This window comes from Pelomonas sp. V22, assembly GCF_030014915.1.
Classification (GTDB): domain Bacteria; phylum Pseudomonadota; class Gammaproteobacteria; order Burkholderiales; family Burkholderiaceae_C; genus JAUASW01.
Genome location: NZ_JAGIXS010000001.1, coordinates 787,180 through 841,982, shown reverse-complemented (window position 1 = coordinate 841,982; position 54,803 = coordinate 787,180). Strand labels below are relative to the sequence as shown.

Annotated in this window: 55 protein-coding genes (2 of these 55 only partly in view); 28 read left to right on the top strand and 27 right to left on the bottom strand. The window is 67.0% G+C overall.

All coding sequences use genetic code 11. The features are described from left to right. On the top strand, positions 1-226 hold the 3' end of the coding sequence (locus J7U46_RS03800; protein ID WP_282823501.1) for a carbohydrate kinase. Its footprint begins 692 nt before the window's first position; 226 of the gene's 918 nt are visible here — the last part of the coding sequence; its start codon lies off the left edge, out of view; the stop codon is at positions 224-226. On the opposite strand, the gene J7U46_RS03795 is transcribed toward J7U46_RS03800, so the two are convergent. The 3 genes from J7U46_RS03795 to J7U46_RS03785 form a co-directional block, all read right to left on the bottom strand. Beyond that, positions 216-1,574 (bottom strand): M20/M25/M40 family metallo-hydrolase, encoded by a 1,359-nt coding sequence (locus J7U46_RS03795; RefSeq protein ID WP_282823500.1) that lies wholly within the window; start codon positions 1,572-1,574, stop codon positions 216-218. The genes J7U46_RS03800 and J7U46_RS03795 overlap by 11 nt on opposite strands. A gap of 88 nt (positions 1,575-1,662) precedes the next feature. After that, positions 1,663-2,043 carry a DUF1801 domain-containing protein gene (locus tag J7U46_RS03790; RefSeq protein ID WP_282823499.1) on the bottom strand — a complete coding sequence of 127 codons (381 nt, stop codon included), beginning with the start codon at positions 2,041-2,043 and terminating at the stop codon, positions 1,663-1,665. A 27-nt stretch (positions 2,044-2,070) separates the two neighbouring features. After that, a complete protein-coding gene (locus tag J7U46_RS03785; protein WP_282823497.1) occupies positions 2,071-2,673 on the bottom strand; it encodes a phenylacetic acid degradation protein PaaY in 603 nt (200 codons plus the stop codon). Between the two features lie 139 nt (positions 2,674-2,812). Between J7U46_RS03785 and J7U46_RS03780 the strand changes: the two genes are divergently transcribed. From J7U46_RS03780 to paaZ, 11 genes are all read left to right on the top strand, one after another. Next, positions 2,813-3,625 carry an enoyl-CoA hydratase-related protein gene (locus J7U46_RS03780; protein ID WP_282823496.1) on the top strand — a complete coding sequence of 271 codons (813 nt, stop codon included), beginning with the start codon at positions 2,813-2,815 and terminating at the stop codon, positions 3,623-3,625. Further along, a complete protein-coding gene (gene paaI, locus J7U46_RS03775; protein WP_282823495.1) occupies positions 3,625-4,059 on the top strand; it encodes a hydroxyphenylacetyl-CoA thioesterase PaaI in 435 nt (144 codons plus the stop codon). The genes J7U46_RS03780 and paaI overlap by 1 nt, the downstream gene beginning before the upstream one ends. Before the next feature lie 6 nt (positions 4,060-4,065). Beyond that, the gene (gene paaK, locus J7U46_RS03770) at positions 4,066-5,373 is read left to right on the top strand and encodes a phenylacetate--CoA ligase PaaK (RefSeq protein ID WP_282823494.1); all 1,308 of its coding nucleotides are present in this window, start codon (positions 4,066-4,068) and stop codon (positions 5,371-5,373) included. Between the two features lie 11 nt (positions 5,374-5,384). Beyond that, positions 5,385-6,386, top strand: coding sequence for a 1,2-phenylacetyl-CoA epoxidase subunit PaaA (gene paaA, locus J7U46_RS03765; RefSeq protein WP_282823493.1), 1,002 nt, complete (start codon positions 5,385-5,387; stop codon positions 6,384-6,386). After that, positions 6,383-6,688 carry a 1,2-phenylacetyl-CoA epoxidase subunit PaaB gene (gene paaB / locus J7U46_RS03760; RefSeq protein WP_282823492.1) on the top strand — a complete coding sequence of 102 codons (306 nt, stop codon included), beginning with the start codon at positions 6,383-6,385 and terminating at the stop codon, positions 6,686-6,688. Before paaA ends, paaB begins: the two co-directional genes overlap by 4 nt. Positions 6,689-6,693: 5 nt before the next feature. Next, positions 6,694-7,470, top strand: coding sequence for a 1,2-phenylacetyl-CoA epoxidase subunit PaaC (gene paaC, locus J7U46_RS03755; RefSeq protein WP_282823491.1), 777 nt, complete (start codon positions 6,694-6,696; stop codon positions 7,468-7,470). Then, complete coding sequence (paaD, locus tag J7U46_RS03750; RefSeq protein WP_282823490.1) at positions 7,470-7,985, top strand: 1,2-phenylacetyl-CoA epoxidase subunit PaaD; 516 nt, start codon at positions 7,470-7,472, stop codon at positions 7,983-7,985. Before paaC ends, paaD begins: the two co-directional genes overlap by 1 nt. A 13-nt stretch (positions 7,986-7,998) precedes the next feature. Next, positions 7,999-9,114: a 1,2-phenylacetyl-CoA epoxidase subunit PaaE gene (gene paaE / locus J7U46_RS03745; RefSeq protein ID WP_282823489.1), complete on the top strand. Its 1,116-nt coding sequence runs from the start codon at positions 7,999-8,001 to the stop codon at positions 9,112-9,114. A 16-nt stretch (positions 9,115-9,130) separates the two neighbouring features. Next, positions 9,131-9,745, top strand: coding sequence for a TetR/AcrR family transcriptional regulator (locus J7U46_RS03740; protein WP_282823488.1), 615 nt, complete (start codon positions 9,131-9,133; stop codon positions 9,743-9,745). Between the two features lie 29 nt (positions 9,746-9,774). Continuing rightward, positions 9,775-10,926, top strand: coding sequence for an ABC transporter substrate-binding protein (locus tag J7U46_RS03735; RefSeq protein WP_282823487.1), 1,152 nt, complete (start codon positions 9,775-9,777; stop codon positions 10,924-10,926). Between the two features lie 164 nt (positions 10,927-11,090). Then, positions 11,091-13,145 carry a phenylacetic acid degradation bifunctional protein PaaZ gene (gene paaZ, locus J7U46_RS03730; protein ID WP_282823486.1) on the top strand — a complete coding sequence of 685 codons (2,055 nt, stop codon included), beginning with the start codon at positions 11,091-11,093 and terminating at the stop codon, positions 13,143-13,145. A gap of 72 nt (positions 13,146-13,217) precedes the next feature. Here the strand turns inward: paaZ and J7U46_RS03725 are convergent, their stop codons facing one another. The 6 genes from J7U46_RS03725 to J7U46_RS03700 form a co-directional block, all read right to left on the bottom strand. Then, the gene (locus tag J7U46_RS03725; protein ID WP_282823485.1) at positions 13,218-14,615 is read right to left on the bottom strand and encodes a M20/M25/M40 family metallo-hydrolase; all 1,398 of its coding nucleotides are present in this window, start codon (positions 14,613-14,615) and stop codon (positions 13,218-13,220) included. A 65-nt stretch (positions 14,616-14,680) separates the two neighbouring features. After that, the gene (locus J7U46_RS03720; protein ID WP_282824958.1) at positions 14,681-15,916 is read right to left on the bottom strand and encodes a DUF6596 domain-containing protein; all 1,236 of its coding nucleotides are present in this window, start codon (positions 15,914-15,916) and stop codon (positions 14,681-14,683) included. After that, a complete protein-coding gene (locus J7U46_RS03715) occupies positions 15,904-16,251 on the bottom strand; it encodes a YciI family protein (RefSeq protein WP_282823484.1) in 348 nt (115 codons plus the stop codon). Before J7U46_RS03715 ends, J7U46_RS03720 begins: the two co-directional genes overlap by 13 nt. Positions 16,252-16,388: 137 nt before the next feature. Next, entirely contained in the window at positions 16,389-17,192 is an 804-nt protein-coding gene (locus J7U46_RS03710; protein WP_282823483.1) for a transporter substrate-binding domain-containing protein, read from the bottom strand. Between the two features lie 86 nt (positions 17,193-17,278). Continuing rightward, on the bottom strand, positions 17,279-17,680 hold the full coding sequence (locus J7U46_RS03705) for a hypothetical protein (RefSeq protein WP_282823482.1): 402 nt from the start codon (positions 17,678-17,680) through the stop codon (positions 17,279-17,281). A gap of 54 nt (positions 17,681-17,734) precedes the next feature. Then, entirely contained in the window at positions 17,735-18,310 is a 576-nt protein-coding gene (locus tag J7U46_RS03700) for a C40 family peptidase (RefSeq protein ID WP_282824956.1), read from the bottom strand. Positions 18,311-18,745: 435 nt separating this feature from the next. On the opposite strand from J7U46_RS03700, the gene J7U46_RS03695 reads away from it, so the two are divergent. After that, positions 18,746-20,668: a propionate--CoA ligase gene (locus J7U46_RS03695; protein ID WP_282823481.1), complete on the top strand. Its 1,923-nt coding sequence runs from the start codon at positions 18,746-18,748 to the stop codon at positions 20,666-20,668. Between the two features lie 18 nt (positions 20,669-20,686). Here J7U46_RS03695 and J7U46_RS03690 read toward each other — a convergent pair whose 3' ends face one another. From J7U46_RS03690 to J7U46_RS03670, 5 genes are all read right to left on the bottom strand, one after another. Next, the gene (locus J7U46_RS03690; RefSeq protein WP_282823480.1) at positions 20,687-22,585 is read right to left on the bottom strand and encodes a M1 family metallopeptidase; all 1,899 of its coding nucleotides are present in this window, start codon (positions 22,583-22,585) and stop codon (positions 20,687-20,689) included. 12 nt (positions 22,586-22,597) lie between these two features. Continuing rightward, positions 22,598-23,440, bottom strand: coding sequence for an HAD family hydrolase (locus tag J7U46_RS03685; RefSeq protein ID WP_282823479.1), 843 nt, complete (start codon positions 23,438-23,440; stop codon positions 22,598-22,600). Then, a complete protein-coding gene (locus J7U46_RS03680; RefSeq protein WP_282823478.1) occupies positions 23,437-25,113 on the bottom strand; it encodes a PhoH family protein in 1,677 nt (558 codons plus the stop codon). Before J7U46_RS03680 ends, J7U46_RS03685 begins: the two co-directional genes overlap by 4 nt. A 306-nt stretch (positions 25,114-25,419) precedes the next feature. Continuing rightward, positions 25,420-25,899 carry a peroxiredoxin gene (locus J7U46_RS03675; protein ID WP_282823477.1) on the bottom strand — a complete coding sequence of 160 codons (480 nt, stop codon included), beginning with the start codon at positions 25,897-25,899 and terminating at the stop codon, positions 25,420-25,422. A 120-nt stretch (positions 25,900-26,019) separates the two neighbouring features. After that, a complete protein-coding gene (locus tag J7U46_RS03670; RefSeq protein WP_282823476.1) occupies positions 26,020-26,397 on the bottom strand; it encodes an Mth938-like domain-containing protein in 378 nt (125 codons plus the stop codon). 133 nt (positions 26,398-26,530) lie between these two features. On the opposite strand from J7U46_RS03670, the gene J7U46_RS03665 reads away from it, so the two are divergent. The 6 genes from J7U46_RS03665 to speD all read left to right on the top strand — a co-directional run bounded on the left by J7U46_RS03665 (position 26,531) and on the right by speD (position 32,419). After that, complete coding sequence (locus tag J7U46_RS03665) at positions 26,531-27,757, top strand: pyridoxal phosphate-dependent aminotransferase (protein ID WP_282824954.1); 1,227 nt, start codon at positions 26,531-26,533, stop codon at positions 27,755-27,757. A gap of 45 nt (positions 27,758-27,802) precedes the next feature. Then, positions 27,803-29,113: a homoserine dehydrogenase gene (locus tag J7U46_RS03660; protein ID WP_282823475.1), complete on the top strand. Its 1,311-nt coding sequence runs from the start codon at positions 27,803-27,805 to the stop codon at positions 29,111-29,113. Then, complete coding sequence (gene thrC / locus J7U46_RS03655; RefSeq protein ID WP_282823474.1) at positions 29,110-30,501, top strand: threonine synthase; 1,392 nt, start codon at positions 29,110-29,112, stop codon at positions 30,499-30,501. Before J7U46_RS03660 ends, thrC begins: the two co-directional genes overlap by 4 nt. Further along, positions 30,494-31,723 (top strand): gephyrin-like molybdotransferase Glp, encoded by a 1,230-nt coding sequence (gene glp, locus J7U46_RS03650; protein WP_282823473.1) that lies wholly within the window; start codon positions 30,494-30,496, stop codon positions 31,721-31,723. Before thrC ends, glp begins: the two co-directional genes overlap by 8 nt. A 73-nt stretch (positions 31,724-31,796) precedes the next feature. Next, positions 31,797-32,045 carry a MoaD/ThiS family protein gene (locus tag J7U46_RS03645; RefSeq protein WP_282823472.1) on the top strand — a complete coding sequence of 83 codons (249 nt, stop codon included), beginning with the start codon at positions 31,797-31,799 and terminating at the stop codon, positions 32,043-32,045. A gap of 2 nt (positions 32,046-32,047) precedes the next feature. Next, positions 32,048-32,419, top strand: a complete 372-nt coding sequence (gene speD / locus J7U46_RS03640; RefSeq protein ID WP_282823471.1) for an adenosylmethionine decarboxylase — start codon at positions 32,048-32,050, stop codon at positions 32,417-32,419. 61 nt (positions 32,420-32,480) lie between these two features. Here speD and J7U46_RS03635 read toward each other — a convergent pair whose 3' ends face one another. The 6 genes from J7U46_RS03635 to J7U46_RS03610 all read right to left on the bottom strand — a co-directional run bounded on the left by J7U46_RS03635 (position 32,481) and on the right by J7U46_RS03610 (position 39,211). After that, a complete protein-coding gene (locus tag J7U46_RS03635) occupies positions 32,481-33,056 on the bottom strand; it encodes an outer membrane beta-barrel protein (protein ID WP_282823470.1) in 576 nt (191 codons plus the stop codon). Positions 33,057-33,168: 112 nt separating this feature from the next. After that, positions 33,169-34,752 carry an FAD-dependent oxidoreductase gene (locus J7U46_RS03630; RefSeq protein WP_282823469.1) on the bottom strand — a complete coding sequence of 528 codons (1,584 nt, stop codon included), beginning with the start codon at positions 34,750-34,752 and terminating at the stop codon, positions 33,169-33,171. Next, positions 34,734-36,320: a polyamine aminopropyltransferase gene (locus J7U46_RS03625; RefSeq protein WP_282823468.1), complete on the bottom strand. Its 1,587-nt coding sequence runs from the start codon at positions 36,318-36,320 to the stop codon at positions 34,734-34,736. The genes J7U46_RS03630 and J7U46_RS03625 overlap by 19 nt, the downstream gene beginning before the upstream one ends. Next, positions 36,301-36,522: a DUF350 domain-containing protein gene (locus tag J7U46_RS03620; RefSeq protein WP_282823467.1), complete on the bottom strand. Its 222-nt coding sequence runs from the start codon at positions 36,520-36,522 to the stop codon at positions 36,301-36,303. The genes J7U46_RS03625 and J7U46_RS03620 overlap by 20 nt, the downstream gene beginning before the upstream one ends. A 67-nt stretch (positions 36,523-36,589) precedes the next feature. After that, on the bottom strand, positions 36,590-38,167 hold the full coding sequence (locus tag J7U46_RS03615) for a DUF4178 domain-containing protein (RefSeq protein ID WP_282823466.1): 1,578 nt from the start codon (positions 38,165-38,167) through the stop codon (positions 36,590-36,592). Positions 38,168-38,173: 6 nt separating this feature from the next. Beyond that, positions 38,174-39,211 carry an SPFH domain-containing protein gene (locus J7U46_RS03610; protein ID WP_282823465.1) on the bottom strand — a complete coding sequence of 346 codons (1,038 nt, stop codon included), beginning with the start codon at positions 39,209-39,211 and terminating at the stop codon, positions 38,174-38,176. A gap of 149 nt (positions 39,212-39,360) precedes the next feature. On the opposite strand from J7U46_RS03610, the gene J7U46_RS03605 reads away from it, so the two are divergent. The 4 genes from J7U46_RS03605 (at position 39,361) to nadB (ending at position 44,597) form a co-directional block, all read left to right on the top strand. Further along, on the top strand, positions 39,361-39,843 hold the full coding sequence (locus J7U46_RS03605) for a molybdenum cofactor biosynthesis protein MoaE (protein WP_282823464.1): 483 nt from the start codon (positions 39,361-39,363) through the stop codon (positions 39,841-39,843). Further along, the gene (gene crcB / locus J7U46_RS03600) at positions 39,840-40,223 is read left to right on the top strand and encodes a fluoride efflux transporter CrcB (RefSeq protein ID WP_282823463.1); all 384 of its coding nucleotides are present in this window, start codon (positions 39,840-39,842) and stop codon (positions 40,221-40,223) included. Before J7U46_RS03605 ends, crcB begins: the two co-directional genes overlap by 4 nt. 66 nt (positions 40,224-40,289) lie before the next feature. Then, complete coding sequence (clpB, locus tag J7U46_RS03595) at positions 40,290-42,884, top strand: ATP-dependent chaperone ClpB (protein WP_282823462.1); 2,595 nt, start codon at positions 40,290-40,292, stop codon at positions 42,882-42,884. 102 nt (positions 42,885-42,986) lie between these two features. Next, a complete protein-coding gene (gene nadB, locus J7U46_RS03590) occupies positions 42,987-44,597 on the top strand; it encodes an L-aspartate oxidase (protein WP_282823461.1) in 1,611 nt (536 codons plus the stop codon). 4 nt (positions 44,598-44,601) lie between these two features. Here nadB and J7U46_RS03585 read toward each other — a convergent pair whose 3' ends face one another. Further along, complete coding sequence (locus J7U46_RS03585) at positions 44,602-44,892, bottom strand: late competence development ComFB family protein (RefSeq protein WP_282823460.1); 291 nt, start codon at positions 44,890-44,892, stop codon at positions 44,602-44,604. Between the two features lie 114 nt (positions 44,893-45,006). After that, complete coding sequence (nadA, locus tag J7U46_RS03580; protein ID WP_282823459.1) at positions 45,007-46,107, bottom strand: quinolinate synthase NadA; 1,101 nt, start codon at positions 46,105-46,107, stop codon at positions 45,007-45,009. A gap of 142 nt (positions 46,108-46,249) precedes the next feature. On the opposite strand from nadA, the gene J7U46_RS03575 reads away from it, so the two are divergent. Next, on the top strand, positions 46,250-46,888 hold the full coding sequence (locus J7U46_RS03575; RefSeq protein ID WP_282823458.1) for a transporter substrate-binding domain-containing protein: 639 nt from the start codon (positions 46,250-46,252) through the stop codon (positions 46,886-46,888). Between the two features lie 6 nt (positions 46,889-46,894). Here J7U46_RS03575 and J7U46_RS03570 read toward each other — a convergent pair whose 3' ends face one another. The 5 genes from J7U46_RS03570 to J7U46_RS03550 all read right to left on the bottom strand — a co-directional run bounded on the left by J7U46_RS03570 (position 46,895) and on the right by J7U46_RS03550 (position 51,014). Beyond that, positions 46,895-47,689, bottom strand: a complete 795-nt coding sequence (locus J7U46_RS03570; RefSeq protein ID WP_282823457.1) for an ABC transporter ATP-binding protein — start codon at positions 47,687-47,689, stop codon at positions 46,895-46,897. A gap of 7 nt (positions 47,690-47,696) precedes the next feature. Then, positions 47,697-48,524, bottom strand: a complete 828-nt coding sequence (locus J7U46_RS03565) for an ABC transporter permease (RefSeq protein ID WP_282823456.1) — start codon at positions 48,522-48,524, stop codon at positions 47,697-47,699. 11 nt (positions 48,525-48,535) lie between these two features. After that, entirely contained in the window at positions 48,536-49,501 is a 966-nt protein-coding gene (locus J7U46_RS03560) for an ABC transporter substrate-binding protein (protein ID WP_282823455.1), read from the bottom strand. Then, positions 49,498-50,064: a carboxymuconolactone decarboxylase family protein gene (locus J7U46_RS03555; protein ID WP_282823454.1), complete on the bottom strand. Its 567-nt coding sequence runs from the start codon at positions 50,062-50,064 to the stop codon at positions 49,498-49,500. The genes J7U46_RS03560 and J7U46_RS03555 overlap by 4 nt, the downstream gene beginning before the upstream one ends. Before the next feature lie 107 nt (positions 50,065-50,171). Next, a complete protein-coding gene (locus J7U46_RS03550; protein WP_282823453.1) occupies positions 50,172-51,014 on the bottom strand; it encodes a helix-turn-helix transcriptional regulator in 843 nt (280 codons plus the stop codon). Between the two features lie 69 nt (positions 51,015-51,083). Between J7U46_RS03550 and J7U46_RS03545 the strand changes: the two genes are divergently transcribed. The 4 genes from J7U46_RS03545 to J7U46_RS03530 form a co-directional block, all read left to right on the top strand. After that, positions 51,084-52,334: an MFS transporter gene (locus tag J7U46_RS03545; RefSeq protein ID WP_282823452.1), complete on the top strand. Its 1,251-nt coding sequence runs from the start codon at positions 51,084-51,086 to the stop codon at positions 52,332-52,334. A gap of 32 nt (positions 52,335-52,366) precedes the next feature. Next, positions 52,367-52,846: a VOC family protein gene (locus J7U46_RS03540; RefSeq protein ID WP_282823451.1), complete on the top strand. Its 480-nt coding sequence runs from the start codon at positions 52,367-52,369 to the stop codon at positions 52,844-52,846. 74 nt (positions 52,847-52,920) lie between these two features. After that, a complete protein-coding gene (locus J7U46_RS03535) occupies positions 52,921-54,645 on the top strand; it encodes a thiamine pyrophosphate-binding protein (protein WP_282823450.1) in 1,725 nt (574 codons plus the stop codon). A gap of 8 nt (positions 54,646-54,653) precedes the next feature. After that, positions 54,654-54,803, top strand: the start of a protein-coding gene (locus tag J7U46_RS03530) for a hypothetical protein (protein WP_282823449.1). Its footprint extends 681 nt past the window's final position; only the first 150 of its 831 coding nucleotides appear in the window; its start codon is at positions 54,654-54,656; its stop codon lies off the right edge, out of view.

Genomic DNA, 54,803 nt, shown 5'->3' with positions numbered 1-54,803 from the left:
GCAATGGAGCTTGATGCCGCCCGAGGTCGCGGTGATCGATACCGTGGGCGCCGGCGATGCCGCGATGGCCGGCCTGCTGGCCAGCCTGATGCAGCAGCCGCCGCATCAGCAGAGCCCCGGCGAGCAGCACCTGCGCTGGGCGGTCACGGCGGGCGCACTGGCCTGCACGGCGGCGGGCGCCTTTGCGCCGGATCGTCAGGCGCTGCTGCGGAGTCTCAGCGCGTAGGCTTGCCGCCCGGCTTCCACATCGGCTTGTAGTCGCTGTTGGCCAGCCAGCGGGCCGGTTCGATCAGCGACTGGATCACCGCCGTCATGAAGGGTAGGTCCAGGTGGGCGATGTCGTCGTCGGCCTTGTGGTACGTGGGCGTGGTGGCCCAGCCCGAGACGGTGTGGGCGACGATGCCGGCGAGGGCCAGCTGGTAGTTGTCGGAGCGTTCGAAGAACTTGTGCTCGGGATAGGGGTCGGCCGTGATCTGGAAGCCGCGGGCCTTCATGGTCTCGCCGAAGTCCGAGCGTTCGAAGCCGGTCATCATCAGGGTCTTCGCCGGCAGCTTGGGGTCCTGCGCGCCAATCATTTCGAACTCGAGGTTGGCGATGATCTCGGTCAGCGGGATCGGCGGGTTCTTGGCGAAGTAGGTCGCGCCCAGCAGGCCCATTTCCTCCGCGCCGAAGCAGACGAAGAGCACCGAGCGCTTGGGGCGCTCGCCGGCCGCCAGCGCGCGCGCCACTTCCAGCACGGCGGTCACGCCCGAGGCGTTGTCGTTGGCGCCATGCATGATGGTCACGCCATCGGACTGCAGGCCCAGGTGGTCCAGGTGGGCCGAGAAAAGGAGGGTGCCGGCCTTGGGGTCGCTGCCCTGCAGATGGCCGATCACATTGGTGGTGATCAGCTTGTCCTCGACGATGGCCGGCGGCTCCAGGGTGATGGCCTGGCCTGCGGCGGCCGCCAACTGGTCGTACAGCGCTGCCGGGACGGTCAGCAGGGTGGGGCGCGGCTTGCCTTGGGCGCTGCCTTCACGCATCAGGCGGGGCTGGCCGCCCATCTGGGCGTACAGCTTGCGGGTTTCCTCACTTTCGCGGGCGATCACCAGCTTGGCGCCTTGTCGTGCCGCCGTCTGGTACCAGTCCATCAACCGGGCCTGGCCCTTGACCAGCACGATCTCTTCGGTGCCGAGCGCCTTCGGGTCTTCGGAGGCTGCCAAGCTCAGCTTGCCGCTGATGGCCTGGCCGCTCGAAGTGAACAGTGTGAGGCCGCTGGCCTCGACCTTGCCGGCCATGTTCAGCCGGCCGGTGCCATCCAGGCGCGGCTTGGGCAGCACGGCGGTCTGCAGGTAGCTATTGCCCATGCCCGGTGCGGGCTTGATGCCGAAGCTCTCGAACTGCGAGGCCACGTAGACGGCGGCGATGGTCTCGTCGCGGCTGGCGCTCTTGCGGCCCTGCAGGGCGTCGGAGGCCAGGAAGGATTCATGGGCGCTGACCCATTGCTGCTTGACGACCCAAGGCGTCTGGGCCTGTGCGGCCAGGCTCAGGGTGGCGCAGCCGGCCAGCAGGAGGGAGTGGAGAACAAGACGCACGGTCCGACCTTCAGCTTGTTTTGAAGCGGCGGATTATGGTGGTGGCCGGGGCGGCCCTCCCCAAGTCACGGTGCGATCAGCGCGCGGCTCAGCGGCGCGGCTTCTTGGCCGGCGTGGCGGCCTCGGCGGCGAAGGCCAGCTCCAGATACTCACGCACATTCTTCTTGAACAGATCGCCAAGCTTCACGAGCTTGATGTGGCGCCGCTTGCCTTGCTCGCCTTCCAGCACCTGGTGCGGGTCCGGTAGCTCGCTGCCTCGGCTGAACTCCAGCGCCAGGTGCTTGTCGTAGGAGAACAGTGCGCAGACCGGCGACCTGGCCGAGAACAGCAGGCCGCCATAGCGCACCTCTTCGCGCAGCCTCGGGCCGGCGGTGTGGATCAGCTCGCGGGTGCGGTCGATCAGGGCAAAACGCTCGGCGTCCTTGCGGCGCAGCTCGGTCAGGAAGTCATCGACGGGTTCGGGGTTCATTGCCTGCATTGCACCACTGAAAGCGGATCAGCCCTTGCGGGCCACCAGCGTCTGGTGCTCCGAGCCCACCTGCAGCGCCGGTCGCTCGGCCTCGAGTTCTGCTAGCGGCTGCACTTCCACCATCGTGGCCTGGCAGCGCCGCGTCAGCTGCTGGTAGGTCTCGGTGCCTTCGAGCTTCCAGCGGATCTCGTCGTCGGACAGCTCGCGCAGCACCTTGGCCGGCACGCCGGCGATCAAGGAGCGCTCGGGCAACTTGAGCCCGGCACGCACGAAGGCGCTGGCCGCGACGATGGAACAGGCGCCGATCTCGGCCTCGTCCATCACCACCGCATTCATGCCGACCAGGGCGTCGTGGCGCACGATGCAGCCGTGCAGCACGGCGCCATGGCCAATATGGCCGTTGGTCTCGACCACGGTCTCGGATTTGGGGAAGCCGTGGATCACGCAGGTGTCCTGCACGTTCGCGCCTTCCATCAGCACGATGCGGCCGAAGTCGCCCCGCAGCGAGGCGCAGGGGCCGATGTAGCAGCCCGGGCCGACGATCACGTCGCCGATGAGCACGGCGGTGGGATGCACGTAGCTGCTGGGGTGGACGACGGGGATCACGCCGTCGATGGCATAGCAGGGCATGGAGGGTCTCCGGGTTAACCCCGGTCAATCGGGGCGGTGGCGGCCTTGCGCCAAATCAAGTGCGACCTTACGATCTACCGACCGGTCGGTCAAGAGTGTTTGATCGAGCACAAAGACACGGCGAGGAGTCCGCGAAACCATGTCCGATTCACCCGAAACCGCGATCCTGATCAGCAACGAGGGCGCGGTGCGCGTGCTGACGCTGAACCGCCCGGCCGCGCTCAACGCCTTCACTGCCGCCATGTTGGCGCAGACCCGCGCGGCCTTGGCCGAGGCGGCCGAAGACGCCACCGTGAAGGCTGTGCTGATCACCGGCGCCGGCCGCGCCTTCAGTGCCGGCCAGGACCTGGGCGACCCGCTGGTCAAGCCCGATACCAGCCCTGACGCCGCCCCCAAGGACATCGGTCATCTGCTCGACGGCTACTACATCCCGCTGGCCCTGCAGCTGCGCGCCATGCCGGTGCCGACCATCGCCGCCGTCAACGGTGTGGCCGCCGGCGCTGGCGCCAATTTCGCGCTCGGCTGCGACCTGGTGATTGCCGGCGAGGGCGCCAGCTTCATCCAGGCCTTCTCCAAGATCGGCCTGATCCCGGACTGCGGCGGCACCTGGCTCTTGCCGCGCCTGGTCGGCCGCGCCAAGGCTCTGCAATTGGCCCTGCTCGGAGACAAGCTGAAGGCGGCCGAGGCCGCCTCCATCGGGCTGATCGCCCGCGCCGTGCCCGATGCTGAGCTGATGAGCGAGGCCATGGCCATGGCTCAGAAGCTTGCTGCCATGCCGAGCCGGGCCTTGGCTGAGACCCGCCGCCTGATTGACCAGGCCATGGACCAGGACTACGAGGACGCGCTGCGCATGGAGGCCATGATGCAGAGCCAGCTGGGCTTCGCGCATGACTACAGCGAAGGCGTGCGAGCCTTCATGGAAAAGCGCTCGCCGCAGTTCAAGGATCGCTGATGAATCCCCAGCAAATCGCCGAAGCCGTCCGCGACGCCATGTTCGCCAACGACCGCGCCAGCAAGGGCCTGGGCATGGAGATCCTCGCGATCTCTCCAGGCGGCGCCACGCTCGCGATGACGGTGCGCGAAGACATGCTCAACGGCCTTGACATCTGCCACGGCGGCCTGATCACCACGCTGGCCGATTCGGCCTTCGCCTTCGCCTGCAATGCCTACAACGAGATGACCGTGGCCTCGGGCTTCGACGTCAGCATCGTGGCGCCGGGTCGGCTCGGCGACCGGCTCATTGCGGTGGCCGAGGAGGTGCAGCTGTCCGGCCGCACCGGTGTTTACGACATCACCGTGCGCAACCAACGCGATGAATTGATTGCCTTGTTCCGCGGCCGCTCGTACCGGCTCAAGGGCAAGCCCGTCGTGCAAATCCAGGAGTGAAGTCAGATGCCTGTGAAGAACCCATCCCCCGGCGAGCTGGAGTCCATCGAGACTGCCAGCCGCGACGAGTTGCAGGCGCTGCAGCTGGAGCGCCTGCGCTGGTCGCTCACGCATGCCTACGAGAACGTGCCGCACTACAAGGCTGCGTTCGACGCCAAGGGCGTGCACCCGAGCGACCTGAAGCAGCTGTCTGACCTCGCGAAGTTTCCCTTCACCACCAAGAAGGACCTGCGCGACAACTACCCCTTCGGCCTCTTCGCCGTGCCGCGCGAAAAGGTGTCGCGCATCCATGCCTCGTCCGGCACCACGGGCAAGCCGACCGTCGTTGGCTACACCGCCCGCGACATCGACACCTGGGCCGGCCTGGTGGCCCGCTCGATCCGCGCTGCGGGCGGCCGTGCCGGCGACATCGTCCACATCGCCTATGGCTACGGCCTCTTCACCGGCGGCCTGGGCGCGCATTACGGCGCCGAGAAACTGGGTTGCACCGTCGTCCCGATGTCGGGCGGCCAGACCGAGAAGCAGGTGCAGCTGATCCAGGACTTCAAGCCCGACATCATCATGGTCACGCCCAGCTACATGCAGGTGATCATCGAGGAGTTCGAGCGCCAGCAACTGGACCCGCGTGCCATGTCGGTCAGCATCGGCATCTTCGGCGCCGAGCCCTGGACCGAGGCCATGCGCCGCGAGATCGAAGGCAAGGCCGGCATCGACGCGGTGGACATCTACGGCCTCTCGGAAGTGATGGGCCCTGGCGTCGCCAGCGAATGCGTGGAGAGCAAGGACGGCCCGGTGATCTGGGAAGACCATTTCTATCCCGAGATCATCAATCCCGAGACCGGCGAGCCGGTGGCCGATGGGGAAGAGGGCGAGCTCGTCTTCACCTCGCTCAGCAAGGAAGCGCTGCCCATCATTCGCTACCGCACGCGCGACCTGACGCGCCTCCTGCCGCCGACCTCGCGCAGCATGCGCCGCATGGGCAAGATCGTTGGCCGCAGCGACGACATGCTGATCATCCGCGGCGTCAACATGTTCCCCACACAAGTGGAGGAGCTGGTGCTGGCCGAGCCGCAGCTCTCGGGCCAGTACCAGATCGTCGTCAGCCGCGATGGCAACCTCGACGAGGTGCTGGTGCGCTGCGAACTGCAACCGGCCGCCGTGGGCAGCGACGTGGGCGCGATTGCCAAGCACCTGCAGCACCGCATCAAGACCTTGATCGGCGTCAGCACCAAGGTCGTCGTTGGTGCGCCAGACTCGATCGAGCGCACGCTGGTGGGCAAGGCCCGGCGCGTCATCGACAAGAGACCCAAGTAAGGAGCCACAGCATGTACACCCAAGCCATGAGCGTCGGTCCACAAGACCAGGCAGCCAAGGTTCGCAGCGCCGAAGACGCGCAACGCGAAGAGGCTTTCGAGGCCCGCGTTGCCGCCGGCGATTTCATCGAGGCCAAGGACTGGATGCCCGAGCACTACCGCAAGACGCTCGTCCGCCAGATCAGCCAGCATGCGCATTCGGAATGCGTGGGCATGCTGCCCGAGGGCAACTGGATCACGCGCGCGCCGACGCTCAAGCGCAAGGCCATCCTGCTCGCCAAGGTGCAGGACGAAGCGGGTCACGGCCTCTACCTCTACTCGGCAGCCGAAACGCTGGGCACCTCGCGCGACCAGATGCTGGATGCGCTGCACACCGGCAAGGCCAAGTACAGCTCGATCTTCAATTACCCGACGCTCAGCTGGGCGGACATCGGCGTGATCGGCTGGCTGGTGGATGGCGCGGCCATCATGAACCAGGTGCCCCTGTGCCGTTGCTCCTACGCGCCGTATGCGCGGGCCATGATCCGCGTCTGCCGCGAGGAGAGCTTCCATCAGCGCCAGGGCTATGAATCGCTGCTGGTGATGATGCGTGAAGGCACGCCCGAGCAAAAGGCGATGGTGCAGGACGCGGTGAACCGCTGGTGGTGGCCGTCGCTGATGATGTTCGGCCCGGCCGACAAGGATTCGCCGAACTCCGAGCAGTCGATGCGCTGGGGCATCAAGCGCATCAGCAACGACGACCTGCGCCAGAAGTTCGTCGATGCCACCATCCCGCAGGCCGAGATCCTCGGCGTGACCGTGCCGGATGCCGACCTCAAGTGGAACGCCGAGCGGGACAGCTACGACTTCGGTGCCATCGACTGGTCGGAGTTCTGGCGCGTCGTCAATGGCGACGGACCGATGAACCGCGAGCGCCTCGGCGCCCGCGTCAAGGCCTGGGAAGACGGCGCCTGGGTGCGCGAAGCCGCGCTGGCCCATTCCCGCAAGCAAGCTACCAAGGAACAAGCAGCATGAGCACGACGCCGACCACCACTCAGAACGAATGGCCGCTGTGGGAAGTCTTTGTCCGCAACAAGGCGGGCCTGGACCACAAGCATTGCGGCAGCCTGCATGCGGCTGATTCCAAGATGGCGCTGCAGATGGCCCGTGACGTCTACACCCGCCGCCAGGAAGGCACGAGCATCTGGGTCGTGCTGTCCAGCCAGATCGTGGCCAGTGACCCGGGCGAGAAGGGCATGTACTTCGACCCGATGGAAGACAAGGTCTACCGCCACCCGACCTTCTACGAGCTGCCCGACGCGCTCAACCACATGTGATCGCCATGTCTCAGCAATCGATCAAGGTGGGCTCGGCCCCCGAAGTCCAGTACCTGCTGCGCATTGGCGACAGCTGCCTGATCCTGGCCCAACGCATCAGCGAGTGGTGCGGCCATGCGCCCATCCTCGAGGAAGACATCGCGCTGTCCAATATCGCGCTGGACCTGCTTGGCCAGGCGCGCGCGCTGCTCACGCATGCCGCCAAGCTCGACGGCCAGGGCCATGACGAGGACCAGCTCGCTTTCCTGCGCGACGAGCGCCAGTACCTGAATCCGGTGCTGATGGAGCTGCCTCGCGGCGACTTCGCCTGGACGCAGCTGCGCAACTTTGGCGTCGCCACCTGGCTGCTGTTGTTGTGGCGCCGGCTTGAGCAGTCGAGCGATGCGGAAGTGGCGGCCATAGCCGGCAAGGCCGTGAAGGAAGCGGCCTACCACCAGCAACATGCGGCCGACTGGGTCGTGCGCCTGGGCGATGGCACCGAGGAATCGGCGCAGCGCATCAACGCCGCGCTGTCCACGCTCTGGCCCTACTTCAACGAGCTGTTCGATGCGGACGCCGTGGATGCTGCAGCCGCTGCGCAAGGCCTGGGCCCGGCCTGGTCGGACCTGAAGGACGACTGGCGCGCCGCCTTTGCCGAGGTGCTGGGCGAGGCCCAGGTTGCCGTCCCCAAGGACAGTGCCTTCCGCAGCGAAGGCCGGCGCGGCATGCACAGCGAGCACATGGGCCACCTGCTCGCGACCCTGCAATACCTGCAGCGCGCCTATCCCGGAGGCAAGTGGTAATGACGCCGCTGCCACTGGCCAATTCCTGCGGGCGGCTGGAAGCCGCCTGGGAGGTGCTGCGCCAGATTCCAGACCCCGAGGTGCCGGTGATCACGCTGGCCGAGTTGGGCATCGTGCGGGACCTGCGCGAGACGGCCGGTGGTTTGGAGGTCGTGCTCACGCCCACCTATTCAGGCTGCCCGGCCACCGAGCTGATCCAGGACGATGTGCGCGCCGCCCTGGCCGCCTTCGGCGAAATCGAGATCGTGATGCAGCGCGCCCCGGCCTGGACCACCGACTGGATCAGCGAAGAAGGCAAGCAGAAGCTCAAGGACTACGGCATCGCGCCGCCCGGGCCCGCGAGCGGCCCGCAGCCGATCCGCCTCGTGCACCGCGCTTCGCTCACCAAGCTGGCCTGCCCGCGCTGTGGCTCCGAGCACACCGAGAAGCTGTCGGCCTTTGGCTCCACGGCCTGCAAGGCGCTGTACCGCTGCTTGAGCTGCCGCGAGCCGTTTGAACATTTCAAACCTATTTGAACAAGAGACCGCCATGAGTCTTCACTTCCATCCGCTCAAGGTCCGCGAGGTGCGCCTCGACACCGACGAGGCCGTGATCGTCTCGTTCGACGTGCCGCCCGAACTGGCCGAGACCTTCCGCTTCACGCAGGGGCAATACCTGACCCTGCGCCAGGAGATCGACGGCCAGGACCTGCGCCGCTCCTACTCCATCTGCGCCGGCGTGGACGATGGCGAGCTGCGCGTGGGCGTGCGCAAGGTGGAGGGCGGCCGCTTCTCCACCTGGGTCAATGAGCAGCTGAAGGCCGGCGATGTGATCCAGGTCTTCCCGCCGCAGGGGCGTTTTGGCCAGGCGCGTGAAGGTGCAGCTCAGGGCACGCAGGATGTTGTGCGGGAGGGCGGCGCCGGGCGCCACCATCTGGGCATTGCCGCCGGCTCGGGCATCACGCCCATCCTCTCCATCATGAAGACCGTGCTGGCGCGAGAGCCCGGCAGCCGCTTCACCCTGATCTATGGCAACCGCCGCCCGGCCAGCACCATGTTCAAGGAAGAGATCGAGGACCTGAAGAACCGCTACCTCACCCGCGTGGCCCTGCACCATGTGTTCTCGCGCGAAGCCACCGATGCACCGCTGCAGTCCGGGCGCCTGGATGCCGGCAAGCTGGCGGCCTTCTTTGCCAGCCTGGTGCCTGCTGCGGGCATCGACGAGGCCTATGTCTGCGGCCCCTTCGAGATGAACGAGGCGGCCGATGCCGTGCTCAAAGCCTCTGGCGTGGCCGAGGATCGAATCCATGTGGAGCGCTTCGGCACCGTGGAGATGCAGACCGGCCGGCCCGTGCCGCACGAGGTGCGCGAGGGCGATGCCGACGCTGCGCTCGTGACCGTCATCCGCGACGGCGTCAGCCGCGAGATTGAGTTCACCAAGGCCGACCCCAGCCTGCTCGACGCCGCTGCGCGTGCCGGCATGGACGTGCCGTTCTCCTGCAAGAGCGGTGTCTGCTCCACCTGCCGTTGCAAACTGCTGGAAGGTGAAGTGCGGATGGACAAGAACTTTGCGCTCGACAAGCATGAGATCGCTGCCGGCTTCATCCTGAGCTGCCAGGCCCACGCGCTGACCCCGCGCGTGGTCATCTCCTTCGACGAACGCTGAACTCACAAGACAAACAATGCCAAGAGGACGCGCCGCCGGCTTCGATGCCACCCGCGAACAGATCCTGGAACAGGCCGCGCGCCTGTTCGCCGCCAAGGGCTACCCCGGCACCTCGATGAACGAGGTGGCCGAGGCTTGCGCCGTTTCCAAGCCCACGCTCTATCACTACGTGCGCGACAAGCACGAGTTGCTGGTGCAGATCTGCGAGGACCATGTGCAGACGCTGGCCGCGCTGGTCGAGGACGTGCAGGCGCAAGACCTGGCCCCCGAGCCGCATCTGCGTGAGCTGATACGCCGCTTCGTGCAGGAGTACGGCGAGGCCCAGTACCAGCATCGCGTGCTGACCGAGGACGTGAAGTTCCTGCAGGACGAAGACCGCGCGCGCCTGCTCGTGATCGAGCGCCAGGTGGTGGCGGCCTTCGCCGATGCCGTGGCCGCTGTGCGCCCCGAGCTGGAGGCCGCACGCCTGCACAAGCCCCTGACCATGCTGCTCTTTGGCATGATCAACTGGACCTTCACCTGGCTGCGGCCGGATGGCGAGTTGAGCTACGAGGCGATGGCCCCGATGGTGGCCGACCTCTTCTTTGGTGGACTTGGCGCGGTGAATGCCGCCGCCGCTCCCTCTGTTTGACGAACGACGATATTCAACAGGAGACGATGATGAAGTTGATCAGCAAGCACCTGCTGGCCGTGGCCGCAGCGACCCTGGCCGTGGCGGCACAAGCCGATATCAATGTGGGCGTGACCGTTTCGGCCACCGGCCCGGCGGCCTCGCTGGGCATCCCCGAGAAGAACACCTTCACCCTGATGCCGACGACCATCGCCGGCCAGAAGGTCAACTACATCGTGCTGGACGACGCCTCGGACACGACCCAGGCCGTGGCCAACACCCGCAAATTCCTGACCGAGCACAAGGTGGACGTGGTGATCGGCTCCACCGTCACGCCCAACTCGCTGGCCATGATCGACGTGGTCGCCGAAGGCCAGACGCCGATGATTTCGATGGCCGCTTCGGCCCGCATCGTCGAGCCGGTTGACGCCAAGAAGCGCTGGGTCTTCAAGACCCCGCAAAACGACATCATGATGGCCCTGGCCATCGCCACCCACATGGCCTCGCAAGGCGTCAAGACCGTGGGCTTCATCGGCTTTGCCGATGCCTACGGTGAAGGCTGGTACGGCGAGTTCAACAAGATCGCAGGCGTCAAGGGCCTGACCATCGTGGCCAGCGAGCGCTACAACCGCACCGACACCTCGGTGACCGGCCAGGTGCTGAAACTGATGGCCGCCAAGCCTGATGCCGTGCTGGTGGCCGGCTCGGGCACGCCGGCCGCGCTGCCTCAGAAGTCGCTGAAGGAGCGCGGCTACGCCGGCAAGATGTACCAGACCCATGGCGTGGCCAACAACGACTTCCTGCGCGTGGGCGGCAAGGACGTGGAAGGCACCTTCCTGCCGTCCGGCCCCGTGCTGGTGACGGCGCAGCTGCCGGCCGACCATCCGGTCAAGAAGAGCGCCGCCGACTACCAGGCCAAGTACGAAACCGCTTTCGGCAAGGGCACCGTGTCCACCTTCGGCGGCCACGCCTGGGACGCCGGCCAGCTCTTGGCTGCCGCCATCCCCGCTGCGCTCAAGACCAAGGCCCTGCCCGGCACGCAAGCCTTCCGTACCGCCCTGCGCGATGCGCTGGAAGGCCTGAAGGAAGTGCCCGGTGCGCACGGCGTTTTCAACATGTCGCCGAACGACCACCTGGGTCTGGACCAGCGCGCCCGCGTGATGGTCAAGATCGAGAACGGCACCTGGAAGTACCAGCCGTAATCTGACGGGCACTGGGCTACTGCGCGGGCCGATCTCGGGCCTGCGGTGCTCGCCGTACGTCAGTACGGCTGTGCGCCGCTGACCCGACCTCGACCCGCTCGCTACGCCCCTTGCCCGCCAGATCCGCGCCGAGGCGCCACCGCATACCCCGCATCGAGATTGCCATGAGCACCCATCCCCCCATCCTCCAAAGCCTGATCGCCAACCGCTGGATAGGCGCCAACGCCGGCCGCCGGCTGGCCAGTGCGGTCAATGGCAAGCCCGTGGCGCTGACGCATGCGGACGAGATCGACTTCGCCGAGAGCCTGCATTTCGCACGGGGTCAGGCCTTGCCTGCTTTGTTGAAGCTCGACTTCCAACAGCGCGCCGCCACCCTGAAGGCGCTGGCCGCCTACCTGATGGAGCGCAAGGAGGCGCTCTATGCGATCTCGGCCCACACCGGCGCCACGCGGCCCGATTCCTGGATCGACATCGAAGGCGGCATCGGCACCTTGTTCGCCTACGCCAGCATCGGCCGGCGCGAGCTGCCCTCCAGCAACGTGGTGCATGAAGGGCCGGCGCAGCAGCTCGGCAAGGCCGGCCAGTTCTGGGGCAGCCATGTGCTGGTGCCCAAGCGCGGCGTGGCGGTGCACATCAACGCCTTCAATTTCCCGATGTGGGGCATGCTCGAGAAGTTCGCCCCGAGCTTCCTCGCGGGCATGCCTTGCATCGTCAAGCCGGCCACGGCCACCAGCTTCGTGGCCGAAGCCTGCGTGCGCATGATTCATGAGTCCGGCCTGCTGCCGGCCGGCGCGCTGCAGTTGATCATCGGCGGCTCGGGCGACCTGCTGGACCGCCTGGAAGAGACCGACGTGGTCACCTTCACCGGCTCGGCCGACACGGCCGCCATGCTGCGCGTCAACAAGAACCTGATCGCTCGCAGCATCCCCTTCAACGCGGAAGCCGACAGCCTGAACTGCGCCATCCTCGCACCGGACGTGACGCCGGACGATGCTGAGTTCGAGCTCTTCGTCAAGGAAGTGGCGCGCGAGATGAGCGCCAAGGCCGGCCAGAAGTGCACGGCCATCCGCCGCGCCATCGTGCCCGCCAAGCACATCGACGCCGTGGCCGCGATGCTGCGCGAGCGCCTGGCCAAGATCAAGGTGGGCGACCCGTCCATCGAAGGCGTGCGCATGGGCGCACTGGCATCGAAAGACCAGCAGTCCGACGTGGCCGAACGCGTGGCGCTGCTCAGCGCCGGCAATGAGATCGTGCTGAGCGCCAAGGACGGCTTCGCGCCGCTGGGCGAGGGGGTGGGCGAGGGCGCCTTCTTCGCGCCGACGCTCTTGCTGTGCCGCAAGCCCATGCAGAACGAGGCCGTGCACAACGTCGAGGCCTTTGGCCCGGTGTCCACCTTGATGGCTTACGACGATCTGGACGAGGCGCTGGCCCTGGCCGCCAAGGGCCGCGGCAGCCTGGTGGGCTCGGTCGTCACCAAGACGCCGGCCATCGCCGCGCAAGCCGTGTTCCATGCCGCTGCCTTCCATGGCCGCGTGCTGGTGCTGGACCGCGATGCCGCGCCCGAATCCACCGGCCACGGCTCGCCGCTGCCGCAGCTGAAGCACGGCGGCCCCGGCCGCGCCGGCGGTGGCGAAGAACTCGGCGGCTTGCGCGCCGTGAAGCACTACCTGCAACGTTGCGCGGTGCAGGGCTCACCGACGATGCTCACCGCCATCACCGGTGAATACCAGCGCGGCGCCAAGGTACAGGAGGACGTGGTCCATCCGTTCCGCAAGCACTTCGAGGAGATCCAGGTCGGGGACTCGCTGCTCACGCACCGCCGCACCGTCAGCGAGGCCGACATCGTCAACTTCGGCGGCATCTCGGGCGACTACTTCTACATGCACTTCGACGAGATCGCCGCCAAGGACACGCAGTTCGGCCAGCGCATCGCGCACGGCTACTTCGTGCTCTCCGCCGCTGCCGGCCTCTTCGTCTCGCCGGCCCCGGGCCCGGTGCTGGCCAACTACGGCCTCGACACGCTGCGCTTTGTGAACCCGGTCGCCATCGGCGACACCATCCAGGCGCGCCTCACCTGCAAGCGCCGCATCGACCGTGGCAACCGCCCGGATCAACCGCCGCAAGGCGTCGTGGCCTGGGACGTGCAGGTGATGAACCAGCGCGGCGAGTTGGTGGCGAGCTATGACATCCTGACGCTGGTGGCGAAGAAGGCCGCTTGAGTCTGCTTGCGGCCCTTTCCCGGGGTGCCGCTCTGCCGCCATTGCAGCCTGTCGGCGCTGGCCGACGGGCTGCTACTGCACCTTGCGGATCAGCTTGCCGAGGAAGGCCTGGCCTTCGTACAAGGCAGCCGCTCGCATCCGCTCGTTCAAGCCATGCGTGCCCGAGGAATTGCGGAACGACCCGCTCATGCCGTAGGTCCAGATGCCCGCCTTGTTCAGGAAGCGCGCATCCTGCGTTGCCACCGACATCGTGATCAGCACGGGCACGCCAGGGAACAATTCGGCGTTCACTTCCGAGAACGCGGCCAGCAGATCGGGCCGCATCGGTGAAGCCGGTGCTTCCACCGCCTCGTGCGCCGGCATGACCTTGACCCTGTCGCCCATCAGCTTTTGCAGCGTGGCCTGCACATCGGCCACCTTGTTGCCCGGCAGGATGCGGCAGTTCGCCGTCACCACGGCGCGCTGCGGCAGCGCATTCTGCGCATGCCCTGCGTTGACCATGGTCACGCCGCAGGTGTTGCTCAGCAGGGCGCGCTGGTAGTCGTTCTTCAGCAGGCGCGCGAGTGCGGCGCCGTCCATCGGTTCCTTCAAGATGCCCTTGTAGTTCTCGGCTTCCTCGCCCTTGGCCAGCTTGGACATGCCTTCGTAGTAGGCCCGCGTGGCCGGCGTCAGCGTCACGGGCCACTGGTAGGCGGCCAGCCGGGTCAGGCCTTCGGCGATGTCGAAGATCGGGTTGTCGCGGCGCGGCACCGAGCTGTGGCCGCCGCGATCGGTGGCGACCATCTCGAAGGTCTGATAGATCTTCTCGGCGACCTTCAGCCCCTGGAATTCCGGCCGGCCCTTGTCGTCCATGCTGCCGCCGCCGCCTTCGTCGAAGGCCAGTTCCGCGTCTATCAGTTCGCGGTGGTTGCGCAGCAGGAACTCGACGCCGTTGGTGGGCGAGGGAATGATTTCCTCGTCGCAGGTCAGCGCGAGGATGATGTCGCGGTTGGGCACCCAGCGCTCGCGCTTGAAGGCCATCATGTTGGCCACGTAGATCGCGGCATTGGACTTGTTGTCCGAAGCCCCCCGGGCATAGAAGTAGCCGCCTTCCTCCACCAACTTGAACGGGTCGCGCGTCCAGTCTTCGCGGCGCGCTTCCACCACGTCCACATGGGCCACCAGCAGCAGCGGCCGTTTCGTGCCATTGCCCTTCAGGCGCAGCACGAGGTTACCCTTTTGGGGCTTGCCGGGCGGGGCCAGGATCTGCATGTCGGCATCGGCATAGCCGGCCGACTTCAGGTGCACCGCCATGGCCGTGACGGCCTTCGTGCAGCTGCCGACCGAGTCGGTGGTGTTGATCTCGACCAGTTCCTGGTAGATGGCGCGCAGTTCGGCCTGCGCCGGTGTCAGTGCCTGCTGGGCCTGCGCAGCGCCGAACAACAGGAGCGTGGACATGACACAGCTGAGCACGCGAAGAGGGCGATTCATCAGGACTCCCGGCAACGTGGAATGAAAGGGAAGTAGGACTCTAACCGCGACCCGGCCCAAGCCCTTCAGCCAGAGCCGAGAGCCGCCAACTGGCGCTGCAGGTAGGCCCGTACCGCCGCTTCGCGTTCCAGGCCTATCGCCCGCCGATACGCTTCCTCCGCCTCCGTGCCGCGCCCCGCGCGCGCCAGCAGCTCCGCCCTGGCGGCCCAGAACGGCTGGTAGTCCTGCAGCCTGAGGTCAGCGGCCAGCCCATCCAGCGCGGCCAGCCCAGCAGCAGCCCCGTCGCGCCCCGCCAGCGCCACGGCGCGGTTCAGCGCGACGACCGGTGATCCGGTCAGCACCATCAAGGCCTCATACAGCGCGACCACCGCCGCCCAGTCGATGCGGCCGCGCCGCCGGCTGCTCGCATGGGCGGACTGCAGGGCCGCTTCGAGCTGGTAGCGCCCGGTCGGCCCGCCAGCGCTGGCCTTGCGCAGCAGGGCCTCGGCTTCGTCGAGCAGGGCATGGTCCCAGCGGGTCAGGTCTTGCTCGGCAAGCGGCACATAGTCGCCGGCCGGGCTGAGGCGGGCTTCGCGGCGCGATTCGCAATAGAGCAGCAGGGCCAGCAAGCCCAGGGCCTCGGGCTGATCGGGCAGCAGCGAGGCCAGCAGGCGGGCCAGCCAGAGGGCCTCTTCGCGCAGGTTGCGCCAGCGGGCCTCGCTGCCGCTGGCATCGGCCCAGGCTTCGGCATAGCAGGCATAGATCGCATCCAGCACCGCCTCCAGCCGGGCCGGCAGTTCGGCAGGTTCGGGGACGGAGAACGCAATGCCCGCCGCGCGTATCTTGGCCTTGGCCCGTACCAGACGCTGCGCCAGCGCTGCGGGCGCGACGAGGAAGCTTGCGGCTATCGTGGCTGCGTCGAGCCCGAGCACGACCTGCAGCATCAGCGGCGCTCGGGCCTCGGGCGCGATGGCCGGATGTGCGCAGGCAAACAGCAGGCCGAGGCGCGGGTCGGGCAGGGCGGTGGGGTCGGCAGGCAGGGTGACCGTCTCGCCGATGACCTCCAACTCGGCCGCGCCCTCATCGCCGCGTTGCTGCTTGCGGACGGCATCGATCAGCCGACGCCGGGCCACCGTCAGCAGCCAGGCCTCCGGGTTGTCGGGCAGCGCGCGGGGCCAGTCTCTCAGCGCGGCGGCGTAGGCTTCGGCGAGCGCATCTTCGGCGCCCGCAAGGTCGCGGCTGCGGCCTGCCAGCAAGGCGATGAGCCGGCCGTGACTGCGCCGTATCACCGCCTCCAGCGTCGTGGCGACTACATCGCCCAGACCGGCCTCACTTCCATCGTGCCGTAGCTGGCGCCTGGGCAGCGCGCCGCCCAGGCAATGGCGGCATCCAGGTCCGGCGCCTCGATGACGTAGTAACCACCGAGCTGCTCCTTGGTGTCGGCATAGGGGCCGTTCAGCACCTGGGTCTTGCCGCCGCTGACGCGCACGGTGGTGGTCATCTCGGCGGGCTGCAGCCTTTCGCCGCCGAGCAGCACGCCGGCCTTCTGCAGGGCCTCGGTGTAGGCGTCGAACTCGGCCACGACGCGCGGCATCACTTCCGGGCCGGCTGCTTCCAGCGCCTGGTCATCGCTGTAGATCATCAACAGGTATTGCATCTCATCGCTCCTTGCCAATGGGCTCTGGGGTTGTGGCAGCTCGACATGAGCCGCCGCACGAATGACGCTGGGATTTCGCGCTGATCGACAGGGGGCTGAAAATTCATTCGATCAGGAAAGGCACTCGCTGTACTCGTTCAAGGCAGCAGCCCCTGGCGCATCGCCGGCGCCAGATACCGTGCCTGCAGTTCGCGATACCAGCCACTCTCGCGCAACTGCTCGCTAGCCCGCTCGAGCCGGTCCACGCAGGCGGCGGGTGTCAGGCGCGAGACGTAGGTGCCTTCGTCGACGGCATCGGCCAGGTCCAGGTCGATGACGCGGATCTCGTCGAGCCAGGCTTCGGCCACGAAGGCCGACTCGAACACGGCTGGCAGGCCGAGAGCGACGTCGCTGCGGCCGGCCTTGAGCATGCGCACGATGGTCAGTTGGTCTCCAAGCAGACTGAGCCGGCCGGCTCGCTCCAGCTTCTCAACAAGGTTGTCGAAACGCATGCCGAAGGCCTGGCCGCGCACCAGGCTCACGGTCAGCGGCTGCGCGAACAGGTCCTCGGTCTTGCGAAGCGCAGCCGTGCGATCCTTGCGCACCATCAGCATGGCCTTGGCGCGACCGAGCGGCAGCAGGCGGCCCCAGCCTTCTCGCTCATCGGTGCGCGTGGCCATGGGCACCAGATCGACCGAGCCGCTCTTGAACTCGTTGAAGGCGCGGACGCGTGGCATCTCTCGCCGCTCGATCTGCACGCCGCTGCGCCGGGCCAGTTCCAGCATCAGCTCTTCGGCCATGCGCTCCAGCGGCGATGCCTGCGCGCCCGGCCTCACGCTCATCGAAGACATGGCGGCGATCAGGGGGCGCGGGCAGGTCTGGGCGAGGGCGGTGCCCGCGCTCATCGGCAAGGTCAGCAGCAGGGCCAGCAGCGGGACCAGGGGCAGCATGGGGCGGGGCATGGGGCCATGGTATGACAGCGGGCGCCGTTGCCAACCGCATCAATCCTCATCCATCCGCTGCGGCACCAGCCCCAGCGCGGCAAAGCTCAGTCGCCACCTGCAGCCGGACTGTTCGGCATCAGATGGGAGGGCCAGCCGATGCGGACCAGCAGGCCATCGGGCCCGCACACGCCCACTTCGTAGAGGCCCCATTCGCGGTGACGCAGCACACCGCCCGGGCGGATGATGAGGTCGTCGACAAGCGCGGCGATGGCATCGACCTCGGGCGTGCGGATGAATACGCCGAACGGGTTGTGCTCTTCGGGCACGCGCCAGGGGCCGCCTCCCGCCTGTGTCAGGTGCACCTCGCAACCCCAGCCGGTCATGATGAGGTAGTGAGCATCGCCACCGGTGCGCTGGAAGCCGAGGCGCTCCCAGAACTTCAGGGCAGCCGCTAGGTCATTGCTCGGCACGATGGCGAATGCGCCTGTCGTTGCAGGGATGGGCATGCGGTACTCCCCGGAGGCTTGGGCGCTAGATTGCTTGCGCTCTGTGCGTGATGGTCAGTGCGCGACGGTCAGCGCCGTCCCGGCCGCCTCGGCGGCCGGCGCACCGCCCGCCAGATTCGCCCGTCGCGCGCCGGTGAAGCGCTTGGACCAGTAGGCCTCGCGCATGTCTTCCACCCGCACGGCACTGCCGGTGCGCGGCGCGTGGATGAACTTGCCCTCGCCGACGTAGATGCCCACATGGGAGAAGGTGCGGCGCATGGTGTTGAAGAACACCAGGTCGCCGGGCTTGAGTTCGTCCTTGCGCACGCTCGTCAGGCTGGAGAGACCGGCCTGCTCCTCGGCGCGGTGCGGCAGCACCATGCCGACGCTCATCTCGAAGATGTAGCGGGTGAAGCCGCTGCAGTCGAAGCCGTTTTCCTCGGAATTGCCGCCGCGCTTGTAGGGCACGCCGAGAAAGTTCATGGCCGATAGGACCAGGTCGGAGGCGGTGTCGCGGACCTGGTTCAGGATCTTGGTCGAGCCCGGGCTTTGCAAGAGGCCGCGCTGCTGCAGGAAGCGGCTGACCGGGTCGTTGCCGACCTGGCTCGGGCCGGCCACGGCGGCGGTGTTTGATTGCGGGCCTTGCTGCATCAGCTGCTGGGCCTGGCCCCACGCGCCCGTCACCATGCCGGGGGGCGGTACCGGGGCGCCGCTGCTGCTTTGCTGGGCCGCTGCGCTGCCGGCCGCCAGGCACAGCAGGGCCGCACCAGCAAGCTGGCGCCATGCAGAACGCTGGCAGGGGAGGGGGCGCGTGAGCACGCGTCGGCGATGGAGCATGTCGGGACTCGGCCGCGCAGCTTAAGGAGCCGGTCGTGGCCGTGTCAAGAAAGGCAATGTAAGAGGGGGCGAAGAGAAGGCCAGCAGGGCCGAAAACGCGGGAAAACCCGCGATTGGACCACAGGCCTGCCCTCGGTTTGGGCTCGCTCGCTTTGCGCAAACGCAAATCCGGTGCGCTTGTTCACGGCCCGGTCAGACTGTCGTCAGTGCGCCTGCTTGAAATGCCTGGCAATCACAGGAGACAAGCCCATGAATGCCCCCACGCAAAGCACCGGCAGCAGCTATGCCGAGTTCTACCGACGGTCGATCGATCACCGCCACGAGTTCTGGGCCGAGCAGGCTCGCTTGATCGAATGGCAGACGCCCTACACCCAGGTCTGCGATGCCAGCCAGCCGCCGTTCGCGCGCTGGTTCGTCGGCGGCACCACCAATCTGTGCCACAACGCGGTGGATCGCCACGCCCGCGATCATGCGGACCGGCGAGCGCTGATCTGGGTGTCGACCGAAACCGGCGAGGAGCGCGTCTACAGCTTTGCCGAACTGCAGGCCGAGGTGGAGCGCATGGCGGCCATCATGCTGGCCGAGGGCGTGCAGCGCGGCGACCGCGTGCTGGTCTACATGCCGATGATTCCCGAGGCCGCGTTTGCGATGCTGGCGTGCGCGCGCATTGGCGCCATCCATTCGGTGGTGTTCGGCGGCTTCGCCAGCGTGAGCCTCGCGCAGCGCATCGAGGACGCCACGCCGAAGCTGGTCGTCAGTGCCGACGCCGGCAGCCGCTCGGGCAAGGTCGTGCCCTACAAGCATTTGCTCGATGAGGCGATCAAGCTCTCGGCCCACAAGCCGGCCCGCGTGATGATGGTCAACCGGGGGCTCGCGGAGATGAGCCGGGTCGAGGGCCGCGACCTCGACTACGCCACCGAGCGCAACCGCCACCTGCACGACAGCGTGCCCTGCACCTGGCTGGAATCCAACGAGGTCAGCTACACGCTCTACACCAGCGGCACCACCGGCCGGCCCAAGGGCGTGCAGCGCGACGTGGGCGGCTATGCGGTGGCACTGGCCGCCAGCATGAAGCACATCTTCTGCGGCAAGCCGGGCGACACCTATTTCTCCACCAGCGACATTGGCTGGGTGGTGGGCCACAGCTACATCGTCTACGGCCCGCTGCTGGCCGGCATGGCGACCATCATGTACGAGGGTCTGCCCACGCGGCCGGATGCCGGCGTGTGGTGGGAACTCGTTGAGCGCTACAAGGTCACGGTGATGTTCAGCGCGCCCACCGCAGTGCGGGTCTTGAAGAAGAGCGATCCGACCTTTCTCAGCAAGTACGACCTGTCTTCGCTGCAGGCCTTGTTCCTGGCGGGCGAGCCGCTGGACGAGCCCACCGCGCGCTGGATCGCCGAGTCGCTCGGCCGGCCCATCATCGACAACTACTGGCAGACCGAGACCGGCTGGCCCATCCTCACCGTGGCCAATGGCGTGGAGCCCACGGCCAGCAAGTTCGGCTCCCCCGGCAAGGCCATGTACGGCTACGACATGAAGCTGGTGGACGAGAACACCGGTGAAGACATCGTCGGGGCGAATCAGAAGGGCTTGCTCGCCATCGCCCATCCGTTGCCGCCGGGCTGTCTGCAAACCGTGTGGGGCGACGACGAGCGCTTCGTCAAGACCTACTGGTCCAGCATCGCCGGCCGCCAGCTCTACTCGACCTTTGATTGGGGCGTGCGCGACGAGGACGGCTACTACTTCATCCTTGGCCGCAGCGATGACGTGATCAACGTCGCCGGCCATCGCCTCGGCACGCGGGAGATCGAGGAGAGCCTGTCCAGCCATGCCAACGTGGCCGAGGTGGCCGTGGTCGGCGTGGCCGATCAGTTGAAGGGCCAGGTGGCCATGGCCTTTGTCGTGCTGAAGGACCCGAGCAAGGCCGCCACGCCGGATGAGGCGCTGCGCCACGAGGCCGAGATCATCAAGCGCGTGGATGAGCAGCTCGGCGCGGTGGCCAGGCCGGCGCGGGTTCGCTTTGTCACCGTGCTGCCCAAGACGCGCTCGGGCAAGCTTTTGCGCCGGGCCCTGCAGGCGGTCTGCGAGGGCCGCGACCCGGGCGACCTCTCGACCATCGAGGACCCGACGGCGCTGGCCCAGATCAAAGCGCTGCTGGCCTCTGCTTGAGGGCAGCGGGGCGAACGCTCAGCGGCCGGTGGCTGATGCGGTCGATGCTGCCGCCGCCACCGGCTGCTGGGCGCCCGTGACCATGCGGTTCAAGCTGCGCTGCGTCAGCGGGTGGTAGCGCTCGCGCGCCTCGGCGTACACGGCCAGGGCCCAGTCCTTGTCGCCGGGGTTCTTGAGCAGGGCCGCGTACAGCGGGCTGACCATGCGGATGCGACCCACGCTCAGGAGGAACTGGCGCAGCGGCTCGCGCACCCCGTAGCCGGCCTTGATGGCCGAGCGATAGAAGCGGAAGGCGATCTCCTGGTTGCCGGTGCCGGCAAGCGCATAGGCCTGGTCCAGCTCCTTCAGCTGCGCGGCCGTGGCCTTGCCGTCGATGTCGTTGAGGAACTTCATCCACTCGATGGCCTGCCATTGCTTGGCATTCAACTGGGCGCTCGTGAGCGTGCCGGCGAGCCAGGCGGTACGCTGCTTGTCCAGGGCGGCCAGGCGGGCTGATTCGCTGCGCTTGGCAGAGGCGGGAATGCCCGGGCCGTAGATCCATTCGTCCAGCTCGGCCTCGCTCATCACTTGCGAATGCTTGGCGAGCAGGCGGGCCTTCAGGTAGTCGACGAACTCTTGCGTCGTCACGCTCTGGAAGGCGTGCTCATCGAACCAGCCGCGCAGGAAGGGATCGAACACCGCGCGGCCAGCCCGCTGCTCCAGCGTGCGCAACAGCCAGGCGCCCTTGGGATAGGCGAGGCCGCCGTTGGTGTGGAACTCGGCCGAGGTGTCGGGGTCGTGGGTGATCAGGGCCTGCTTGGGTTTTGCGATGCCTTTCAGCGATTCGAGCGCTTCTTCCTCTTCCAGCTGCAGGTGCATGGTCGCCACCTCGGGGCCATAGAGCGCCTCGACGATGCGGGTGGTGACGTAGGTGGTGAAGCCCTCGTTCAGCCAGCCATGCTTGAAGCTGGCGTAGGTGACCAGGTTGCCCGACCAGCTGTGCGCCAGCTCATGGGCGATCAGGTCCACGAGGCTGCGGTCGCCGGCAATCATGGTCGGCGTGAGGAAGGTGAGTCGCGGGTTCTCCATGCCACCGAACGGGAAGGAGGGCGGCAAGAGCAGCATGTCGTAGCGGCCCCAGCGGTAGGGGCCGTACAGCGACTCGGCCGCCGCGATCATCCGCTCGGTGTCGGCAAATTCGTAGGCCGCGGCCTGGAGGCGCTGCGGTTCGGCAAAGACGCCCGAACGCGGGCCCAGCGAGCGGAACTGCAGCTCACCGATGGCAATGGCCAGCAGGTAGGCCGGAATCGGCTGCGGCATCTGGAAGTTCCAGCCATCCTCGCCATTCACCTCGGGCCGGTTGTCCGCGCTCATCACCACGCGCAGGCCGGGGGGCGCCTCGACATGGGCGCTGTAGGTGAAGCGCACGGCCGGCGTGTCCTGCAGCGGCACCCACGAGCGGGCGTTGATGCTCTGTGACTGGCTGAACATGAAGGGATGCTTGCCCGACACCGTCTGCGCTGGCGAGAGCCATTGCAGGGCGCTGGCCGTGGGCGCTGTCGCATAGTGGATGCGCACGCTGGCCGGCTGGGCGACGAGGCCCTTCAGGTCGATGTGCAGCGCGCGGCCTTTGCCCGCTTCCAGCTTGTCGAGCTCGAAGGGCAGTGCGATCCAGGACTTGCCGCTGCCCGGCGCTTCGACCTTGCTGATGCTGAGCTCGCTGGTGTCCAGGTCCAGCGTGCGGGCGTTCTTGTCGCTCCACTGCAGCTTCAGCTCGGCCGAGCCGGCCAGCGTCTTGCGCTCGAAATCAGCCTTCAGGTCCAGGTGCAGCGATTGCACGCGCACCTGGTCGTAGCGGGCGTAGCTCTGCGGGTCCAGCGTGGCCGACATCGAGAGCAGGGGGGCGGCTGCCAGCAGCAGCGCAAGCATTTTCTTCATGGTGCCTGGGGGTTAGAGAGGCCGACGCCAGTCGGTCTCGATGAAGCGGACGACGCTGTCCTCGTGATGCGGGCCGATGACCTGATGGGCGACGGCCTTGACCGCATCGATGGCATTGCCCACAGCAATGCCGCGATGGGCGGCGCGCAGCATGCTGACGTCGTTGACATGGTCGCCAAAAACCACGATCTCGCGCTCGTGCAGGCCGTAGCGCTCGGCCAGCGTCTTGATTGCCTGGTCCTTGGTGGCGCGGCGGTCGTGGATGGTGAGCCAGGGCCAGCCGGGGCGGTAGAGGTCCTCGTTCATGTGGATCTCGAGCCGGCCGGCGGCCAGCTGCTCGACCTCGGCCATCAGCGCCTGCAAGGGCTCGGCACGGTCGACGACGACGATGGTCACGGCCGGGTCGTGCAGCACATCCTGCAGCCTTTCGGCCTGCCGGAAGCGCGGGTCGCGGTTGCGGTGGCGCTCCTCGACGAAGCGCTGCTGCGCCTCGTTGTGCACCGACTGCCAGAACAGCTGGTCGCCCTGCGGCCCATGGGTGGCGACGAAGGGCATCTTGCCGTGCCGGCGTATCAGCGCGAACACTTCCTGTGCCAGCGATGGCTCCATCGCGTTGACCATCTCGTGGCGACCACTGGCGAAGTCGCTCAGGTAGGCGCCATTCGACGAGATCACCGGCAGTTGCAGGGGCAGGTCGCCCAGCAACTGTTTGATCGAGACGATGTGGCGGGCACTGGCGACGGTGAAGGTCAGGCCTTCGTCCAGCAGACGGCTGAGGCCAGCGCGCGTGGAATCCGCGAGCTGGCCTTGAGGGTCGAGCAGGGTGCCGTCTAGATCGCTTACATAGAGAGTCACAGCACTTCGGAAGCGAAATCAGCCAGGCGCGAACGCTCACCGCGTGCCAGCGTCACATGGCCGCTGTGGGCCCAGCCCTTGAAGCGGTCCACGGCATAGGTGAGGCCCGACGAACCCTCGGTCAGATAGGGCGTGTCGATCTGCGCCAGGTTGCCCAGGCAGACGATCTTGGTGCCCGGGCCGGCGCGGGTGATCAGCGTCTTCATCTGCTTGGGCGTCAGGTTCTGCGCCTCGTCGATGATCACGTACTTGTTGAGGAAGGTGCGGCCGCGCATGAAGTTCAGGCTCTTGATCTTGATCTTGCTGCGCACCAGGTCGTTGGTGGCGGCGCGGCCCCATTCGCCAGCGCCGCTGTCGCCTCGGGCCAGCACTTCGAGGTTGTCGTCCAGGGCGCCCATCCAGGGGCCCATCTTTTCTTCCTCGGTGCCGGGCAGGAAGCCGATGTCCTCGCCCACCGGCACAGTCACGCGAGTGACGATGATCTCGCTGTAGCGGCGCTCATCGAGCACCTGCGAGAGGCCGGCTGCCAGCGTCATCAAGGTCTTGCCTGTGCCGGCCGTGCCGGTCAGGGTGATGAAGTCGACCTCGGGGTCCATCAGCAGGTTGAGCGCGAAGTTCTGTTCGCGGTTGCGCGAGGCCACGCCCCAGACCGAATGCTTCTGATGGCCGTAGTCCTTCACGGTGCGCAGCACGGCGGTTTTGCCGGTGATCTCGGTGACCTTGGCATACAGCGGCGCCGCGCCCGGGGCTTCCAGATAGACGAACTCGTTGATGAGCAGCGTCGGCACCAGCGGGCCGCTGATGCGGTAGTAGGTCAGGCCGCCTTGCTGCCAGCTCTCCATGGTCTTGCCATGGCGCTCCCAGAAGTCGCTCGGCAACGGCTGCACGCCGGTGTAGAGCAGGTCGGAGTCTTCCAGCGTCTTGTCGTTGCGGTAGTCCTCGGCGGGCAGGCCGAGGGCACGCGCCTTGATCCGCATGTTGATGTCCTTGGACACCAGCACCACTTCGCGCTGCGGGTCGAGCTTCTTCAGCGCCTGCACGACGCCGAGGATCTGGTTGTCCGCCTTGCCCTGGGGCAGGCCCTGCGGCAGCGGCATGTCGATCAGCTGGGTCTGGAAGAACAGCTTGCCGCCGGCCTCGCGGTGGCCGGTGTGGTCCAGCGGCAGGCCCTTGGCCATTTCCTCGAGGTTACTGCTCTTCATCGAGGCCGCCAGCTGGTCCAGCTCGCGGCTGACCTGGCGCACATTGCGGGCGACCTCGGTCATGCCCTTCTTGTGCCCGTCCAGCTCCTCGAGCGTGATCATGGGCAGGTAGACGTCGTGTTCCTCGAAGCGGAACAGGCTCATCGGGTCGTGCATCAGCACGTTGGTGTCCAGCACGAAGAGCTTGGGGTTGCCCACGCTCTTGGACTTGGCCGGACCTCGCTTGGCACCGGCAACGGGCGCAGCGCGGCTGCTGCCTGGCTTGACGGCCGGGGCGGCGGGCGTGGGTTGGGCTTCAGGGGAGCGGGCCACGGTCGGCACGATGCTTAGGGGTCTTGCTTCGTTGGCAGCCGGGGCCGGGCGGGCGGTGGGTTTTGCCGCGGCGGGGGGCTTGCTGACAGTCAGCGTGGTGGCGAAGGCGGTGGATTCGAGTCGGCTGGCGCGCTTGGTGGGGGCTTTGGGCAGAGGCATGAGGCTTGGTGTCAGGGCGGGCTGAATCGCCCTCTCAGGTGAATGCCAGGGGCGGAACAAGCCACGGGGGCCGATGCCGAGGGCTGCCGAAAAGCAAAAAGCCGCACAGGCTGCTGTGCGGCTTCATGGTTGGTGCGGCTTTGGCGACCCTCGGGCATGGGCTGATTATGCACATGCCGGATGACGGTTTCCGGCTTGGCTGCGCGCGCAGCAGGGCTGCTGTGCAAAAAGCGACGGGGCAAAAGAAAAGTCGGCGTTCCAAGGGGAAACGCCGACTCTGCGGTGCCGGGAAGGGCGCCTAAGCTATCAGGCTGCTTCCTTCTTCAGGGCCTTGACCGACTTGAGCACTTCGTCCACGTGGCCGGCCACCTTGATGCCGCGCCATTCTTCGCGCAGTACGCCGCTGGCGTCGATCAGGAAGGTGGAGCGCTCGATGCCCTTGACCTTCTTGCCGTACATGATCTTGTTCTTGACCACGCCAAACATGTGGCACAGCTTTTCTTCGGTGTCGGCGATCAGCTCGAAGGGCAGCTCAAGGTTCTGCTTGAACTTGTCGTGCGAAGCCATGTTGTCGCGCGACACGCCCAGCACCACGGCGCCGGCCTTCACGAAGTCCTTGTGGCGGTCGCGGAATTGCATCGCCTCGGTGGTGCAGCCGGGGGTGTTGTCCTTCGGGTAGAAGTACAAGACCACAATCTGGCCATGGAATGCATGAGGCGTGAACTTCACGCCGCCGGTGGCGAGAGCTTCAATTTCCGGGAGAGGTTTGTTGAGCGCTGGCGTCATGTGGCGTTGTGTAGACTGTAGTGCTGCCCGGATGGGCATAGCCAGCGATTATACGTGGAACGGCAACCCCACTCCTGAGGTCGCTTCAGGCGTCAATCATTCGCCCCGGGTGGCGAGTGCTCATTCGCTGTCTATCAACAGGGCCGCCAGCACCGTGCGGCCCTCGCTGGCCAGCACGTTGTAGGTGCGGCAAGCGGCGCCCAAATCCATGGTTTCCACACCGATCCGCGCCTCGATCAGGCTGCGGTAGAGCTGGGGCCGGGCAAAGCGGATCTTGCTGCCGCTGCCGAACACCACGAGCTCGGGCTTGAGCGCCAGGATCTGCTCGAAGTGGGCCTCGCTCAGGTCTTCGAAGCGGGGCAAGGCCCAGCTTTGCACCTCGCCGCGCCAGGGCACCAGCAGGCTCGTGCGATGCGGCTGGTTGTTGACCCAGACGCATTGGCCGTCGTGGCGCGAGATGGCATTGCCGCCTTGCTGTTCGTCGAGCTGGAATTTCATGGGGATCCGTGGAAGGCATGGGTCGCCGCGAAGCGAGCCTGCGTTGTTTGCGAAAGCGGCCCGGGCGGCCCTGGGGAAAGCCCTGCTACCCTGTGGTCAAATTCCAATTTTGCCCCGGAGTGCGCACCCCGTGATGAAGCCCGTCGCCAAGTCCAGCAAGCTGGCCAATGTCTGTTACGACATCCGTGGACCCGTGCTCGACAAGGCGCGAGCGATGGAGGAAGAGGGCCAGAAGATCATCAAGCTGAACATCGGCAACATCGCCGCCTTCGGCCTGATGCCGCCGGACGAGATCGTGCAAGACATGATCCGCAACCTGCCCGAGGCCGCCGGCTACACCGATTCCAAGGGCCTGTTCGCGCCGCGCAAGGCGGTGGTGCACTACTGCCAGGAAAAGAACATCCGCGGCGTCAGCATCGACGACGTCTACCTCGGCAACGGTGCTTCCGAGCTCATCGTGATGGCGCTGAACGCGCTGCTGGACAACGGCGACGAGGTGCTGCTGCCGGCGCCCGACTACCCGCTCTACACCGCCGCCGTGGCGCTCTCGGGCGGCAACCCGGTGCACTACATCTGCGACGAGAGCAGCGACTGGTTCCCGGACATCGAGGACATCAAGCGCAAGATCACGCCGGCCACCAAGGCCATCGTCGTCATCAACCCGAACAACCCGACCGGCGCGCTCTATCCCGAGAGCCTGTTGCTGCAGATCGTCGAACTGGCCCGTCAGCACCAGCTGATCATCATGGCCGACGAGATCTACGACAAGACGCTGTACGACGGCAATGTCCACACCAGCATCGCCTCACTGGCCGACGACGTGCTGTGCCTGACCTTCAACGGCCTCTCCAAGAACTACCGCAGCTGCGGCTACCGCGCCGGCTGGATGATCGTCTCCGGCGAGAAGAAGCACGCCAAGGACTACATCACCGGCCTCAACATGCTGGCCTCGATGCGCCTGTGTGCCAACACGCCGGGCCAGCTTGCCATCCAGACGGCGCTGGGCGGCTACCAGAGCATCAAGGACCTGGTGGCGCCCGGCGGCCGGCTGTGCCGCCAGCGCGACCTGGCGTATGACCTGCTGACCCAGATTCCCGGCGTCAGCGTGGTCAAGCCGAAAGCGGCGCTCTACATGTTCCCCCGCCTGGACCCCAAGATCTACCCGATCGAGGACGACCAGCAGTTCGCCTACGAACTGCTGGCCGAGGAAAAGGTGCTGATCGTCCAGGGGACGGGCTTCAACTGGACCGCCCCCGATCACTTCCGCCTGGTGTTCCTGCCCAACTCCGATGACCTCACGGAGGCTGTGGGCCGCATCGAGCGCTTCCTGTCGCATTACCGAAAACGTTCTGGCCGCTGAGCCCGATATCCAATTTCTCTTCTGAGACGAAACCGAGACCTCCCTATGCAAGCGATCAAAGTCGGCCTCCTGGGCATTGGCACCGTGGGCAGCGGCACCTTCAACGTGCTGCGCCGCAACCAAGCCGAGATTCGCGGCCGCGCCGGCCGGGGCATCGAGATTGCGATGGTGGCCGACCTCGACGTGGCCCGCGCCAAGAGCATCGTCGGCGATGCCTGCGAGGTGGTGAGCGACGCCCGCCAGGTGATCGCCAATCCCGAGATCGACATCGTCATCGAGCTGATCGGCGGCTACGGCGTGGCCAAGACCCTGGTGCTGGAGGCGATTGCCGCCGGCAAGCATGTGGTCACCGCCAACAAGGCCCTGCTGGCCGTGCACGGCACCGAGATTTTCGCGGCCGCTCATGCCAAGGGCGTGATCGTGGCCTTCGAGGCGGCGGTGGCCGGTGGCATCCCCATCATCAAGGCGCTGCGCGAGGGCCTCACGGCCAACCGCATCGAATGGATCGCCGGCATCATCAACGGCACAACCAACTTCATCCTGTCGGAAATGCGCGGCAAGGGCCTGGACTTCGCCACCGTGCTGAAGGAGGCGCAGCGCCTCGGCTATGCCGAGGCCGACCCGACCTTTGACATCGAGGGCGTGGACGCGGCGCACAAGGCCACCATCATGTCGGCCATTGCCTTCGGCATCCCGGTGCAGTTCGACAAGGCCCATGTCGAAGGCATCACGCAGCTGCAGGCCGCCGACATCAAGTACGCCGAGCAATTGGGCTACCGCATCAAGCTCTTGGGCCTGACGCGTCGTCGTGAGAACGGCATCGAGCTGCGCGTGCATCCCACGTTGATCCCGGCCAATCGCCTGATCGCCAACGTGGAAGGCGCGATGAATGCCGTCGTGGTGCAGGGCGATGCCGTGGGCACGACGCTGTACTACGGCAAGGGCGCGGGCTCCGAGCCCACGGCCTCGGCCGTGATCGCCGACCTGGTGGACATCACCCGCCTGCACACCGCCGATCCCGAGCACCGCGTGCCCCACCTGGCCTTCCGTCCGGATGCGATCAGCGACACGCCCATCCTGCCGATGGACCAGGTGCTGACCAGCTTCTACCTGCGCCTGCGCGTGGCCGACGAAGCCGGTGTGCTCTCGCGCATCACCACCATCCTCGCCGACAACGACATCTCCATCGATGCCGTGCTGCAGCGTGAATCGGCGGAAGGCGAGAAGCAGACCGACCTGATCATCCTGACGCATGAAACCGTCGAAGGCCGTATGAACAAGGCGCTGGCCCTGATGCAGGCACTGCCCACCGTGCTGGCACCCATCGTTCGCTTGCGCAAGGAAGAGCTGGCGTGAAGTACATCAGCACCCGGGGCGACCAGACCGAACGCCGCTTCTGCGAGATCCTGCTGGAAGGCCTGGCGCCGGACGGCGGCCTTTATCTGCCGGTCTCTTATCCGCAAATCAGCGATGCCACGCTGACAAAGTGGCGCAGCCTCTCGTATGCCGAGCTGGCCTTCGAGATCCTGTCGCTGTACATCGACGACATCCCGGCCACCGACCTGCGCGCGATCACCGAGCGCACCTACACCGAGGCTGTGTTCGGCACGACGGCGATCACGCCGCTCAAGCAACTCGAGCCCGGCCTTGCGCTGGAGGCCCTGTCCAACGGCCCGACGCTGGCCTTCAAGGACATGGCCATGCAACTGCTGGGCCAGCTGTTCGAGTACGAACTTGGCCGCCGTGGCGAGACCCTGAACATCCTCGGCGCCACCTCGGGCGATACCGGCAGTGCCGCCGAGTACGCGATGCGCGGCAAGGCCGGCGTCAATGTCTTCATGCTCTCGCCGCTGGGCCGCATGAGCCCCTTCCAGCAGGCGCAGATGTTCAGCCTGCAGGACGCCAATATCCACAACATCGCCATTGATGGCGTGTTCGACGACTGCCAGGACATCGTCAAGGCCGTGTCCAACGATCTGACGTTCAAGCGCGAGCACAAGATCGGCACGGTCAACTCGATCAACTGGGCGCGGCTGCTGGCGCAAGTCGTCTACTACTTCGCCGGCTACCTGCAGGCCACGAAATCGAACAGCGAGAAGGTCAGCTTCTGCGTGCCTTCGGGCAACTTCGGCAACGTCTGCGCCGGCCATGTGGCCCGGATGATGGGCCTGCCGATCGCCAGGCTCGTGGTGGCCACCAACGAGAACGACGTGCTGGACGAGTTCTTCCGCACCGGCAGCTACCGCCCGCGCGGCAGTGCCGAGACGCATGAAACGTCGAGCCCGTCGATGGACATTTCCAAGGCCAGCAACTTCGAGCGATTCGTCTACGACTTGCTGGGTCGTGATGGTGCGCGCGTCAAATCGCTGTTCAGTGCCGGTGGCTTTGCGCTCAATGTCGATGAACATGCGGCCATCGCCCGCTTCGGTTTCAGCTCTGGCCGCAGCACGCATGCGGATCGCCTGGCCACCATCAAGCTTTGCCATCAACGTTACGGTCAGCTGATCGACACTCACACGGCCGACGGCCTCAAGGTGGCGCTGGAGCAGCGCGAGCCTGGCGTGACCATGCTGGTGCTGGAGACGGCCTTGCCGGCCAAGTTCGCCGCCACCATCCGCGAGGCGCTGGACATCGAGCCGCCGCGCCCGGCCGGCCTCGAGAACATCGAGGCCCTGCCCAAGCGCGTGACCGAGATGAAGGCCGACGCCCTGGCGGTCAAGCAGTTCATCAGCGACCATGTCTGAAGCCTCCCGGCCGGCGCTGCAAAGCCTGGACGATGCGCTCGCCCGGCTCCTGAGCCAGGTGGTGCCGCTGGGCCAGGTCGAAAGCCTGCCCACGGCTGAAGCGCTGAATCGCGTGCTGGCCGCCGAGGTGCGTTCGCAAATCGATGTGCCGCCGGCCGACAACACGGCCATGGATGGCTATGCGCTCTGCGCGGCCGATGTTGCCGAGCCCGGTGTCGTGCTTCCGGTGGCGCAGCGGGTGCCAGCCGGCGTGATCGGCGCGCAGCACCAGGCCGGCACGGCCGCACGCATCTTCACTGGCGCCCAGATCCCGCTCGGTGCCGACGCCGTCGTGATGCAGGAGCAATGCGAGGCCTTGCCAGGTGAAGGCCTGGGCAGCGTACGCATCAATACCGCCGTGCAGAGCGGCCAATGGATACGCCGGCGCGGCGAAGACGTGGAGCAGGGCAGCGTGGTGCTGGCCGCCGGTCATCGCCTGGATGCTGCCGCGCTCGGTCTGGCGGCCTCGGTCGGCGCTGCGCATTTGAGCGTGGCGCGCCGCGTGCGCGTGGCGCTGTTTTCCACGGGCGATGAGCTGGTGATGCCTGGCGAGCCGCTGAAGCCCGGCGCGATCTACAACAGCAATCGCTTCACCCTGCGCGGCCTCCTGCAGGGCCTGGGCTGCGAAGTGATCGACCTCGGTATCGTGCCGGACAAGCTCGATGCGACGCGCGCCGCCCTGCGCGAAGCCGCCGCTCAATCGGACCTCATCATCACCTCGGGCGGCGTCTCTGTCGGCGAGGAGGACCATCTGCGCCCGGCCGTGCAGGCCGAAGGCTCGCTGGACCTCTGGCAGATCGCTATCAAGCCCGGCAAGCCGCTGGCTTTTGGCAAGGTGGCGGACCCATGGTTCATTGGCCTGCCTGGGAATCCAGTGTCGAGCTTCGTCACGTTCCTCTTGCTGGTGCGGCCGGTCATTCTGCGATTGCAAGGCGCCGCCAAGCTGGCTCCGCGCCGGCTGCAAGTGCGAGCAGATTTCAATTGGCCCAAGGCCGACAAGCGCCGCGAGTTCCTGCGTGCGCGCTTGAACGATGCGGGTGGGTTGGAGCTTTTCGCCAATCAGAGTTCGGGTGTCTTGAGCTCGGCCGTCTGGGGCGATGGCCTGGTCGACAACCCGCCGTCCACGACGATTGCTGCCGGTGATGCCGTCAGCTATCTGCCGTTCTCCGAGCTGCTGTCATGAGCGCCGCACAGGGCCGCCCCAAGCACGCTCGCTCCCGCTCGGCGGGACAGGCCGCAGGCCGATGGGTGCCCAAATGACGATCACCGTCCGCTATTTCGCCTCGCTGCGCGAAGCCTTGGGCAGTACGGAGCAGGTCGATGCTGCGGGCCTGAGCCTGGCGCAGCTGCGTGATCGTCTGATCGCCAGCAGCGAGGCCCACGCCACCGTGCTTGCCCGTGGCCGCGCTGTCCGTTGCGCCTTGAACAAGCAGATGTGCGACGAGTCCGTCGTGATACAGGACGGCGCCGAAGTCGCCTTCTTCCCGCCGGTCACAGGCGGCTGACGATGCAAGGGCTTCATCTCACCGCCGACCTGAGCGGCTGCAACCCGACACAGTCGCTGATGACCGACTGCGCGGCCTTGCGCGCGCTGTGCGTCGAGGCTGTGGCCGAGGCCGGCCTTGGCGCCGTGGCCGAACTGTTCCATCGCTTCGAGCCGGCGCCGGGCGAGAGCCAGAGCGGCATCACAGGCGTGGTACTGCTGGCCGAGTCGCACCTGGCCATCCATACCTGGCCCGAGCGCGGCGGCGTGACGCTGGACGTCTATGTCTGCAACCTCGGGCAGGACAACAGCACCAAGGCGGAACGGCTGATGACCAGCCTCTGCGCCGCGTTTGCGCCGGGCGCGACCAAGCGGCAAGCCCTGCAGCGGGGTTGAATGGGCGCCCACAAAAAGGAAAGCCCGCCGAGGCGGGCTTTGTCGTCGAGCCCCGGAGGGATCAGAACGCGTAGTTCGCGCCGACGTTGAATTGCTGGATCTTGGATTCCAGTTCGCCGATGCCGCCGACGTTGACCTTGTTCTTGCCCAGGTTCACGTACTCGGCACGCAGGCTCAGGTTGTTGTTGATCTTGTAGTCGGCGCCGAAGCCGAACAGGGCCTTGTTCTTGTGGCCGTCGAACGAGACCGTGCCAGCGGCGTTCGAAGCCTTGGTCGACAGGTCCAGCGAGTTGCGCGCGTAGCCCAGGCGACCGAACAGCGAGAACTCGTTGTTCAGCGGCAGGATGCCCAGGACGGAGACGCTCAGCGAGTTGGCCTTGAGGGTCGTGGTGTAGTTGACGCTGCCCACCGTTTCGGTCAGCGAGGCCTTGCCCAGACGACGGGCTTGCAGTTCGAATGCGACGTTCTCGTTCAGCGAGTAGCCCAGCGTGGCGCCGAAGCCGGTCTTGCGCTCCTTGTCGCCGTCGGCCTTGAACTGGGTGGAACCGACGTCGCCGCCGATGTACCAGGTCTTGTCAGCGGCCGAAGCGTGGGCTGCGATGAAGGCCAGGGCGGCCAGGGCAATGATCTTCTTCATGGTCGTGATCTCTTTCGGTTAACCCCTCCTCTCGGGGGCGGGCCCATGCTAGCAAGGGTTTTTCCCAAAGGGCTTGTACTGTTGCGGTTAACCCGCATTTCACAAATTGAGATCAATGACTTTTGGCAGTGTGGCCGACTTCATGCCCAAGGGTGAAGGCCTCTTCGAACACCGAGTAGGCGGCCAGATCGGCATGCGCAAAGTGCATGCGGCCATGCGGCATTCGCAGCGCTTGCAGCGCGGCTGAACCGCGCCGGCCCGGCACCGGGATGCTCATGGCATGGCCCCAGCGCGCGATGTCGATGCCTTGCAACTGTTCGGGCAGGTCGGGATGCAACTGTTCCATTTCGACTCGCACGCGGCCAGCCCAGGCCTGCCAAGGCTCTTGCAGCAGGGTCGGGCGCTGCGATTCCGGCAGCGCCCAGTAGCTGCTCAGCACGGTGGGGCCGCGCTGCGGCGAGAGGCCCTGGTGGCCTGCGTCCACATAGCCCAGCGCGAGGCGGCTGCCGTAGGCGACGTTGTCCCAGGCGGGTGGTGCGCCGGGGCGGTCCAGCAAGGGCCCAGCCAGCAGCAGGTTGGCCACCAGCCACGGGGCATGGCGCGCGCCTCGATTGGCTTCAACCAAGGCGGCCGGCGCCGCGTCGCCGAGCAGGCGCTGCGCAATGAAGAGCGGCGTGGCCAGCACCAGCTGCGAGGCTGACCAGCGTTCCGGTGCGTCGGCCGTTTCATTCCAGGCCAGCACCTCGACCTGGTGCTTGCCTGGCTCGACGCGCAGCACCGTGCGGCCCGGCTTCAACTGCTCACCCAGGCCTGCCGCCATGCGCGCGGTGATCCAGCCATTGCCCTCGGGCCAGGTCAGCACCGGCTCGCGCTCGGCCTCGGCATCGCCGGGCGCATGGAAGCCGTGTCGGCTGGCGAAGTAGTGCAGGCCAGCCCAGGCCGAGACCACGCTGCTGCCGGCACCGAAGTCATCCCGGCAGCAGTAGTCCAGGTACCAGCGCAGGCGGGTGTCGTTCAGCTGCTGAGCATCCAACCATTGATCGAAGGTCTGGGCATCAAGCGCCGCATGGCCCGCGCGCCAGCCTGCGCGGTGGGTCGGCATCGCGAAGCCGAGTTGGCGTTGAGCCCGGCCCACGGCCGCGCCAAAGCGGCGGTACTGCGCCAGGCCGTTCGCGCCGTCGGCGGGCGGCAGCAGTCCCTCGACCCAGTGGCCCTCGAAGAACAGCCGCTCCTGCGGGCTGTGGCAGAGATGGCGTTCGTCGTAGACGACGCGGCCCATCTGCTCGCGTGCCAGGCCCAGCTCCATCAGCAGCTGCTGCACCTCGGGTGCGGCGGGGCCGGGCAGCGGCAGGTAGTGCGCGCCCAGCGGGCAGGGCAGGCCCTGCATCGCATGGCCTCGTGCATTGCCGCCGGCCTGGTCTTCCAGCTCCAGCAGCGCGAAATCGACGCCGCGTTGTTGCAGCGCACGGGCGCAGGCGAGGCCCGCCACGCCGCCGCCGACGATCAAGACCCCGGTGCGCTTGAGCGGGGCGTCGCCCGGCCTCGGCAAGGGTTGGCGCAACCGGTGGCCGCGCGCCGGCGTGGCGCCGACCCAGCCGCCTTGCAGCTGCTGCGGTTCACGCCCGCAGGCCGCGAGGGCCAGGGCACCAGCGCCGCCCAGCAGACCGCGCCGGGAGATCAATGGACCTTGCCCCATTCGGCTTCGAACTCGTGGACCAGTTGCTGGTTGGACAGGCGGTTGGGCTCCAGCCCTGATGGGCGCGCCATGTCGGGCGGGAAGTCCAGCAGGGCCGGCAGGCTCTGCACGCTGAGGAACTTCAGGCCCTCGGGCAGCGCGCGTGGCGGCGCGAACGGCCGGCGCGATGCCAGGATGAAGCCCCATTCGCCGAAGCTCGGCACATGGGCGTGATACGGCGTTGCGGTGAGGCCCACGGCTTCTACGGTGGCTGCCACGGTCCAGAAGCTGCGCCGTGCGATTAGCGGCGAGGTCGTCTGTATCACCGCATAGCCCGAGGCGCTGAGGTGCTGGTCGATCAGCTGGTAGAAGCTGGTGGTGTAGAGCTTGCCCAGCGAGAAATTGGACGGGTCGGGGAAGTCGATCACGATCACGTCGAAGCGCTCGTCGGCCGGCAATTGGCCGAGCCAGCCGAAGGCATCAAGGTTGACGATCTTCAGCTTGGGGCTCAAAAGCGCATCGCGGTTCAGCTCGCGCAGCAGCGGCAAGGTGGAGAAGAGGCGCGTCATGTGCGGGTCCAGCTCCACCAGCGTGATGCTCTCGACGCTCGGGTATTTGAGGATCTCGCGCACCGCCATGCCGTCGCCACCGCCCAGCACCAGCACCTTCTTCGGGGCGCCATGCCCAGCCATGGCCGGATGGACGAGGGCCTCGTGATAGCGGTACTCGTCGCGCGAATGGAATTGCAGGTTGCCGTTCAGAAACAGGCGCACGCCGTTGCGGCCGCTGGTGACGACCACGCGCTGGTAGTCGCTCGACTCGCGCACCAGCATCTGCTCGCCATAGAAGCGCTCCTCGGCCCAGCTGCTCAGCTGCTCGGCACCCAGCATCGCCGCCGTGAGGGCCAGCAGCGTGAGGCTACAGGCCGCAGCGTGCGCACCCCAGCGCCGCAGCTGCGGCCTGAACAGGAACAAGGCCCACACGGCCACCAGCGCATTGAGCAGGCCGAAGGCGATGCCGGTGCGTATCAGCCCCAGCTGCGGCACCAGCAAGAGCGGGAAGGCCAGCGCCACCAGCAGGGCGCCGAGGTAGTCGAAGGTCAGCACCTGCGAGACCAGGTCCTTCAGCGCATAGCGATGGCTGAACTGGTGCTTCAGGATGCGCATCACCAGCGGAATCTCCAGGCCCACCAGCGCACCGACCAGCAGCACGAGGGCGTAGAGCAGCCAGCGAAACTCGGCGAGATGGCTGGGCGGCAAAAGGCTGTGCGCCGCAAACAGCGCCGCCGGCATCAGCCCGCCTATCAGGCCGACCAGCAGCTCGATGCGCAGGAACTGCGCCACCAGCTGCCGCTCGACGAAGCGCGACAGCCAGGAGCCGAGGCCCATGGCGAACAGATAGGTGCCGATGATGGTGGAGAACTGCAGCACCGAATCGCCGAGCAAATAGCTGGCGAGCGCGCCGGCGGCGAGTTCGTAGACCAGGCCGCAGGCCGCGACCACGAAGACGCTGGCGAGCAGCAGCAGTTCGGGCAGGGAGACGCGCTGGGTCGGCGCCTCTGCGGGCGCTTCAGTGGATGGCGGCTGCAACGATCAGTCCAATCGAGATGCACATGGCGGCCACGACGATGGCCAGGGCCAGGTTCTTGTGCTCGACGATTTCTTCCCAGAGCTTGTAGGGTGTCAGCTTGTCGATGATGACGAAGCTGATCCAGAACACCAGCACGCCGATCACGGCGTAGAGGATGGATCCCAGCACGACGCCGGGCTTGAGGAATTCGAAACCGCTCATCTCAGTGCTCCTTGTAGAGAGACATATTTTTGTTCATGCATTCGTTCGTCTGGGTCCGTCGCGGCGGCTACTTGTGGCCGCCACCGCTGCTGCCCGAGCCACCCCAGGAGCCACCGGTGTAGCCCGGGCGCACACCGCTGCCGCTGCTGCTGCGCCGACATTGCTGGTACTCGGCACTTGCTTCGCCATAGGCGTTCTTGTAGCTCTGACAATCGTCGCTGGCGCAGGCGCGCAGCAGCGGGATTAGGACGAGTATCAGCACCGCCACGATGACGATGGTGCGCAGCACGCCACCACCGCTGCTCAGCGCGCCGGCGTCGCGGGCCAGGGCCGCACCGCGCTCGGGCGCGAGGCGGAAGCCTGTGGCTACCTCGCTGGCATCGAGCTTGCGGCCGAGGGACCAGGTGACCTCATTGCTGCTTCGCTCACTGCTCAGCAATTCCTGGGGGCTCTCGTAGTCGCCGACCTGGACCCGGTCCTCGCGCTGCACGCGCCAGTAGAACTCGCCCAGCACATAGGTGGTCTTGGCGGCGTACTGCCAGCGCTGCTTGAAGCGCCGGCCCTGCCATTCCACATCGCTGCCGCCAGCCGGCTTCGGTACACCGGTCAGCGGCCGCACAAGGCTCCAGCCTTCCTCGGTGTCCACGAGGAAGGCAAAGCCCTCCATGCGGTTGTAGAGCAGGTACTCGCGCCAGAAGGTCTGTTCGTCGTCATCGCCGGGCGCGGGCAGGTCGCAGCGCTCCTGGTAGCCCACCACCTGCCAGTACAGCGGCTTGCCATTGGGCTGCAGGGCCAGCGTGCCGGTGCGGCCCAGCGGAATCTGCGGCTCCATGCCATTGGCCTGGGCGTAGTGCTCCAGGTCGGCGCCGGCACCGCCGGAGATGTCGACCACCGCATGGCACTGGCCGCAGACCATGGACTTGGTCATGCCGAGCTTGGGCTCCAGCGCCGCGCCGCAGCTCGGGCAGGCCATGGCGCGCGAGGCGAGCGTGGCCTCGCTGTCTTCGCGCAGACCGCTCATGGCGAGATCGGCCAGGCGCACCGCGCGGCCGACCGACCATTGCGGCGGCTCGCTCAAGTAGTCCAGCGTGCCGACTTCATCCTGGCTGTTGCGCAGGTCGGCCAGCAGGAATTCGCCCGCCTTGGGCAGCGGCGGCCGGGGCAGCTCGCCTTCGGCCGCGCCCAGCGTGACCAGGGTCAGTGAGGCCACGCGCCAACCCTGGCCGGCCAGCACTTGCTGCGCGCCGACGACCAGGGTGTGCGAGGCCGGCGCCGGCTCGCTCAAGGGCGCGTCGAAAGCGAAGACGTAGGCGCCGTTGTCCTCAGACAGCCAGCCGCTCTTGCCACTGTCGAAGAGCGCATGCCATTCGTTCCAGACGCCGCCCTCGTAACGCAGCTGCAGCCGGCCGACGAGGGTGAAATCGGCGCCGGCATGGCGGCCGCGCGCCTGCAACTGCAGCGGGCTGTGGTCCGCGAACAGCTCGGCGCTCTGGCCGATCTTGCGTAGCGCCTCGCCCTCGCGCAGCAGCGTGCTGCGGCAGAAGCTGCAGATCGCGCTGGCCGAGGCGCTGGAGGCGAACTCGACCGGCGCGCCGCAGTTGGGGCAGGGCGCCGACCAGCGGCGCTGCGGGGTGGTGCTATCCACCAAGGTTTAGCCTAGCTTTTTGAGCAGGTCCGCCTTCTTGGCCGAGAACTCCTCCTCGGTCAGGATGCCCTTGGCCTTCAGGTCGCCGAGCTTCTCGAGCAGGCCCATGATGTCGTCCGCGCTCTGCGCCGCCGGGGCCGCTGGCGCGGCAGCCGCATGGGCAGCCGGGGCCAGCCCGGCTTGCAGCTGCTGCGCCATCACCTGGCCCAGGGCCACGCCGGCACCGAGGCCCATGGCATCGCCGGCGATGCCGCCGCCGGCGGCTGCGCCCTTGGCCATCTCGGGCAGGGACTGGGCGGTCTGGTACTGCATGAACTGGCCCATGTTCTGGCCGATCATGCCCATGCCGATCTTCTGGTCGAGGATCTTCTGCAGCTCTTCGGGCAGCGAGACGTTCTGCAGCGTCACGCCTTCCAGCTTCAGGCCAATGGCCTCGAAGGAGGGCGCCGTGGCCTCTTGCAGCGCTTTGGCGAACTCGACCTGGTTGGCCGCCAGGTCCAGGAAGGGGATGCCGCTTTGCGCCACCGCATCGCTGATGTGCTGCAGCATCAGGCCGCGCAACTGGCCATCGAGCTCGGCCGCCGTGTACTGCTCGCGGGTGCCCGAGATCTGCTGGTGGAACAGCTTGGGATCGACGATCTTGTAGGCGTAGTTGCCGAAGGCGCGCAGGCGCACGGCGCCAAAGTCCTTGTCGCGGATCGTCACTGGCTGCTGGGTGCCCCAGCGCTGGTCGATTTGCTGGCGGGTGCTGAAGAAGTAGACGTCGCTCTTGAACGGAGATTCAAAGAGCTTGTCCCAGTTCTTCAGGTAGGTCAGGACCGGCAGGGTCTGCGTCGTCAGCTTGTACATGCCGGGGCCGAACACGTCGGCGACCTTGCCTTCGTTGACGAACACCGCCATCTGCGACTCGCGCACGGTCAGCGAGCCGCCGTACTGGATTTCCATGTCCGCGATGGGGAAGCGCCAGGCCAACGTGCCGTCGCTCTCCTCGGTCCACTGGATGATGTCTATGAACTGTTTCTTGATGAAGCTCATCAGGCCCATGGTGTGTTCCCCTCTCAAGGCAATGCGGCCGTCTGCCGCGGGGCGCAGTATCCAACAGCCGTGTGATCGCCGAAACGAAATTGGATGGCCGGACCGCTGGCGCGCATGAATGGACCATGGTGACACATGAGGCCGCAAAATAGAGCCCCATGAAGCCCCAGCGCAGCGTCAGCATCCAGACCGAGGATTTCGACCTCACGGCCGAGACGGCCGCCCTGCGCGATGCCGACGGCGGCATTGGCGCGGTCGTTGCCTTCGTCGGCACGGTGCGCGATGCCGCCGACGGCCGGCCGGTCCAGCTGATGGAGCTGGAGCATTACCCGGGCATGACCGAGGCGGCCATCGTCTCGATGATCGACGAGGCCTTCCAGCGCTTCGACATCCGCGCCGCCCGGGTCATCCACCGCGTCGGGCCGCTGGCGGCGCGGGAGCAGATCGTGCTGGTGCTGGTGGCCTCGCGCCACCGCGGCCAGGCCTTCGAGGCCTGCGAGTTCCTGATGGACTACCTGAAGACCCAGGCACCGTTCTGGAAGAAGGAGCATGGCCCGGATGGCGCGCAGTGGGTGGACGCCCGCGAGGCGGACGACCAGGCCCTGGCCCGCTGGGGCATCACGTCGGGGAATGCGCAATGAGTGCGCTGCACGCCGTCGCTGTCGCCGCGGGAGCGGCTGTTGGGGCGCTCGCCCGCTGGCGTGCCGGCCTGCTGTGGAATGCCAGCTGGCAGGGCTTTCCGCTGGGCACGCTGGCGGTCAACCTGGTCGGCGGCCTCTTGATCGGCATGGCCCTGGAATGGTTTGGCCGCCAGCCGGACGAACTGCTCAAGCTGTTGCTGGTGACCGGCTTCCTCGGCGGCCTGACCACCTTCTCGGCCTTCTCCGGTGAATCGCTCTCGCTCCTGCAGCGCGGGCATTTCGGCCTGGCCTTGGGGCATGCGGCCGCCCATGTGCTGGGCTCGCTGGCGGCGGCAGCCCTGGGCATGCAGCTGATCCGCTTGATGCTGGACAAGGTCTGAAGTCCGGCGGCCCCTTGAAATGGGCATCCTGAGTCCCACTTGCTCGCGAACCGGAGGATTTTTCCCATGCGAGTCGACAAACTCACCACCCGTTTCCAGGAAGCGCTGAACGAGGCCTCGAGCCTGGCCGTCACGCGCGACAACCCCTACATCGAGCCTGTGCATCTGCTCGCTGCCATGCTGCAGCAGGAGGACGGACCGCGTGCACTGCTGGAGCGTGCCGGCGTCCAGGTGCCCCCGCTGAAGACCGCGCTCGACAGCCTGCTCGCCGGCCTGCCGCAAGTGCAGGGAGAGGGCCAGCAGGTCGGCGCCAGCCGTGACCTGGTGAGCCTGCTGCAGGCCGCAGAGAAGGAAGCCTCCAAGCGTGGCGACCACTACATCGCCAGCGAGATGTTTTTGCTCGCCCTGGCCGACGCCAAGACAGATCTGGCTGGTGTCGTGCGCGGCCACGGCCTGACCCGCAAGGCGCTGGAAACTGCGGTCGAGGCGGTGCGCGGCGGCCAGAAGGTCGACAACCAGGAAGCCGAGGGCCAGCGCGAGGCGCTGAAGAAATACACGCTGGACCTGACCGAGCGCGCCCGCCTGGGCAAGCTCGACCCGGTCATCGGCCGCGACGACGAGATCCGCCGTGCCATCCAGGTCTTGCAACGCCGCACCAAGAACAACCCGGTGCTGATCGGCGAGCCCGGCGTGGGCAAGACCGCCATCGTTGAGGGCCTGGCCCAGCGCATCGTCAACGGCGAGGTGCCCGAGACCCTGAAGAACAAGCGCGTGCTGGTGCTGGACATGGCGGGCTTGCTCGCCGGCGCCAAGTTCCGCGGCGAATTCGAGGAGCGGCTGAAGGCCGTGCTGAAGGAAGTGGCCCTGGACGAAGGCCGCATCATTCTCTTCATCGACGAGATCCACACGATGGTGGGTGCCGGCAAGGCTGAAGGCGCCATCGATGCCGGCAATATGCTGAAGCCCGCCCTGGCGCGCGGCGAGCTGCACTGCATAGGCGCGACCACGCTGGACGAGTACCGCAAGTACGTCGAGAAAGACGCGGCGCTGGAGCGCCGCTTTCAGAAGGTGCTCGTTGATGAGCCCAGCGTGGAGGCGACGATCGCTATCCTGCGCGGCCTGCAGGAGCGCTATGAGGTGCACCACGGCGTCGAGATTACCGACCCGGCCATCGTGGCCGCCGCCGAGCTGAGCCACCGCTACATCACCGACCGCTTCCTGCCCGACAAGGCCATCGACTTGATCGACGAGGCCGCGGCCAAGGTCAAGATCGAACTCGACTCCAAGCCCGAGGTCATGGACAAGCTGGACCGCCGCATGATCCAGCTGAAGATCGAGCGTGAAGCCGTGCGCCGCGAGAAGGACGAGGCTTCGCAGAAGCGCCTCGCCCTGATCGAGGAAGAGCTGCTGAAGCTGGGTCGCGAGTACGCCGAGCTGGAGGAAATCTGGACCAGCGAGAAGGCGCAGGCCCAGGGCTCGGCCCATGTCAAGGAAGAGATCGACCGCATCAAACAGCAGATCGAGGAGTTGAAGCGCAAGGGCGACTTCAACAAGGTCGCCGAGCTGCAATACGGTCGCCTGCCCGAGCTGGAGGCGAGCCTGAAGGACGCGCAGGCCAAGGAGGCCGGCAAGAGCGGCAGCGGCACGCCCAACAAGCTGCTGCGCACCCTGGTCGGCTCGGAAGAAATCGCCGAGGTCGTGGCGCGCGCCACCGGCATCCCGGTCTCCAAGCTCCTGCAAGGCGAGCGCGACAAGCTCTTGAAGATGGAGGCCAGGCTGCACGAGCGCGTGGTGGGCCAGGACGAGGCAATCACGGCCGTGGCCGATGCCATCCGCCGCTCACGCGCCGGCCTGTCGGACCCGAACCGGCCGCTGGGCAGCTTCCTCTTCCTCGGCCCCACCGGCGTCGGCAAGACCGAGCTGTGCAAGGCCCTGGCCGGCTTCCTGTTCGACAGCGAAGACCACATGATCCGCATCGACATGAGCGAGTTCATGGAGAAGCATTCGGTGTCGCGCCTGATCGGCGCGCCTCCGGGCTACGTGGGCTACGACGAAGGCGGGTATCTCACCGAGGCCGTGCGCCGCAAGCCTTACAGCGTGCTGCTGCTCGATGAAGTCGAGAAGGCGCATCCGGACGTGTTCAACGTGCTCTTGCAAGTGCTGGACGATGGCCGCCTGACCGATGGCCAGGGCCGCACGGTGGACTTCAAGAACTGCGTGATCGTGATGACCAGCAACCTCGGTTCGCAGCACATCATGCAGCTGGCCGGTGAGCCGAGCGAGGTGATTCGCGACGCGGTGTGGGAGGAGGTGAAGGCGCATTTCCGGCCCGAGTTCCTGAACCGCATCGACGAGACCGTGGTCTTCCATGCGCTGGACAACAAGAACATCGCGGCGATTGCCAAGATCCAGCTGCGAGCCCTGGAAGAGCGCCTGGCCAAGCTCGAGATGAGCCTGGATGTGGGCGAGGATGCGCTGGCCGAACTGGCCAAGGTGGGCTTCGACCCGGCCTTCGGCGCGCGGCCCCTGAAGCGCGCGATCCAGCAGCGCATCGAGAACCCGCTCTCGAAGCTGATCCTGCAGGGCCGCTTCGGGCCCAAGGATGTGATCCCGGTGCACATCGAGGGCGGCGAGTTCTCCTTCGAGCGCGTGGTGCACTGAGCCGTGGCGGTCCGCTCAAGACCCTGAGCGGACCGCAGCTCAAGGCCTCCTTAGAATCGGTCCACCTTCCGCATGACGCCCCGATGAAAGGGGCGTGACCGAATGACCGCCACTGCCGTCGCGCCAGCCGCCTCTCCCGTCGTCATCATTGGTGCCGGCCTCGCAGGCCTGACCGTTGCGCTCCATCTTGCTGACAAGCTCCCCGTCGTCGTGCTCGCCAAGCGCGAACTGACCGAAAGCGCCACGGCCTGGGCCCAGGGCGGCATCGTCGGTGTGCTCGGCAGCGACGACAGCATCGACAGCCATGTGCGCGACACCCAGGACGCCGGCGCTGGCCTCGTGGACGAAGCCACGGCGCGCTTCATCGCCGAGCGCAGCGCGCAGGCGGTGGCATGGCTGGTCAAGCAGGGCGTGCCCTTCACGCCCGACGACGACGGCCCGCTCGGACTGCACCTCACCCGCGAAGGCGGCCATGCGGTGCGCCGCATCGCCCATGCGGCCGATGCCACCGGCAAGGCCATCCACGACCAGTTGCTGGCGGCCGCCAAGGCCCACCCGAACATCAGCCTGCGCGAGCGCTGGATGGCGCTGGACCTGATCACCTCGCGCCACCTGCAGCGCGACGAGCAGCCGCGCTGCTATGGCGTCTATGCGCTGGACATCGACACCCGCAAGGTCGAGACCCTGGCCGCGAGCGCCGTGGTGCTGGCCACCGGCGGCGCCGGCAAGGTCTACCGCTACACGACCAACCCGGACACGAGCACGGGCGACGGCATTGCCATGGCCTGGCGGGCCGGCTGCCGGGTGGCGAACATGGAGTTCATCCAGTTCCACCCGACCTGCCTTTATCACCCGCAGGAGCGCAGCTTCCTGATCACCGAAGCACTGCGAGGCGAGGGCGCCTACCTGAAGCTGCCGGACGGTACGCGCTTCATGGCGGCGCATGACGAGCGACTGGAGCTGGCCCCGCGCGACATCGTGGCCCGCGCCATCGACTTCGAGATGAAGAAGCACGGCGTCGACCATGTGTGGCTCGATGCCACGCACCTGGGCGAGGCTTTCCTGAAGGAACACTTCCCGACCATCCACGCGCGCTGCCTGAAGCTCGGCATCGACATTGCGCAGCAGCCCATTCCGGTGGTGCCGGCCGTGCACTTCACCTGCGGTGGCGTGGTGACCGACCTGCGCGGCCGCTGCGACCTGCCGGGGCTTTATGCGGTGGGTGAGACCAGCTACACCGGCCTGCATGGCGCCAACCGCCTGGCCAGCAATTCACTGCTGGAATGCGTGGTGCTGGGCCAGACCTGCGCCGACGACATCGTGGCCGAGGCGCGGCCTGGCACCGCGACGCCGCCGGCCTGGGACGAAAGCCAGGTCGAGGACGCCGACGAGCAGGTGGTGATCGCCCACAACTGGGACGAGCTGCGGCTCCTGATGTGGAACTACGTGGGCATCGTGCGCACCACCAAGCGGCTGGAGCGGGCCTTGCATCGCATTGCGCTCCTGCGCAGCGAGATCGACGACTACTACGCCAATTTCCGCGTCACGCGCGACCTGCTGGAGCTGCGCAACCTGGTGGACTGCGCGGAGCTGATCGTGCGCTCGGCCCTGCTCCGGCATGAGAGCCGCGGGCTGCATTACAGCCGCGACTACCCGGATACGCTGCCGGCGAGTTTCCCGACGGTCTTGATCGCCGAACGCCGGCGGCGTTGAACCGTCAGCTCGCCGCGTGCAAGGCCCGACGGGCCTGCACGAAGTTGAACGCGTAGCGCACCGACTCATTGATGGCCGAGTCGATCTCGAGCCGCTCGGGCTCGGTCAGGTAGAACGAGAAGTCCACCTCGTGGCGGATGTAGCGCGGCGGCAGGCGGTTCAGCGCTACGCAGGCCACGTCCACGAGCAGGTCGTTGGTGTCGATCTGTGGGAACTGCGGCGAGAGCTTCAGCACGGTGGCGAACACCTCGCGTTCGTGGTGGTTGTAGAGCGAGCTGAAGTCGGAGGTTTGCATGGTGGTGCTACTCAAGTCTGGCGATATGCGGACTTTATAGCCTGAGCGGCCCGCGCCAAGCGCTAGCGCTGACCCTAGTCAAAGGAAACCGAGGAAGCGTGCCCTCAGGCGTTCTCAGGCGGCGCCGATGCCGCTCTTCATGCCGGCGGCCTTGAGCTTGTGGGCCGCGACGAAGTCCAGCATGCGCTCGATGCAGCCGGCGGCCTGGCCACGGATGGGCTCCTCCACCTCAATCACGCCGCTGCCCGACTCCAGACAGTCGATGATGCCCTGCAGGGCGTTCATCGCCATCCAGGGGCAGTGGGCGCAGCTCTTGCAGCTGGCGGCATTGCCAGCGGTGGGTGCCTCGATCAGGGTCTTGCCCGGCGCCAGCTGGCGCATGCGGTGCAGGATGCCGTTGTCGGTGGCGACGATGTACTCCTGGGCCTTGCCCTCGACCACGGCCTTGATCAGGGCCGAGGTGGAGCCGACCACATGGGCTTTCTCGACCACGCTCTTGGGCGACTCGGGGTGGACGAGGATCATGGCGTCCGGGTGCTGCTCGCGCAGCAGGTCCAGCTCCAGGCCCTTGAATTCGTCGTGAACGATGCAGGCGCCGTTCCACATCAGCATGTCGGCGCCGGTCTGCTCCTGGATGTAGCGGCCGAGGTGGCGGTCCGGGGCCCAGAGGATCTTCTGGCCCTTGGCATGCAGATCGGCCACGATGTCGAGGGCGCAGGAGCTGGTGACCATCCAGTCGGCGCGGGCCTTCACCGCAGCACTGGTGTTGGCGTAGACCACGACCTGGCGGTCCGGGTGGGCATCGCAGAAGCGCGCAAATTCATCAGCCGGGCAGCCGAGGTCCAGCGAGCAGGTGGCGTCCAGGTCGGGCATCAGCACGCGTTTCTCGGGGCTCAGGATCTTGGCCGATTCACCCATGAAGCGAACGCCGGCGACGACCAGGGTCTGGGCCTCATGGTCGCGGCCAAAGCGGGCCATTTCCAGAGAATCGGAGACGATGCCGCCGGTCTCCAGCGCCAGGTCCTGCAGGTCACCATCAACGTAGTAGTGCGCCACCAGCACCGCGTTGTGCTGCTTCAGGAGGGCGGCCGCGCGGGCCTTCTGGGCCTGGCGTTGCTCGGGGCTGAGCGGGGCGGGCACCTTGGCCCAGGCATGGGCCGTGCAGCTCTCGCCAGCGGCGTCTTGGCGGGTGTAGTCGAAGAGAACCTGATCCATGGCCGGCATCCTAGCGCAGGGCCCTAAACTGCCGCTCATGAGATGGAATTGGCGACGGGGGCTGGGAGGCAGCCTCTTATTCTTTTTGTTGACGGGCGCTCAGGCGGATGAATTGCGATTTGCCCTCGGACAAACCTGGGCCATGCCGTTTGCGGACGTGCAGCAGGGGCAGGTGAAGGGGGGCATTCTGTTCGAGCTGATGAGCCGCATCGCGGTGCGAGCCGGTGCGCAGGCGCGCTTCGTCATCCTGCCGTCGCGCCGGGTCGACCGGGCGCTGGAGGAGGGCACGGTCGACCTGCATTGCCCGATCAGCCCGGCCTGGTACACCAATCCCCCACCGGCCGAGCGCTGGACGGTGCCGCTGCTGCGCATCGACGACGTGCTGCTGGCTCCGCCCGGGCAGGACAGCCGGCCGCCGGCCTTCGAGAGCCTGCGCCAGGTCGGTGTGGGCGTGGTGCTGGGCTATCGCTACCCGACGCTGGAGGCCTGGTTCGAGGGCGGTCAGCTCAGGCGCGAGGTGGCGCCCACGCAGGAGAAGGTGCTGGAGAAGCTGGCGCTTGGCCGCACGCCCTATGGCGTGACCAACCGCTTCGTGGCCGAGTGGTTCAACCGGCAGCGGCCCGCCAAGGAACGCATGCTCATCGTCAAGACCGTGGACTCGGCCCAGACCCACTGCCTGCTGGCACCCAAGACAGGCATTGCCGCCGCGCGCATCAACAAGGCCGTGCGCGAGGTGGTGGAGAGCGGCGAGCTGGCGGCCATCCTGGCCCGCTACCACTGAGGTCCTTCAGTCGACGGCGGCCGCCAGTTCGGCCGTGTGGTGGCGCTGCTGCTCCTCCATCACGAGCTGGCCCAGCTCTCGCTTCAAGGCATTGAAATCAGCCGAGGCCGGGTCGCGCAGGCGCGGCAGGTCCACGATGAGGTCGCGCTTGACCGTGCCGGGGCGGTAGGTCATCACGACGATGCGGTCCGCCAGGTAGATCGCCTCCTCGATGCTGTGGGTCACGAAGATCACCGTCTTGCCGAGCTCGGCCCAGATGCGCAGCAGCTCGTCCTGCAGGTTGCGGCGGGTGAGCGCATCCAGCGCGCCGAAGGGCTCGTCCATCAGGAGGATGGGCGAATCCAGCGCCAGGATGCGGGCGATGGCCACGCGCTGGCGCATGCCGCCCGACAGGTCTTTCGGGAAGCGGTGGCGGAAGTCGAAGAGCCCCAGCTTGCGCAGGAGCGCCTCGACCCGCGTGGCGATCTCGCCTGCCGCCATGCCCTTGATCTCGAGACCGAAGGCGATGTTCTTCTCGACCGTCATCCAGGGGAACAGCGCGTACTCCTGGAACACCATGCCGCGATCCGGTCCGGGTGCGGTGACCGGCCGGCCCTCGGTCGTGATCTCGCCCGAGCTGGGCAGCGAGAACCCGGCGATGGCGTTCAAGAGCGTGGACTTGCCGCAGCCGGAGGGGCCCAGCAGGCAGACGAACTGGCCGCGCGGGATTTCGAGGTTGATGTCCTTCAGGGCGATCACTTCCTTGTCATCGGTCTGGAAGATCTTGTGCACCGACTGGATGCTGATATGGCTATCGCTCATGCTCGTCTTAATGTTCGAGGCCACGGTGCCAGCGCAGCAGGTGGTTGTTCAGCTTGCTCACGGCGCCGTCGATGGCCAGGCCCAGCAGGCCGATGGTGATCATGCCGGCGATGATCTTGTCGGACCAGAAATACTCGCGGGCCTCCAGGATGCGGAACCCCAGGCCGTTGTTCACCGCAATCATCTCGGACACGATCACCACGATGAAGGCCGTGCCGATGCCGATGCGCACGCCCGAGAGGATGTAGGGCACGGCAGCCGGCAGCATCACGCGCAGGAACATCGTGCGCTGGCTGGCGCCGAGGTTGCGGGCCGCGCGGATGTAGATGCCGTCGACCTGACGCACGCCGGCGATGGTATTGATCAGCACGGGGAAGAAGGCCCCGATGGCGATCAGAAAGATGGCCGGCGGATTGCCGAGGCCGAACCACAGGATGGACAGCGGGATGTAGGCAATCGGCGGAATCGGCCGCAGCACCTGCGTGAGCGGATTGAGCCAGGCGTAGACCGTCTGGCTCGCACCCATCGCGAGGCCCAGCGGCAGCGCGAGGCCGGCACCGATCAGGAAGCCGACCGCCACGCGGTACAAGCTGCCCAGCGAGTCCTTGATCAGCTCGCCCGAGACGGCCCAGGCCAGCCAGTTGCCGTCTGCATAGGGCGTTTGGGGTAGCAGGTAGGCGACCCAGCGCGTCAGCACCGCCCAGGGCGAAGGCAGCACATGCGAGTTGACCAGCTCCATCGAGGCGGCGGCCTGCCAGATCGCTATCAGCACCACCGGCACGACGAAGCCGGCGCCGAGCTCGCGCCAGCGCGGTTTGCGTTTTGAAGTTGCCATGAGATGCGCGCTTACTTGACGTTCAGCGCCTTCTTGGCCGCGTCGAGCAGGTCGGTCTTGACCCAGTCGGTCGCCACCGGCGCGGCCGTCATCTTGCCCACGCCCTGCTTGAACATGATGTCGGCCGTGGTCTGGATGTGGGCCGGCGTGATGTCGTAGGAATAGGGCGCGTTGCCGATGGCGTCCTTGAAGTCGTCGCTGGTGATCTGGCCCTTGAAGACCGTCTGGGTCACGTACTTCTCGGCGAGCGCCTTGTCGTCGATGAAGGTCTTGGTGGCCTCGACGAAGCAGCGCATGAACTTCTCGGCCAGCGGGCGGCGCTCCTTGTAGAACTTCTCGGTCATCACGAGGGTGCGCACCGGCGAGCCTATGGGTGTGTCGTAGGGCTTCAGGACCTCGACGCCGAAGCCCTTGTTGAGCGCCTGCGAGGACTGCGGCTCGGTCTGCATGATGGCGTCCAGGTTCTTGCCCAGCAGCGCCTGGTTCAGGTCGGGATAGCCGAGGTAGATGATGTGCACGTCCTTGCCGGGCGAGTCCGCCGAGCTGAGGCCGTGCTGGGCCAGCTCGGCAGCGAGCAGCAGCTCCTGGATGCTGCCGCGGGTCACGCCGACCTTCTTGCCCTTCAGGTCCTTGACCGACTTGATGCCAGCGTCGGGCCGCGCCACCAGGCGTGCGCCGCCGGTGGCAAAGCCCGCCACCACGTAGATGGGCACGCCCTTGGAGCGGCCGGCCACGGCGGCTTCGGAGGCGGTGGCACCCACATCCAGTTCGCCGGCAATGATGGCCTGCATGACGTCAGGGCCCTTGGCGAAGATGTTCTCCTCGACCTTGATGCCGCACTTGGGCGCGATCTCCTTGATGTAGGAGACGGCGGCGAAATGCGCGAGCTTGAGGTTGCCGAGGCGTATCACGTCGTCGGCCGCCTGGACGCTGCCGAAGGCGAGCAGGGCGAGGGCGAGGGTGGTGAGGCGTTTCATCGTGGTTCTCCGTCGTGGTTTTCGGGCGTGATCTGCAGCGCCACCAGGAAGCGCGCGACCATGTTGTAGGTGGCGATGGCGCTGGTCAGCTCGACCAGGGCGGTGTTGTCATCGAGTCGCTGGCGCAGTTCCTCGAAGACGGCGTCGTCGACGCGCACGTCGAGCGTCATCTGTTGCGCGTATTGCACGACCAGGGCATCCAGGGCCGTGAAAGCCGGGTCGCTGCAGCGTTCGCGCGAGCCGCTTGCCACATGGGCCTGCAGCGCATCGAGTGTGGCTTGCAGGCCGCCCGCGGTCAGGTAGTCGGGCGCGTGGTGGTGGTACTCGTAGGCCGCGCCGGTGAGCAGGGCCACGGTGCAGATTGCCAGCTCGCGCAGCTCACGGCTGAAGCCGAGCTCGCTGCGCACGGCCTTGAGGTGCGCGTTCCAGCCGCGCGCCAGGGGCTCGCTCCACAGCAGGGCCAGGTCCAGGTTGATCAGCGAGCCGCCACGCCGCGCGCGGATGGCGTCCACCAGCGCCTGCGGCTGGGGCTTGAGTTCGGGGGACCAATCGGGAATGCGCACGTCGAACGACTCCTGGCCTGATGGCCCGGCGATGTTAGGGGCGGGGGCTGCCGCTTGCCGATGTGGAAACTACGCACATCGCCACGGCCTGGCCCGCTCAGGCCCGCTCAGGCCGCCGAGAAGAACCGGCTCGGTGGCATGCCCACGGTGCGCCTCACCATGGCCGAGAAGGCGCTGGCATTGGCATAGCCCAGCTCGGCGGCGATGTGGCTCATGGGCCGGCGCCGTGCGGCCAGGGTCAGCGCATGGGCCAGCAGCACTTGCGAGCGCCACTGGTTGAAGCTGGTGCCCAGCTGATCGCGGAACAAGCGCGTCACCGTGCGCGGGCTGGCACCCACCTCGGCCGCCCAGGCTTCCAGGCTTTGCTGGCGCTCGGGGGCGTCCAGCATGGCCTGGCAGAGCTTGCGCAGGCGGGTGTCGCTGGGCAGCGGAATGCCGAGGCTCAGCGCCTTCGCACGCTTCAGTTCGTCGAGTATCAACTCGGTCAGCAGGGCTTCCCGGCGTGGCTCGATCTGCGCATCCAGATCGGTGGCCAGTTGCAGCACCAGTTCGCGCAAGAGCGGCGCCACTTCAAGCACCCGGCATTCGGACCAGGCGGGCTCTTGCAGCAAGCCCGGCAGCAGGTACAAGGTGCGCAGATCGGCCTGCTCGATGGCGGTGACCGCATGGGTGATGCCGGCCGGAATCCAGACCGCTCGCGAGGGCGGCACGATGAAGGTGCTCGCCTCGGTGCCCACCCGCACCGCACCGCTGGTCGAGAACACCAGCTGGCACCAGTCGTGGTGATGCGGATGGATGTCCATCTGGTGCTCCATGCGTCGCGCCTTGCCGCGCACCGGGCGCTCGGCCGTGGGCTCGTACAGCGAGGGGTCGACCGGAGGAAAGGAGCGCCGGGATGGCCGGGCGCCGGGCTTTGAAATGGGCTTGGAGGAGTTCTTGGAGGGGGGCATGGCCGGAATTCGACAATGTTTGTCGAACTATCGCATGCCGGCCGCGACCCCTCGGCCTACATTGGCTCCATGAACACTGCGACCCTCGCTCTCGACCCGCGCGCCCAGGCCCGGCGCGACATCAGCACGATCAGCCTGATCGGCCTGGCGCACGGCACTTCTCATTTCTTCCACATGCTGCTGCCGCCGCTGTTTCCGGCCTTCATCAGCGAGTTCGGCCTGAGCTATTCGCAGCTGGGTTTGCTGGTCACCACCTTCTTCGTGATCTCGGGCATTGGCCAGGCCACGGCCGGCTTTGTGGTGGACCGCATCGGCGCCCGGCCGGTGCTGTTTGCAGCCCTGAGCTGCTTTGTGCTGGCTTCGATTGCAGCGGGCTTTGCCGGCGGCTTTGGCGGGCTGATGCTGGCGGCGGCGCTGGCGGGCCTGGGCAATTCGCCCTTCCATCCGGTGGACTTCACCATCCTCAACAAGCGTGTTTCACAGCCTCGCCTGGGCCATGCGTTCTCGGTGCACGGCATCACCGGCAACCTCGGCTGGGCGCTGGCGCCGGTGTTTTCCATCGGCATTGCGCAGGCCACGGGCAATTGGCGCTTCGCCTATGTCGGCACGGGCCTGATCGCGCTCACGGTGCTGGCCTTGCTGATCTGGCAGCGCCGGGCCATCGATGACCGCGAAGGCAGCTGGGCCCACGCCAAGCCGGCGCCCGGCGCCAAGCCCGAGCATCCGATGGCCTTTCTGAAACTGCCCTCGGTCTGGCTGTGCTTCAGCTTCTTCTTCTGGACCACGGCGGCGCTGTCGGCCATCCAGAGCTTCGCCAGCCCGGCTCTGCAGCAGATGTACGGCCTGCCGGTGAGCCTCACGGCCTACGTGGTGACCGGCTACATGCTCAGCGGCGCCGCCGGCATGGTGATAGGCGGCTTCCTGGTGGCACGCGTCGAGCGCCTGGAGCGGGCTATCGCGGCGGCGATGGCCCTGGCCGCGCTGCTCTTGCTGCTGACGGCGAGCGGCTGGCTGCCGCCGCTCGCCGCCGCTGCCACCGCCGCGCTGGCCGGCTTTGGCACGGGCCTGGCCGGCCCCTCGCGCGACATGCTGATCAAGCGTGCCGCGCCCCCCGGCGCCACCGGCCGTGTCTACGGCACGGTGTACTCGGGCCTGGACGTGGGCTTTGCGCTGGCCGCGCCGGTGTTCGGCGCGCTGCTGGACGGCGGCCATCCGCAGGCCGTGTTCGGCGGCTCGGCCCTGGCCCTGTGCTTGGGCATAGGCTCGGCGGCCCTGGTGGGTGTGGGCATGATGCGGCGCCGGCTACAGTCAGCCTCCTGACCACAGCGCCCCCAGGGCGCCGGAGCTCGCCCATGACGCCCAAGAACACCCTCTGCCTCTGGTACGACGGCACGGCCCTGGAAGCGGCCGAGTTCTATGCCCGCACCTTCCCCGACAGCGCCGTCAAGGCTGTGCACCGCGCCCCTGCCGACTACCCGATGGGCAAGGCGGGCGATGTGCTGACGGTGGAGTTCACGGTGATCGGCATCCCCTGCCTGGGCCTGAACGGCGGCCCGATGTTCAAGCACACCGAGGCCTTCTCCTTCCAGGTGGCGACGGACGATCAGGCCGAGACCGACCGGCTCTGGGACGCCATCGTCGGCCACGGCGGCCAGGCCAGTGCCTGCGGCTGGTGCAAGGACAAGTGGGGCCTGTCGTGGCAGATCACGCCGCGCGTGCTGACCGATGCCCTGGCCAACCCGGACCGCGCGCTCGCCAAGCGCGTGTTCGAAGCCATGATGGGCATGGGCAAGATCGACATTGCCGGGATCGAGGCGGCGAGGCGGGGCTGAGGGCTGCGGCAGATCAAACGAGGGCGATCTGCTTCCTGCAGCGCCTGTTCGAGCTGCGGCTACAGTCGGCCTTCATGAACAGCCCTCGCTCTGAAGCCGGCGCCCGTCTCGCCGGACACGTTCTCGTCGAAGCCCTGATCGCCCAGGGCGTGACCGATGCCTTTGGCGTTCCCGGTGAGAGTTATCTCGCCGTGCTCGATGGCTTCCACGAGTACCGCGACAAGATCCGCTTCATAGCCTGCCGGCAGGAGGGCGGGGCGGCCTTCATGGCCGAGGCGCAAGGCAAGCTGACGGGGCGGCCAGGTATCTGCTTCGTCACGCGCGGGCCCGGCGCGACCAATGCGTCCATCGGCCTGCACACGGCTTTCCAGGATTCGACGCCGATGATTCTCTTCATCGGCCAGGTGGCGGCCGACCAGCGCGATCGCGAGGCCTTCCAGGAGGTGGACTACCGCCAGATGTTCGGGCCCGGCACGCTGGGCATGGCCAAGTGGGTGGGCGAGGTGCAGGACGCTGACCGCCTGCCCGAGTACGTGGCGCGCGCCTTCCACACCGCGATGCAGGGTCGGCCCGGCCCGGTGGTGCTGGTGCTGCCCGAGGACATGTTGACCCGCATGACCACGGCGCCGGTGCTGCCGCAAGTGCGTGCCGCCGAGGCCGCGCCGACGCCGGCCGCCCTGGCCGAGTTGCGCACGCGGCTGCTGGCGGCGAAGCGGCCCCTGGTGATCGCCGGCGGTGGTGGCTGGAGCGCCGACAGCACGGCCGCTTTGCAGCGCTTTGCCGTGGCCTGGCAACTGCCGGTGGGCTGCGCCTTCCGCTTCCAGGACCTGTTCGACAACCGCCATCCGAACTATGCCGGCGACGTCGGCATCGGCATCAATCCGAAGCTGGCGGCGCGGGTGCGCGAGGCTGACCTGATCATCGCCATCGGCCCACGCCTCGGCGAGATGACGACCAGTGGCTACACGCTCTTGCAGGCACCGCGACCGCAGCAGCAACTGGTCCACATCCATGCCGGCGCGGAGGAACTCGGGCGTGTCTACGCGGCGGACCTGATGATCAATGCCAGCATGGGCTGCGCGGCCCAGGCCCTGGAATCACTGCAGCCGCCTGCCGAGCTCGTCTGGTCCGACTGGACCCGCAGCGCGAATGCCGACTACATCGCCAACCGCGTGCCCACGCCCGTGAGCCCGCTGGACATGGCGGAGGTCGTGGCCCAGCTTTCCTCGCAGTTGCCCGAGGGCGCGATCTTCACCAATGGCGCCGGCAATTACAGCGGCTGGCTGCATCGCTTCCATCCCTACACGGCTTTGCATCAGCATGGCCGCACGCAGCTGGCGCCGACCAGCGGCGCGATGGGCTATGGCGTGCCAGCGGCAGTGGCTGCGGCCCTGCTGCAGGACCGCTGGGTTGTGAACATCGCCGGCGATGGCGACTTCCTGATGACCGGCCAGGAGCTCGCCACCGCCACCGGCTATGGCGCCAAGAAGCTGATCTCGGTGGTGGTGGACAACGGCACCTACGGCACCATCCGCATGCACCAGGAGCGCGAGTACCCGGGCCGGGTCTCGGGCAGCGATTTGTTCAATCCCGACTTCGCCGCGCTGGCCGAAGCCTATGGCTGGCGGGCGGTACGGGTGGAGCGAACCGGGGAGTTCGAACCCGCCCTGCGCGAGGCTCTGGCACGCCCTGATCAGCCCACGTTGATGCATCTGAGGCTCGATGCCGATGTCTCGACCAGCCGCAGCACGCTCGCTGCGATCCGTGAGTCGGCTCGCCTGCGTCTGGCCGGGCGTTGAACGCGGGCATGCGCCTCAGTTGGGACTCTGGCGCCACGATCCAGCTCGATGACCCTGCAGCCCTGGCCGACGCACTGAAGGGCTGGGGGCGCGCGCCCGGCAGTTTCGTGGTGCTGGAGGCGCCGTCGGGCCGAGTGCTGCAAGCTGCCGGGGATACG

Excerpts from the sequence above, each read along its gene's own strand:
- J7U46_RS03790 (WP_282823499.1), bottom strand. The coding sequence starts at position 2,043 with ATGAACCCCGAACCCGTCGATGACTTCCTGACCGAGCTGCGCCGCAAG.
- J7U46_RS03785 (WP_282823497.1), bottom strand. The coding sequence starts at position 2,673 with ATGCCCTGCTATGCCATCGACGGCGTGATCCCCGTCGTCCACCCCAGC.
- J7U46_RS03780 (WP_282823496.1), top strand. The coding sequence starts at position 2,813 with ATGTCCGATTCACCCGAAACCGCGATCCTGATCAGCAACGAGGGCGCG.
- paaI (WP_282823495.1), top strand. The coding sequence starts at position 3,625 with ATGAATCCCCAGCAAATCGCCGAAGCCGTCCGCGACGCCATGTTCGCC.
- paaK (WP_282823494.1), top strand. The coding sequence starts at position 4,066 with ATGCCTGTGAAGAACCCATCCCCCGGCGAGCTGGAGTCCATCGAGACT.
- paaA (WP_282823493.1), top strand. The coding sequence starts at position 5,385 with ATGTACACCCAAGCCATGAGCGTCGGTCCACAAGACCAGGCAGCCAAG.
- paaB (WP_282823492.1), top strand. The coding sequence starts at position 6,383 with ATGAGCACGACGCCGACCACCACTCAGAACGAATGGCCGCTGTGGGAA.
- paaC (WP_282823491.1), top strand. The coding sequence starts at position 6,694 with ATGTCTCAGCAATCGATCAAGGTGGGCTCGGCCCCCGAAGTCCAGTAC.
- paaD (WP_282823490.1), top strand. The coding sequence starts at position 7,470 with ATGACGCCGCTGCCACTGGCCAATTCCTGCGGGCGGCTGGAAGCCGCC.
- paaE (WP_282823489.1), top strand. The coding sequence starts at position 7,999 with ATGAGTCTTCACTTCCATCCGCTCAAGGTCCGCGAGGTGCGCCTCGAC.
- J7U46_RS03740 (WP_282823488.1), top strand. The coding sequence starts at position 9,131 with ATGCCAAGAGGACGCGCCGCCGGCTTCGATGCCACCCGCGAACAGATC.
- J7U46_RS03735 (WP_282823487.1), top strand. The coding sequence starts at position 9,775 with ATGAAGTTGATCAGCAAGCACCTGCTGGCCGTGGCCGCAGCGACCCTG.
- paaZ (WP_282823486.1), top strand. The coding sequence starts at position 11,091 with ATGAGCACCCATCCCCCCATCCTCCAAAGCCTGATCGCCAACCGCTGG.
- J7U46_RS03725 (WP_282823485.1), bottom strand. The coding sequence starts at position 14,615 with ATGAATCGCCCTCTTCGCGTGCTCAGCTGTGTCATGTCCACGCTCCTG.
- J7U46_RS03715 (WP_282823484.1), bottom strand. The coding sequence starts at position 16,251 with ATGCAATACCTGTTGATGATCTACAGCGATGACCAGGCGCTGGAAGCA.
- J7U46_RS03710 (WP_282823483.1), bottom strand. The coding sequence starts at position 17,192 with ATGCCCCGCCCCATGCTGCCCCTGGTCCCGCTGCTGGCCCTGCTGCTG.
- J7U46_RS03705 (WP_282823482.1), bottom strand. The coding sequence starts at position 17,680 with ATGCCCATCCCTGCAACGACAGGCGCATTCGCCATCGTGCCGAGCAAT.
- J7U46_RS03700 (WP_282824956.1), bottom strand. The coding sequence starts at position 18,310 with ATGCAGCAAGGCCCGCAATCAAACACCGCCGCCGTGGCCGGCCCGAGC.
- J7U46_RS03695 (WP_282823481.1), top strand. The coding sequence starts at position 18,746 with ATGAATGCCCCCACGCAAAGCACCGGCAGCAGCTATGCCGAGTTCTAC.
- J7U46_RS03690 (WP_282823480.1), bottom strand. The coding sequence starts at position 22,585 with ATGAAGAAAATGCTTGCGCTGCTGCTGGCAGCCGCCCCCCTGCTCTCG.
- J7U46_RS03680 (WP_282823478.1), bottom strand. The coding sequence starts at position 25,113 with ATGCCTCTGCCCAAAGCCCCCACCAAGCGCGCCAGCCGACTCGAATCC.
- J7U46_RS03675 (WP_282823477.1), bottom strand. The coding sequence starts at position 25,899 with ATGACGCCAGCGCTCAACAAACCTCTCCCGGAAATTGAAGCTCTCGCC.
- J7U46_RS03670 (WP_282823476.1), bottom strand. The coding sequence starts at position 26,397 with ATGAAATTCCAGCTCGACGAACAGCAAGGCGGCAATGCCATCTCGCGC.
- J7U46_RS03665 (WP_282824954.1), top strand. The coding sequence starts at position 26,531 with ATGAAGCCCGTCGCCAAGTCCAGCAAGCTGGCCAATGTCTGTTACGAC.
- J7U46_RS03660 (WP_282823475.1), top strand. The coding sequence starts at position 27,803 with ATGCAAGCGATCAAAGTCGGCCTCCTGGGCATTGGCACCGTGGGCAGC.
- glp (WP_282823473.1), top strand. The coding sequence starts at position 30,494 with ATGTCTGAAGCCTCCCGGCCGGCGCTGCAAAGCCTGGACGATGCGCTC.
- J7U46_RS03645 (WP_282823472.1), top strand. The coding sequence starts at position 31,797 with ATGACGATCACCGTCCGCTATTTCGCCTCGCTGCGCGAAGCCTTGGGC.
- speD (WP_282823471.1), top strand. The coding sequence starts at position 32,048 with ATGCAAGGGCTTCATCTCACCGCCGACCTGAGCGGCTGCAACCCGACA.
- J7U46_RS03635 (WP_282823470.1), bottom strand. The coding sequence starts at position 33,056 with ATGAAGAAGATCATTGCCCTGGCCGCCCTGGCCTTCATCGCAGCCCAC.
- J7U46_RS03630 (WP_282823469.1), bottom strand. The coding sequence starts at position 34,752 with ATGGGGCAAGGTCCATTGATCTCCCGGCGCGGTCTGCTGGGCGGCGCT.
- J7U46_RS03620 (WP_282823467.1), bottom strand. The coding sequence starts at position 36,522 with ATGAGCGGTTTCGAATTCCTCAAGCCCGGCGTCGTGCTGGGATCCATC.
- J7U46_RS03610 (WP_282823465.1), bottom strand. The coding sequence starts at position 39,211 with ATGGGCCTGATGAGCTTCATCAAGAAACAGTTCATAGACATCATCCAG.
- J7U46_RS03605 (WP_282823464.1), top strand. The coding sequence starts at position 39,361 with ATGAAGCCCCAGCGCAGCGTCAGCATCCAGACCGAGGATTTCGACCTC.
- crcB (WP_282823463.1), top strand. The coding sequence starts at position 39,840 with ATGAGTGCGCTGCACGCCGTCGCTGTCGCCGCGGGAGCGGCTGTTGGG.
- clpB (WP_282823462.1), top strand. The coding sequence starts at position 40,290 with ATGCGAGTCGACAAACTCACCACCCGTTTCCAGGAAGCGCTGAACGAG.
- nadB (WP_282823461.1), top strand. The coding sequence starts at position 42,987 with ATGACCGCCACTGCCGTCGCGCCAGCCGCCTCTCCCGTCGTCATCATT.
- J7U46_RS03585 (WP_282823460.1), bottom strand. The coding sequence starts at position 44,892 with ATGCAAACCTCCGACTTCAGCTCGCTCTACAACCACCACGAACGCGAG.
- nadA (WP_282823459.1), bottom strand. The coding sequence starts at position 46,107 with ATGGATCAGGTTCTCTTCGACTACACCCGCCAAGACGCCGCTGGCGAG.
- J7U46_RS03575 (WP_282823458.1), top strand. The coding sequence starts at position 46,250 with ATGCCGTTTGCGGACGTGCAGCAGGGGCAGGTGAAGGGGGGCATTCTG.
- J7U46_RS03570 (WP_282823457.1), bottom strand. The coding sequence starts at position 47,689 with ATGAGCGATAGCCATATCAGCATCCAGTCGGTGCACAAGATCTTCCAG.
- J7U46_RS03565 (WP_282823456.1), bottom strand. The coding sequence starts at position 48,524 with ATGGCAACTTCAAAACGCAAACCGCGCTGGCGCGAGCTCGGCGCCGGC.
- J7U46_RS03560 (WP_282823455.1), bottom strand. The coding sequence starts at position 49,501 with ATGAAACGCCTCACCACCCTCGCCCTCGCCCTGCTCGCCTTCGGCAGC.
- J7U46_RS03550 (WP_282823453.1), bottom strand. The coding sequence starts at position 51,014 with ATGCCCCCCTCCAAGAACTCCTCCAAGCCCATTTCAAAGCCCGGCGCC.
- J7U46_RS03545 (WP_282823452.1), top strand. The coding sequence starts at position 51,084 with ATGAACACTGCGACCCTCGCTCTCGACCCGCGCGCCCAGGCCCGGCGC.
- J7U46_RS03540 (WP_282823451.1), top strand. The coding sequence starts at position 52,367 with ATGACGCCCAAGAACACCCTCTGCCTCTGGTACGACGGCACGGCCCTG.
- J7U46_RS03535 (WP_282823450.1), top strand. The coding sequence starts at position 52,921 with ATGAACAGCCCTCGCTCTGAAGCCGGCGCCCGTCTCGCCGGACACGTT.